Source organism: Sphingobium sp. WR1 (assembly GCF_059693745.1).
Map to the genome: position 1 here is coordinate 1 of NZ_JCATID010000017.1, position 55,828 is coordinate 55,828.

54 protein-coding genes and 1 tRNA gene (1 of these 55 cut by a window edge) are annotated in these 55,828 nt (G+C 63.1%); 31 read left to right on the forward strand and 24 right to left on the reverse strand.

The window, feature by feature from the left end; genetic code table 11:
* On the forward strand, positions 1-418 hold a 418-nt coding region (locus AC58EF_RS18205; protein WP_497277762.1), incomplete at its 5' end, for a helix-turn-helix transcriptional regulator.
* Positions 419-663: 245 nt separating this feature from the next.
* On the opposite strand, the gene AC58EF_RS18210 is transcribed toward AC58EF_RS18205, so the two are convergent.
* Positions 664-1,479, reverse strand: a complete 816-nt coding sequence (locus AC58EF_RS18210) for an oxidoreductase (protein WP_497277763.1) — start codon at positions 1,477-1,479, stop codon at positions 664-666.
* Between the two features lie 78 nt (positions 1,480-1,557).
* Here AC58EF_RS18210 and AC58EF_RS18215 point away from each other — a divergent pair, with 78 nt between their 5' ends.
* Both AC58EF_RS18215 and AC58EF_RS18220 read left to right on the forward strand, forming a co-directional pair.
* Entirely contained in the window at positions 1,558-1,911 is a 354-nt protein-coding gene (locus tag AC58EF_RS18215; protein WP_497277764.1) for a MerR family transcriptional regulator, read from the forward strand.
* A gap of 112 nt (positions 1,912-2,023) precedes the next feature.
* Positions 2,024-2,368: a helix-turn-helix domain-containing protein gene (locus AC58EF_RS18220; protein WP_497277765.1), complete on the forward strand. Its 345-nt coding sequence runs from the start codon at positions 2,024-2,026 to the stop codon at positions 2,366-2,368.
* Positions 2,369-2,616: 248 nt separating this feature from the next.
* Here the strand turns inward: AC58EF_RS18220 and AC58EF_RS18225 are convergent, their stop codons facing one another.
* A complete protein-coding gene (locus tag AC58EF_RS18225; protein ID WP_497277766.1) occupies positions 2,617-3,165 on the reverse strand; it encodes a VOC family protein in 549 nt (182 codons plus the stop codon).
* Positions 3,166-3,177: 12 nt separating this feature from the next.
* Here AC58EF_RS18225 and AC58EF_RS18230 point away from each other — a divergent pair, with 12 nt between their 5' ends.
* From AC58EF_RS18230 to AC58EF_RS18250, 5 genes are all read left to right on the forward strand, one after another.
* Positions 3,178-3,861, forward strand: coding sequence for a helix-turn-helix transcriptional regulator (locus AC58EF_RS18230; protein ID WP_497277767.1), 684 nt, complete (start codon positions 3,178-3,180; stop codon positions 3,859-3,861).
* Positions 3,842-4,141 carry a hypothetical protein gene (locus tag AC58EF_RS18235; protein WP_497277768.1) on the forward strand — a complete coding sequence of 100 codons (300 nt, stop codon included), beginning with the start codon at positions 3,842-3,844 and terminating at the stop codon, positions 4,139-4,141. Before AC58EF_RS18230 ends, AC58EF_RS18235 begins: the two co-directional genes overlap by 20 nt.
* 270 nt (positions 4,142-4,411) lie before the next feature.
* The gene (locus AC58EF_RS18240) at positions 4,412-5,137 is read left to right on the forward strand and encodes an SDR family oxidoreductase (RefSeq protein WP_497277769.1); all 726 of its coding nucleotides are present in this window, start codon (positions 4,412-4,414) and stop codon (positions 5,135-5,137) included.
* Positions 5,134-6,036 carry an SDR family oxidoreductase gene (locus tag AC58EF_RS18245; protein WP_497277770.1) on the forward strand — a complete coding sequence of 301 codons (903 nt, stop codon included), beginning with the start codon at positions 5,134-5,136 and terminating at the stop codon, positions 6,034-6,036. The genes AC58EF_RS18240 and AC58EF_RS18245 overlap by 4 nt, the downstream gene beginning before the upstream one ends.
* A 48-nt stretch (positions 6,037-6,084) precedes the next feature.
* On the forward strand, positions 6,085-6,573 hold the full coding sequence (locus AC58EF_RS18250; RefSeq protein WP_497277771.1) for an ester cyclase: 489 nt from the start codon (positions 6,085-6,087) through the stop codon (positions 6,571-6,573).
* A gap of 262 nt (positions 6,574-6,835) precedes the next feature.
* On the opposite strand, the gene AC58EF_RS18255 is transcribed toward AC58EF_RS18250, so the two are convergent.
* Complete coding sequence (locus AC58EF_RS18255) at positions 6,836-7,735, reverse strand: LysR family transcriptional regulator (protein WP_497277772.1); 900 nt, start codon at positions 7,733-7,735, stop codon at positions 6,836-6,838.
* A gap of 78 nt (positions 7,736-7,813) precedes the next feature.
* Between AC58EF_RS18255 and AC58EF_RS18260 the strand changes: the two genes are divergently transcribed.
* A complete protein-coding gene (locus tag AC58EF_RS18260) occupies positions 7,814-8,602 on the forward strand; it encodes a DODA-type extradiol aromatic ring-opening family dioxygenase (protein WP_497277774.1) in 789 nt (262 codons plus the stop codon).
* Positions 8,603-8,657: 55 nt separating this feature from the next.
* On the forward strand, positions 8,658-9,275 hold the full coding sequence (locus tag AC58EF_RS18265; protein WP_497277775.1) for an FMN-dependent NADH-azoreductase: 618 nt from the start codon (positions 8,658-8,660) through the stop codon (positions 9,273-9,275).
* Positions 9,276-9,492: 217 nt separating this feature from the next.
* Here the strand turns inward: AC58EF_RS18265 and AC58EF_RS18270 are convergent, their stop codons facing one another.
* On the reverse strand, positions 9,493-10,416 hold the full coding sequence (locus AC58EF_RS18270; protein WP_497277776.1) for an AraC family transcriptional regulator: 924 nt from the start codon (positions 10,414-10,416) through the stop codon (positions 9,493-9,495).
* Positions 10,417-10,603: 187 nt separating this feature from the next.
* Between AC58EF_RS18270 and AC58EF_RS18275 the strand changes: the two genes are divergently transcribed.
* Positions 10,604-11,596 (forward strand): SDR family NAD(P)-dependent oxidoreductase, encoded by a 993-nt coding sequence (locus AC58EF_RS18275; RefSeq protein ID WP_497277778.1) that lies wholly within the window; start codon positions 10,604-10,606, stop codon positions 11,594-11,596.
* Between the two features lie 98 nt (positions 11,597-11,694).
* Here AC58EF_RS18275 and AC58EF_RS18280 read toward each other — a convergent pair whose 3' ends face one another.
* From AC58EF_RS18280 to AC58EF_RS18295, 4 genes are all read right to left on the reverse strand, one after another.
* Complete coding sequence (locus AC58EF_RS18280; RefSeq protein ID WP_497277779.1) at positions 11,695-11,886, reverse strand: helix-turn-helix domain-containing protein; 192 nt, start codon at positions 11,884-11,886, stop codon at positions 11,695-11,697.
* 5 nt (positions 11,887-11,891) lie between these two features.
* On the reverse strand, positions 11,892-12,890 hold the full coding sequence (locus AC58EF_RS18285; protein WP_497277780.1) for an MBL fold metallo-hydrolase: 999 nt from the start codon (positions 12,888-12,890) through the stop codon (positions 11,892-11,894).
* Between the two features lie 131 nt (positions 12,891-13,021).
* Complete coding sequence (locus tag AC58EF_RS18290; RefSeq protein ID WP_497277781.1) at positions 13,022-13,948, reverse strand: NADP-dependent oxidoreductase; 927 nt, start codon at positions 13,946-13,948, stop codon at positions 13,022-13,024.
* Positions 13,948-14,406, reverse strand: coding sequence for an ester cyclase (locus tag AC58EF_RS18295; protein WP_495839776.1), 459 nt, complete (start codon positions 14,404-14,406; stop codon positions 13,948-13,950). Before AC58EF_RS18295 ends, AC58EF_RS18290 begins: the two co-directional genes overlap by 1 nt.
* Positions 14,407-14,497: 91 nt before the next feature.
* Between AC58EF_RS18295 and AC58EF_RS18300 the strand changes: the two genes are divergently transcribed.
* The 3 genes from AC58EF_RS18300 to AC58EF_RS18310 all read left to right on the forward strand — a co-directional run bounded on the left by AC58EF_RS18300 (position 14,498) and on the right by AC58EF_RS18310 (position 17,102).
* On the forward strand, positions 14,498-15,421 hold the full coding sequence (locus tag AC58EF_RS18300; protein WP_497277782.1) for a LysR family transcriptional regulator: 924 nt from the start codon (positions 14,498-14,500) through the stop codon (positions 15,419-15,421).
* A gap of 152 nt (positions 15,422-15,573) precedes the next feature.
* Entirely contained in the window at positions 15,574-16,539 is a 966-nt protein-coding gene (locus AC58EF_RS18305; protein WP_497277783.1) for an SDR family NAD(P)-dependent oxidoreductase, read from the forward strand.
* Positions 16,536-17,102 (forward strand): TetR/AcrR family transcriptional regulator, encoded by a 567-nt coding sequence (locus tag AC58EF_RS18310; protein ID WP_497277784.1) that lies wholly within the window; start codon positions 16,536-16,538, stop codon positions 17,100-17,102. The genes AC58EF_RS18305 and AC58EF_RS18310 overlap by 4 nt, the downstream gene beginning before the upstream one ends.
* Positions 17,103-17,409: 307 nt before the next feature.
* Here AC58EF_RS18310 and AC58EF_RS18315 read toward each other — a convergent pair whose 3' ends face one another.
* The 6 genes from AC58EF_RS18315 to AC58EF_RS18340 all read right to left on the reverse strand — a co-directional run bounded on the left by AC58EF_RS18315 (position 17,410) and on the right by AC58EF_RS18340 (position 23,930).
* On the reverse strand, positions 17,410-18,189 hold the full coding sequence (locus tag AC58EF_RS18315; RefSeq protein WP_497277785.1) for an SDR family oxidoreductase: 780 nt from the start codon (positions 18,187-18,189) through the stop codon (positions 17,410-17,412).
* A gap of 324 nt (positions 18,190-18,513) precedes the next feature.
* Complete coding sequence (locus AC58EF_RS18320; RefSeq protein WP_497277786.1) at positions 18,514-19,530, reverse strand: LysR family transcriptional regulator; 1,017 nt, start codon at positions 19,528-19,530, stop codon at positions 18,514-18,516.
* Between the two features lie 96 nt (positions 19,531-19,626).
* Positions 19,627-20,364, reverse strand: coding sequence for an SDR family oxidoreductase (locus AC58EF_RS18325; RefSeq protein ID WP_497277787.1), 738 nt, complete (start codon positions 20,362-20,364; stop codon positions 19,627-19,629).
* 27 nt (positions 20,365-20,391) lie between these two features.
* The gene (locus tag AC58EF_RS18330; RefSeq protein ID WP_497277788.1) at positions 20,392-21,300 is read right to left on the reverse strand and encodes an SDR family NAD(P)-dependent oxidoreductase; all 909 of its coding nucleotides are present in this window, start codon (positions 21,298-21,300) and stop codon (positions 20,392-20,394) included.
* Positions 21,301-21,425: 125 nt separating this feature from the next.
* Entirely contained in the window at positions 21,426-22,682 is a 1,257-nt protein-coding gene (locus tag AC58EF_RS18335; RefSeq protein WP_497277790.1) for an MFS transporter, read from the reverse strand.
* A gap of 609 nt (positions 22,683-23,291) precedes the next feature.
* Positions 23,292-23,930 carry a TetR family transcriptional regulator gene (locus tag AC58EF_RS18340; RefSeq protein WP_497277791.1) on the reverse strand — a complete coding sequence of 213 codons (639 nt, stop codon included), beginning with the start codon at positions 23,928-23,930 and terminating at the stop codon, positions 23,292-23,294.
* A gap of 164 nt (positions 23,931-24,094) precedes the next feature.
* Between AC58EF_RS18340 and AC58EF_RS18345 the strand changes: the two genes are divergently transcribed.
* Positions 24,095-24,970 (forward strand): SDR family oxidoreductase, encoded by an 876-nt coding sequence (locus AC58EF_RS18345; RefSeq protein ID WP_497277792.1) that lies wholly within the window; start codon positions 24,095-24,097, stop codon positions 24,968-24,970.
* 16 nt (positions 24,971-24,986) lie between these two features.
* Positions 24,987-25,397 (forward strand): VOC family protein, encoded by a 411-nt coding sequence (locus AC58EF_RS18350; RefSeq protein ID WP_497277793.1) that lies wholly within the window; start codon positions 24,987-24,989, stop codon positions 25,395-25,397.
* 257 nt (positions 25,398-25,654) lie between these two features.
* On the opposite strand, the gene AC58EF_RS18355 is transcribed toward AC58EF_RS18350, so the two are convergent.
* Positions 25,655-26,584 carry a LysR family transcriptional regulator gene (locus tag AC58EF_RS18355; protein WP_497277794.1) on the reverse strand — a complete coding sequence of 310 codons (930 nt, stop codon included), beginning with the start codon at positions 26,582-26,584 and terminating at the stop codon, positions 25,655-25,657.
* A gap of 254 nt (positions 26,585-26,838) precedes the next feature.
* Between AC58EF_RS18355 and AC58EF_RS18360 the strand changes: the two genes are divergently transcribed.
* The 5 genes from AC58EF_RS18360 to AC58EF_RS18380 all read left to right on the forward strand — a co-directional run bounded on the left by AC58EF_RS18360 (position 26,839) and on the right by AC58EF_RS18380 (position 31,619).
* Entirely contained in the window at positions 26,839-27,348 is a 510-nt protein-coding gene (locus AC58EF_RS18360) for a DoxX family protein (RefSeq protein WP_497277795.1), read from the forward strand.
* A 112-nt stretch (positions 27,349-27,460) separates the two neighbouring features.
* Entirely contained in the window at positions 27,461-28,099 is a 639-nt protein-coding gene (locus AC58EF_RS18365; RefSeq protein ID WP_497277912.1) for a (2Fe-2S)-binding protein, read from the forward strand.
* Positions 28,100-28,102: 3 nt separating this feature from the next.
* Positions 28,103-29,098, forward strand: a complete 996-nt coding sequence (locus AC58EF_RS18370; protein ID WP_497277797.1) for an FAD binding domain-containing protein — start codon at positions 28,103-28,105, stop codon at positions 29,096-29,098.
* Positions 29,095-31,269, forward strand: a complete 2,175-nt coding sequence (locus AC58EF_RS18375; protein ID WP_497277799.1) for a xanthine dehydrogenase family protein molybdopterin-binding subunit — start codon at positions 29,095-29,097, stop codon at positions 31,267-31,269. Before AC58EF_RS18370 ends, AC58EF_RS18375 begins: the two co-directional genes overlap by 4 nt.
* Before the next feature lie 38 nt (positions 31,270-31,307).
* A complete protein-coding gene (locus AC58EF_RS18380) occupies positions 31,308-31,619 on the forward strand; it encodes a DUF2218 domain-containing protein (protein ID WP_497277800.1) in 312 nt (103 codons plus the stop codon).
* A 192-nt stretch (positions 31,620-31,811) separates the two neighbouring features.
* Here AC58EF_RS18380 and AC58EF_RS18385 read toward each other — a convergent pair.
* A tRNA-Leu gene (locus AC58EF_RS18385) sits at positions 31,812-31,896 on the reverse strand.
* A 414-nt stretch (positions 31,897-32,310) separates the two neighbouring features.
* On the opposite strand from AC58EF_RS18385, the gene AC58EF_RS18390 reads away from it, so the two are divergent.
* From AC58EF_RS18390 to AC58EF_RS18415, 6 genes are all read left to right on the forward strand, one after another.
* A complete protein-coding gene (locus AC58EF_RS18390) occupies positions 32,311-32,730 on the forward strand; it encodes a MerC domain-containing protein (RefSeq protein WP_497277802.1) in 420 nt (139 codons plus the stop codon).
* A gap of 151 nt (positions 32,731-32,881) precedes the next feature.
* The gene (zwf, locus tag AC58EF_RS18395) at positions 32,882-34,345 is read left to right on the forward strand and encodes a glucose-6-phosphate dehydrogenase (protein WP_497277804.1); all 1,464 of its coding nucleotides are present in this window, start codon (positions 32,882-32,884) and stop codon (positions 34,343-34,345) included.
* The gene (gene edd / locus AC58EF_RS18400) at positions 34,338-36,179 is read left to right on the forward strand and encodes a phosphogluconate dehydratase (RefSeq protein ID WP_497277805.1); all 1,842 of its coding nucleotides are present in this window, start codon (positions 34,338-34,340) and stop codon (positions 36,177-36,179) included. Before zwf ends, edd begins: the two co-directional genes overlap by 8 nt.
* Before the next feature lie 116 nt (positions 36,180-36,295).
* Positions 36,296-37,270 carry a glucokinase gene (gene glk / locus AC58EF_RS18405; protein WP_497277807.1) on the forward strand — a complete coding sequence of 325 codons (975 nt, stop codon included), beginning with the start codon at positions 36,296-36,298 and terminating at the stop codon, positions 37,268-37,270.
* Positions 37,271-37,272: 2 nt separating this feature from the next.
* Entirely contained in the window at positions 37,273-37,890 is a 618-nt protein-coding gene (gene eda, locus AC58EF_RS18410; protein ID WP_497277809.1) for a bifunctional 4-hydroxy-2-oxoglutarate aldolase/2-dehydro-3-deoxy-phosphogluconate aldolase, read from the forward strand.
* A 112-nt stretch (positions 37,891-38,002) separates the two neighbouring features.
* On the forward strand, positions 38,003-38,515 hold the full coding sequence (locus AC58EF_RS18415) for a hypothetical protein (protein WP_497277913.1): 513 nt from the start codon (positions 38,003-38,005) through the stop codon (positions 38,513-38,515).
* Positions 38,516-38,782: 267 nt separating this feature from the next.
* Here the strand turns inward: AC58EF_RS18415 and AC58EF_RS18420 are convergent, their stop codons facing one another.
* From AC58EF_RS18420 to AC58EF_RS18435, 4 genes are all read right to left on the reverse strand, one after another.
* Entirely contained in the window at positions 38,783-39,367 is a 585-nt protein-coding gene (locus AC58EF_RS18420; protein WP_497277810.1) for a gamma carbonic anhydrase family protein, read from the reverse strand.
* 13 nt (positions 39,368-39,380) lie between these two features.
* Positions 39,381-41,588 (reverse strand): fused MFS/spermidine synthase, encoded by a 2,208-nt coding sequence (locus tag AC58EF_RS18425; protein WP_497277812.1) that lies wholly within the window; start codon positions 41,586-41,588, stop codon positions 39,381-39,383.
* Positions 41,588-42,583 carry a porphobilinogen synthase gene (gene hemB, locus AC58EF_RS18430; protein WP_497277813.1) on the reverse strand — a complete coding sequence of 332 codons (996 nt, stop codon included), beginning with the start codon at positions 42,581-42,583 and terminating at the stop codon, positions 41,588-41,590. The genes AC58EF_RS18425 and hemB overlap by 1 nt, the downstream gene beginning before the upstream one ends.
* Positions 42,584-42,686: 103 nt before the next feature.
* Complete coding sequence (locus AC58EF_RS18435) at positions 42,687-44,294, reverse strand: M28 family metallopeptidase (RefSeq protein WP_497277815.1); 1,608 nt, start codon at positions 44,292-44,294, stop codon at positions 42,687-42,689.
* 119 nt (positions 44,295-44,413) lie between these two features.
* On the opposite strand from AC58EF_RS18435, the gene AC58EF_RS18440 reads away from it, so the two are divergent.
* Both AC58EF_RS18440 and AC58EF_RS18445 read left to right on the forward strand, forming a co-directional pair.
* Positions 44,414-45,175, forward strand: a complete 762-nt coding sequence (locus AC58EF_RS18440) for a head GIN domain-containing protein (protein ID WP_497277817.1) — start codon at positions 44,414-44,416, stop codon at positions 45,173-45,175.
* The gene (locus AC58EF_RS18445) at positions 45,127-45,849 is read left to right on the forward strand and encodes a GIN domain-containing protein (RefSeq protein ID WP_497277819.1); all 723 of its coding nucleotides are present in this window, start codon (positions 45,127-45,129) and stop codon (positions 45,847-45,849) included. The genes AC58EF_RS18440 and AC58EF_RS18445 overlap by 49 nt, the downstream gene beginning before the upstream one ends.
* A 120-nt stretch (positions 45,850-45,969) precedes the next feature.
* Here AC58EF_RS18445 and AC58EF_RS18450 read toward each other — a convergent pair whose 3' ends face one another.
* From AC58EF_RS18450 to AC58EF_RS18465, 4 genes are all read right to left on the reverse strand, one after another.
* Positions 45,970-46,293, reverse strand: coding sequence for a YdeI/OmpD-associated family protein (locus AC58EF_RS18450; RefSeq protein ID WP_497277820.1), 324 nt, complete (start codon positions 46,291-46,293; stop codon positions 45,970-45,972).
* Positions 46,294-46,340: 47 nt separating this feature from the next.
* Entirely contained in the window at positions 46,341-48,995 is a 2,655-nt protein-coding gene (alaS, locus tag AC58EF_RS18455; protein WP_497277822.1) for an alanine--tRNA ligase, read from the reverse strand.
* Between the two features lie 194 nt (positions 48,996-49,189).
* Positions 49,190-50,458 carry a M24 family metallopeptidase gene (locus AC58EF_RS18460; RefSeq protein ID WP_497277823.1) on the reverse strand — a complete coding sequence of 423 codons (1,269 nt, stop codon included), beginning with the start codon at positions 50,456-50,458 and terminating at the stop codon, positions 49,190-49,192.
* A gap of 95 nt (positions 50,459-50,553) precedes the next feature.
* The gene (locus AC58EF_RS18465; RefSeq protein ID WP_497277824.1) at positions 50,554-52,665 is read right to left on the reverse strand and encodes a malate synthase G; all 2,112 of its coding nucleotides are present in this window, start codon (positions 52,663-52,665) and stop codon (positions 50,554-50,556) included.
* Between the two features lie 140 nt (positions 52,666-52,805).
* Here AC58EF_RS18465 and AC58EF_RS18470 point away from each other — a divergent pair, with 140 nt between their 5' ends.
* Positions 52,806-53,741: a LysR family transcriptional regulator gene (locus tag AC58EF_RS18470; RefSeq protein WP_497277825.1), complete on the forward strand. Its 936-nt coding sequence runs from the start codon at positions 52,806-52,808 to the stop codon at positions 53,739-53,741.
* Between the two features lie 10 nt (positions 53,742-53,751).
* Positions 53,752-55,828, forward strand: partial view of an NADP-dependent malic enzyme gene (locus tag AC58EF_RS18475; RefSeq protein ID WP_497277826.1) — the 5' portion only. 191 nt of this gene lie beyond the right edge of the window; the window shows 2,077 of its 2,268 coding nt (coding positions 1-2,077); its start codon is at positions 53,752-53,754; the stop codon falls past the right edge of the window.

A 55,828-nucleotide genomic window follows, 5' to 3' on the forward strand; every position in this document is an offset into this window, starting at 1 on the left:
AACCACCGAGATGAGGGGTTCCTTTTGGGCGCCGATCACCCCGCTAACGGGGTCCTTTTTCCACGCCGATCCACAGCTGCATGCTCTGTCCGACCCTGCGATCAGCAAGGCTCTGCGCGCCCTGCATTCGGGTGTCCGCGAACGATGGACATTGGATATGTTGGCCAGGCATGTGGGGGTATCTCGTTCCGTTTTTGCGCTTCGTTTCAAGAAAACCGTCGGCATCGCACCTATGGAATATTTGCTGCGCTGGAAGATGGCTTTGGCAAAGGATGCGCTGCGAAATGGCAAGAAGAAGATCTCCGTCGTCGCCAACGATACCGGCTATGCCTCGGAAAGTGCGTTCAGCGCCGCCTTTCGGCGAACTGTGGGCTGCTCCCCTGCACGATATGCGCGCGCATCCAGCAACCTATCGTAATGGACCCATCGTCGCTCGTTGGCGAAAACCAGGAGGTGATCGCACGCCCCCTGACGCCTTTGGAGAATGCGTCAGGGGGTATGGTGGACGCGTTTAGAAAGCCTTGTTGATCGCCATTTTAACTGTTCTACCAAGGGCATTGGCCGAGAAAGCGTCGTAGTTGAAATCAATGCGCGCAAAGCACGGCGTTAACGTTGAACGCGTTCCGCTGGCGCGGCGTCGCAAGAAGATTGCGCCGATAACCGTCATCGGAACGCTACCATCACCAGGCGGTCAAACATCCGGTCCGATAGATGGCGCCGCAAGAAGAGTAAGGGGCGCGCCATCAAACCTCCGCTGTATCGAACCGCCGGTCGTCTTGCCTTCAGTGCACGCACGACCAAGTCGGAGACGAGGCTTGGGGGGGGAGCCTTCCGGCCCTGCATCTTGCTGAGCTTGGTGACCATGTCTGCGTAGGCGCCATTGCCTGAATGCCGCTCCGCTTCTTCCCGGGCGATCCCCTCCCACTCAGAGGCAATTCCACCCGGCTCTATCACAATGACGTCGATGCCGAACTGTCGGACCTCGTTGCGAAGCGCGTCGGAATAGCCCTCAAGCGCGAACTTGGATGCATGATACCAGCCCCCAAGCGGCAGCGCGAACTTCCCCCCGATCGAGGAGATGTTGACGATCTTGCCGGAGCCGCTTGATCGCATGTGCGGCAGGCAGAGCTGCACGATCCGCGCGAGCCCGATCAGGTTGGTCTCAAGCTGGCGCCGTCCCTCGGTAATCGGCACATCTTCGAGAGCGCCGTATTGGCCATATCCGGCCGCGTTGATCAGCACGTCGATCCGCGACCGCTCCCGCAGGATCCGATCAATCGTTGCAATCGCCGAGGCATCGTCGGTGACATCGAGCGCGACGGCGGTTGCGCCTGCGGCTTGAAGATCCGCCATCCGCTCGACCCGGCGGGCGGCGGCATAGACCGTGTAGCCCTCGGTAATGAGGCGACGAGCGATATCCTTGCCCATACCGGACGAAGCCCCCGTGACAAGGGCTACGAGTTTCGAAGTTTTGTCCAATGCATGTCACTCCTGCTGTTTTCAACGAGTGACACATCAGATAGACTGTGGGGATACCCCACAGTCAAGAGGTGCTGTGTGCTCATCAATGAATTGGCCAAGATGGCGGGCATGTCGAAGGACGGCATCCGGCACTATGAGGAGATGGGATTGATCGCCTCGAGGCCCCGCCAGGCGGGAAGTCGGGTTTACCGCGATTATGATCCCAATGTGTTAGAGACGATCGAACATGTTCGCCAAGCTCAACAGCTCGGCTTTTCGCTCAAGGAGATCGGGCCGCTGTTGAAGGCTTATGGTTCGTTGCGTCCCAGCAGGAGGCAGACGATCGAGTTCCTTGAAACCCGACTCGTAGTAATACGGGAAAAACAGGCCGCGCTGCGCGAGATCGAAGATTTCATCTACGAAAAACTCCAACGTTACCGGAGCGCATAAGCTGCCGAATCAGCCATCGCCTGATGTCGGTAAGTGCGGCCTTCCATCGCTGCAGATCAATCGCCGGCCCGGACGGCGCCAGGATGCGTCACATCACCTCCGGCCGGGGTGAGTGGCGCAGGTAGGCCGCGCCATCGCCTGGATCGGCAAGAACTTCCGGGAACGGTTCAGCATCGAGCGGCTTGCCACGGAAGTAGGCATGAGTCCGTCGAGCCTGCACGAGCATTTTCGCGCCGTGACGGCGATGACACCGCTGCAGTTCCAGAAGCAACTCCGGCTGCAGGACGCGCGCAGCCTGATGCTGGTCCAGGACATCGATGTCGCGACTGCCGCCTTGAGCGTGGGTTACGAAAGCCCATCGCAGTTCAGTCGCGAATATCGCCGCCACTTTGGAGAACCGCCTGCCCGCGACATAGCTCGCTTGCGCGCTTCGCTGGGCCTGGCAATCTTAGCTTGAGTCAACCTTTCCGACGATCGGCCCGCTGCCTTCGACTGCAAGTGGAGACTTCCCGACGACCTGCTTTGAGGGGAAGNTGGGCCTGGCAATCTTAGCTTGAGTCAACCTTTCCGACGATCGGCCCGCTGCCTTCGACTGCAAGTGGAGACTTCCCGACGACCTGCTTTGAGGGGAAGACGTCGGAAAAAGCAGCCGTCGATCTTACAGCGCGCGCGGCCAACACCGACCTGGCGCCTGAGGACCGCCACTCAGTGCGTGTCGCCTCTCGCAACGTCGACCACCCACGTGATGCCGAAACGGTCGATCAGCATGCCAAAGAGCGGCGACCATTGCGTCTGCGCAAGATCTTGCAGGATCGTGGCGCCCTCTGCCAATCGCGACCAGCGCGCCCTAATATCATCAAGACTCGATCCGCTGAGCGACACATAGAAGGCGTTCTTGCCTGCATCATATGCCTGCCCGGCCCGCACGTCGAAGGCCATGATCCGGAAGCCATCTTTGGAAACGACTTGGCCCCATATGATGTCGTCGGGTGCGGCGGCAACTTCGGCCTGGCCCATCGCGTCATAGGTCATCAAAACCTGCTCTCCGTCGAATACACGCGCATAGAAGTCGAGCGCAGCACGGGCCTGTCCGTTAAAATTGAGATGGGTCGTCACAGTAAAGGTCATCATTTGCCCCTGGATGATGCTGGCGGCGTTGGCTTTCGCTGCCCCTAGGCTGTATAGCTCAAGGCAACTGCCAATTTCCGTCAGCAAGCGATGCCGCGTTCCGATCGTCTCCTGCGCCTGCTCCAACTTATCCGCGTCATGTCACCGCCGATCACTGCGGCGCGACTTGCCGACGAAACCGGCGTGTCCGTTCGGGCGCTATATCGCGACATCGACGCGCTTCGCGCGGCCGGCGCACGGATCGAAGGGCAGCGCGGCTATGGCTACAGGCTGTCAGAAGACCCGTCCCTGCCGCCGCAATCGCTGGATCGCGACGAAATCGAAGCTCTTGCACTGGGTCTAGCCGAGGTCGGTTCTTGGGGCGATCCGACGCTCAGGAACGCGGCCGCTTCAGTCCTCACCAAGGTTGCGGCCACGCTGTCGGATGAACGGGGCCAGCAACTTGTCCATGCGATCGCGCGTGTTTTCCAACCCGAGCCGCGATACGCGGGCGATATAGATCTTACACTGCTGCGCGATGCGTGCTGGCAGGAAGTGGCAGTGCGGATCGGCTACCGCGATTTGCAAGACCGCAATAGCGAGCGCGAGATCCTGCCGCTCTCCTTGGTCTATAATGAAGACTGCATCACCGTTCTCGCCTGGTGCTGCCTGCGCGACGATTTCCGAATGTTCAGGACCGATCGGATGATCGAGATCCAATCAACCTGTCGCAGCTTCCGCCCTCGGCGCGTCGTCCTGTTGAGGAGATATCTGGATCAATTGCAGAAGCAGCGCAACGCGAGAGCCACCGCGATCACTGAAGGTGGAAAACGACAGCGCTAGAGCTGGCAGGAGTCAGCTTCATATCGGCGGGATAGCGACAAAATCTCACTGCGACTTTCACAAGAAGGCTACCATCACACCTGACGCCTCCGAGCGCCAGGAAGCGGGCACGACCAAACGGCTCGACCAGATCGACCGGCGAATGGCGCGTATGGACCGCGATCTTGGGATCGCCGTGGAAACACTGGCCGTGTTCGTCCGCTTCTGGCTAACGACAAACCCGCCGCTACCCGAGCCCGCACAGGCTGCGGCGCGCTCGAAAGCAGTCGAGCGCTACTAGGCGTTCGTGACCGCCCTCGGCCGGCGACTCGCTCACGGGCCGAAGCTTCGGCAGGAGATTTCTGAAGATATCGCGCCCAAGCGCGACGATTAGACAGGTGGCTTGGCTCGGCGCGTCCATTTGCCGCTTCGCCAGGCAATGCGCTCGCAGATGCAGGCGGACGACGCTCATAAACAGCATCAATGAATGAGCATATCAAGTATCGATTTCTGGAGTGTGCCACGCGTACCTATTCTGACCCGAGCGTTGAAAACAACTCGGGTAAAAGCCATGAAAACTGCCGTCATTACCGGAGGATCGAGGGGCATCGGCCGAGCGAGCGCAATCGCGCTGGCACGCCAGGGTCACGCGGTCGTCATCAATTATGCAAACTCGACGGCAGATGCCGAGACGACAGTCCGTGAGATCGAGGCGTTTGGCGGAACGGCCATCAAGGTAGGCGCCGACGTCTCGTCCGGTGAGGACGTTCGCGACCTGTTCGCAACGGCCACAAAGGCCTTCGGCGGCGTCGACGTCCTCGTTGCGAGCGCTGGCGTGATGGCGCCGTCTGCGATCGCAGACGCCACCGACGAAGAATTCGATCGACACTTTCAAACCAACGTGCGCGGCACGTTCAACGCCTTTCGCGAGGCCGCGCGCCAAGTGCGCGACGGCGGCAGACTGATCGGCTTCTCGAGCACCACGCTCGCCCTGAACGCTCCCGGCTACAGCATCTACAATGCCACGAAGGGCGCCGTCGAAGGCATGGTCCGCGTCATCGCCAAAGAACTCGGATCGCGTGGCATAACGGTGAACGCCATCGCTCCTGGCCCGGTCGAGACCGAGTTGTTTTTACGCGGAAAGTCCGACGCCGATATTGATCGCATGGCTGCCATGGCCCCGCAGAAGCGCATCGGACGACCCGATGATATCGCCAATCTTGTGACCTTCCTGGCGTCTCCAGAAGCGGCTTGGATCAACGGCCAGGTCGTGCGCGCAAATGGAGGCATCGCATGACCGAGGACACACAGATCATTGTCGTGACCGGTGCGGGCTCCGGCATCGGTCACGCCATTGCAACAACTCTCGCACACGCCGGACACACCGTGTATGCGGGTCTGCGACTGGCACGGCCGGATGCAGAGAAGCGAGCCAGTGCAATACGTGATCTGGCCGCCGCCGAGAATATTGACCTGCGGATCGTGGATCTCGACGTCCTGTCGGAGGCGAGTTGCCGCGCCGCCGTTGATCAGATCCTGGTCGAGCAAGGCCGGATCGATGTCGTCGTCAATAATGCCGGCATGCTCATGACCGGCATTACCGAGGCATTCGATCCAGACCAGCTCCAAAGGATTTTCGATACCAACGCGACGTCGTGGCTGCGCGTCAACCGCGCTGTGCTGCCGGTCATGCGTCGGCAGCGCAGCGGCACGCTTGTCTATGTCGGCAGCACGACCGCCCACATTTCGGAGCCATTCCTGGGCCCGTACGCCGCGGCCAAGGCTGCCGGGGACGTTCTGGCGGAGGTAATTGGCATGGAGACGCGGCCCTTTGGCATCGACACCATCATCATTGTCCCGGGGGCGTTCACCACGGGAACCGAGCATTTTGCTCACGCCGTCGCGCCAGCGTTCCCAACGATCGTCACCCAGTATGGCGATCTTCCTGCCAGGGCCGAGACCCTCGGTGAGCGGCTGCAGGCCATCGATAACGCCAACGGTGGGTCCTTAGACGTCACCGCCGTGGGTGAAGCTCTGCGTGACGCGCTCGCCAAGCCGGTCGGCAAACGGCCCTACCGCATTTTCGTGGATGGTCAAAAGAAGGGTGTCGAGGACATCCTGGCCATTCAGGATGCGCGACAAGCCGCACTTCTAGAAGGATTCGGCCTCTCCGACCTTACCCCACCGGCATTTTGAGCGTCATACCGACCATTCCCGTCATCAGGAAAACCAGCCATGGAAAAGTTGACGTTCGCCGCCGGGGCGCTTGCTGCCTTGACGGCTCAAGGACCAGATGCGGCAAGTCTGCAAACGATCGCGCCGACTGAGGCAGCCGCTATCGTCAAGCCGCTCTATGAGGCTTTGACGGCTTCGAGGGCGGACGAGGTGCGCTCTCGGCTGGAAGCCGCGACCTCGCCGGACTGGCAGAATTGCAGCTCCAACGACGCATGCGAAACGCGGGACGCCACGATCGCGCGCTGGAGCGCCCGCATCGCTCGGCTCCCCGATTTTCGGTTCGACATCAGAGAAATCCTCGTCTCCGGCAGCCGGATTATCGTTCGCAGCCAAGCGACAGGGGCGCCGACCGAACCGTTTATGGGTATTGCGCCCGAAGGGCGATCCTTCGCAATCATGACGCTCGACGTCCATGAAGTAGAGGGTGGGAAGATCGTTCGCACCTATCACATCGAGGACTGGGGGGGAGCGGCGCGTCAGCTTCGTGGCGAGCAATAGCCTCTGCGATACGAAAAGCCGGACCATCGCGCGCTATCGGAAGGCAGTGCTTGGTGCATTGCAAGATGCCAAAGAATCGCTCGCGCGTTTTGGCGATGCACGGCTCCAGCTCGCCAGCCTTGTGCGCGTGAGCGCGCGGCGGCGAATTCAGCCATGCTCAATCAGCGCCGCGTCTGCTGGTCATCGCGGACTCGGGCAGGCGACGAACGGCGGCGGCAAGGAACCGGGGCATCGAAGTGGCGCCGCCGACTCTAGCACATAGTCAGGTCATCAACCTCTTGCGCAGATCGTCAAGAAGCCAACTCCCGCCGCGCCCCAATGGCTGGTTTCGAACATGTGCGGCATGTACGGGGAGTGTACCCGTCGGCGCGAGGTCCTCGTCAGCGATGTTCAATAGCACAAGGTTCCCGTCCGCCAGGTAGCGCTCGATCAGGTAGGGAGGCATTTTGCACCAGCCAAAGCCGGCCAGCAGAAAGTCGAGCCTACGCCCCAGGTCGACGAAGCGCCAGACCCGGCTGCCCACGACACCGTAGCTGGGGCCGTGAACGCCGACAGCATCGGATAGGACCAGTTGGACATGCTCCTCGAGATCGGCACGGTCGAGCCGTCGTCCGAGCTGCGCCAGCGGATGATCCGCGGCGGCGACGGGGACGAGGTTGAGTTCGACGAGTGGGTAAGCTGCCAAATCATCGGGAACAACCGGCAGGAGCAGGCAGATCGCCAGGGATGCCGAGCCATCTCTTAGTCGACGCTCGGCTCCGCCGACACCCTCTGTAGAAAACGAGACCGGAAGATTCGGAAATCTATCACGCAGCGCACGCAGGCTGTCGATGAACGGCTCCGTGGGGACAAGCGGATCGATCGCAAGGTTCAGCGCGGGCTCGAGCCCGATCTTCGTACCTGCTGCGATGGCCTCGAAATGGTCCGCGCTGGCGACGACCCTACGCGCTTGCTCGACAAGCACCTCGCCGACGGGGGTGAGGGTAGGCTTGTGGCTGCGGCGGTCGAACAGCGCCACGCCTTGGGTTTCCTCCAGAGTCCTGATCGTCTGGCTGATCGCCGACTGGACCCGGCCAAGAGAGCGTCCAGCCGCCGAGAAGCTGCCGCTGCTGCTGACCGCAAGAAGCACTCGCAGTTGATCAAGCGTGAGGTTGCCGATCAAGTCCATCACTCCAACCGATAGAAACCATCACAATTTGATCTCTTTTTATGTGATAAATAGAGGCTTATCTGGTTGGGAATGCAACCGACATTCTTCATCAACCACGGCGGTGGCCCCTGTTTTTTCCTGCGGCCAGGGCCGATGCGCACGGCGTGGAGTTCTCTCGAAAATTATTTGCTCGGTTTCTCCGGTGCGCTCGACACCAAACCGCGGGCGCTACTTGTCGTATCAGGGCATTGGGAAGAAGCGGTGCCGACCGTCAACACATCCCCAGCGCCGCCGCTGTTGTTCGACTATCACGGCTTCCCTGGCTACACGTACGAGCTGACCTGGCCCGCACCGGGGTCGCCTGAGATTGCCCGCCGCGTTAGTAAACTCCTGAGTGCCAGCGGCATCCCCAGCGGAGTGGACGGCGAGCGCGGATATGATCACGGCGTGTTCGTGCCGCTGAAGATCGCCTTCCCAGAGGCAGATCTGCCGGTTGTGCAGTTGTCGATGCAGCGCGGCCTCCAGCCGGCAGCGCATCTTGCGATCGGTCGAGCGCTCAGGCCGTTGCGCGACGAAGGTGTCCTCATCATCGGCAGCGGCCAGACCTACCATAACATGCGTGGCCTTGGCGGGACGGCCATTGATCCCGAGGCGGAAGCGTTCGACGCCTGGCTTCGCGACGCGGTTACCCTGGCCGCCACACGCGAGCAGTTGCTGATTAACTGGGAAGCCGCGCCCGGCGCCCGGTACGCGCAGCCGCATGAAGACCATCTCCTTCCGCTGATGGTCGCAGCCGGCGCCGCTTCTGGCGAGGCGGGGACGGTTGCGTTCCACGGCCACGCCCTCGGCAAGCCGATCTCGGGATTCCGCTTCGGCTGAACCTTTCCACTCCGCCGGCAGCAACCGGCGCGATCAACTCAAGAAGGAACTAAGCATGGCCACCCTGTTAGTCATCGAAGCAAGCCCCCGGGGCGAACACTCGATGTCCCGCGCTCTCACTGCCCAATTCGTGGCGGACTGGCGGACGCATAATCCCGATGGTCGCGTGATCGAACGCGATCTCATCAAAACGGAATTGGGCTTCCTGACAATGCCCTGGCTCGGCGCGTATTTCACGCCGGTCGAGCAGCATACCGACGAGATGAAGGAGTTGATGAAGCTGTCCGATGAACTGGTCGCCGAAATTTTCGAAGCGGATCACATCGCGATTGGAACCCCGGTCCACAATTACAACGTGCCGGCCAATCTCAAGGCCTATATCGACCATATCGTTCGCAAGGGCATCACCCTTGGGTTCGCAGGCGACGGCTTGGTTCACGGCAAGAAGTGTACGATCCTGATGGCATCAGGCGGGGTTTACACCGAGGGTTCGCCTATCCGAGACCTCGACCTGGCCACGACTTACCTGCGCATGATCCTGAAGATCATCGGTATCGGGGACGTCACCGTGGTCGCCGGCGGCAATGCAAAGGCAGTCGATATGGGGCAGATCACCCGTGAAGTGTTCCTCGCAAAGTTCCTTCCGGAGATTGAGGCGGCTGCGGCCGTCTAGGCGTTGCAGACGCGGCGATCACGGAATTAGCAAGAGTGGTTGGCCGCGCAGTCGCTGAAGTGTCGATGAGGATTCCTGGCGTCCGCCCCGTGGAAGCATTGTGCACGCCGATTGACATGACTAATCTCGCCTTGCCTCGCCGCGAGTAGGTTTTCAGCAGCCTGGCGCCAATAACTCAGCGCCAGGCGACGCGTCTCTGCGGAAGCGCGGGCCCGCGTCAAACGCGCCCCGCTTTCCGGCCGGGACGATCCGGTACGTCGCGCGCATCCTTGAAGCCGGCACGCAGACGCTTCAAGTCCCGGCCGGGCGGCGCGCCGAACATGCGAGAATATTCGCGGTTGAATTGCGACGCGCTCTCATAGCCGACCCTGTGGGCCGTGCCTGCGGCATCGCCGTTGACCAGGATTAATCGCCTCGCTTCCTGCAGACGGAGCATCTTTTGATATTGCAGCGGACTTACCGTCGTCGCCGCCTTGAAGTGACGATAAAATGACGCCGGGCTCATCCCTGCGAATTCAGCCAGTTCCTCCACGCAGAGAGATTCTGCGAAATGCGATCGCATCCAGGCGATCGCTTGGCGCACCCGGCTCAAGCGGCTGTCGGCGCGCGCGATCTGGCGAAGCGCCCCGCCATGCGGCCCCTGGAGCAGACGGTAAAGCACCTCCCGCTCGTGCAGCGGCCCGAGCACCGGCAAATCGTCTGGTGCGTCGAGAAGGGAAAGGAGCCGCGCGAACGCATCGAGCAACTCTGGCGTGACCGCGCTCACGGCGAAGCCGACGCCTTGATCCTCCGCGCGATCGGGCATCTCCAGGGTCAGAGACGCCAGCGTGGTCGGATCCAGCATCATGCTCACACCGACATAAGGCTGCAACGGTGTCGCTTCCGACACGCAGACGGAGGCGGGAACCTCCACGGCGGCAACGAAGTAGTTGGCGGGATCATAGCGCAACACCTGATCGCCGATCACCAGTTGCTTGGCGCCCTGGAAGACCATGCACAACGAGAGCTCATATACGCCGATCGTCGCCGTCGTTGTGGAGCGGCCAACATAGAGCCTGACACGCGGCAGGATCGTCGCAGGCTGTTCACCCTCGGCGTGACGTTCGACGATCCGGCGTATGCGGCTGATCTGTTCCTGCATGCCGCAACATCACTCTTGTCCATCGCAAGAACAAGTCTCGGGTACGGCGCACGGACTAATTTTGATAGAATTAGGCAAGACTTGGATAGGAACGGACTTCGGCGGGCCAAGGTCTCTTCCCACCTTTTGCACCAGATCGGCGCGGCTCGACGCGTCGCCGGCCAACACCAACACGGGAAGAGCTCATATGACCAACACCGAAACAGCCCACCAGACCCAAACCTTCGGAGCACGATCAACGGCGGACGACGTGCTCGCCGGCGTCGATCTCACCGGCAAGCGTATCCTTGTGACCGGCGTTTCCTCAGGTATCGGCCTCGAAACATCGCGTGCTCTCGTCGCGCGCGGAGCAGATGTCGTCGGAGCCGCCCGTGATCTCGCCAAGGCAGACAGCGCCACCGCGGCGGTACGGGCCGCGGCTGTAGTGTCCGGCGCCAACATCGAGCTCGTGGAACTGGACCTGGCATCGCTTGCCAACGTACGCGCCTGCGCCGACGCGCTCTTGGCGGATGGTCGCCCCTTTGACATCATCATCGCCAATGCAGGGGTAATGGCCACTCCGCAAGGCCAGACGCGCGACGGATTCGAAACCCAGTTCGGGACCAACCATCTCGGCCATTTCGTGTTGGTGAACCGCATCGCCTCGCTGCTGCGTGCAGGCGGCAGGCTGGTGATGGTGTCGTCCGGCGGGCACCGCTTTTCGGATGTCGACCTCGACGACCCCAGCTTCGAACGGACGGCCTATGATGAGCTGGTTGCCTATGGGCGCTCAAAGACCGCCAATATCCTCTTCGCAGTCGAGTTCGATCGGCGTCACCGCGAGCGCGGCGTGCGCGCAACGGCGATCCACCCCGGCGTCGTTCAAGAAACAGATCTCGGCCGTCACATGGCATCAGACTCGGCCGAGAAGATCACGGCGATGATCGACTACACCCAGAAGGCGCATGGCGTCGTCCACATGGCATACAAGTCGATACCGCAGGGTGCGGCAACGTCCGTTTGGGCCGCGGCGGTGGCGCCCGCCGACGAAGTCGGCGGCCGTTACTGCGAAGATTGCCACGTGGCCGGACTGCTGACTGGTGAGGGAAGCGAGGGCGGTGTCGTGCCCTACGCGCTCGACGGCGACAGGGCCAAGGCGCTCTGGGCCAAGAGCGAGGAGATGGTCGGCGAGCACTTTTAGAATCTCCGACTAGCTGGCCGAGTTTCGCGGCGCGCTGGTCGTTGGCAAGGGCCCCACCTATGTGGCGCCCGCGGTGTCCGCTTTTCCGACACTTGAGTTTAGCGCCTCTCGCGACCGCAGATTGGCGTCAAACGCGCCCCGCCTTTGTCGCGATCGAAAAGCGGAGCGCCTAGGCGTTTTTCCATTAATTGAACCCGACGAGTCACGGTCGACCAGGAGAGAGTGAGGATCTCTGCGGCATGCCGGAAGCTGCCCTGCTCCGCTACCGGGATCGCATGGCTCTTTCCCAAAGCGCCTATCCGCGCTGCCGAAGGAACCGGACCGCTGGACCGATAAACTCGGGGTTCTCCCAGGTGGGATATTGATCTCGGAGACGTCGTTGGGCGTCGGCGTCCGACGTACCCCGAGCTTGCGCAGCAACCTGGAGCGACTGGAAGTAGCCCAGGATTGACTCAGGCATCTCGGTGCCCCCGAGATTGCCATGACCAGGAACGATCGCGCGTGGCTGCAGTCCAATGATATCGTTCAGCGCCACTGTCCATTTGGCTAGATCGATGTCTCCTGCGCCGATCATCGGCGGAAAGAACGGCACGATTGGAAACATCCGCTCTTCGAGCAGATCGCCACCAAACAAGATGCGCTCGCCTGGAAGGAAGACGATCTGGTCTCCCGGAGAATGGGCGGTGCCCCATGTCTTCAGCCGAATCTGGCGGCCCCCTAGATCAAGAGTCGATTCTGCCGTGTCGTAGGTTTCGTGCGGCGGCGTCAGGACGATGTCGTCCAGCAAGTGCTTCTGCCCCTCAGGCAGGACACCGGCCCTGAAGCCGTCAAGCAAGGCCTGGCCCGAGCGCGCGAAGTAATCGCGTTGCGCACTGTTGTAGTAGATCCGGGCGTCATTCCTGAAAACCTGAGCACCGAACCCATGCTCCGGATGGGCGTGCGTGACAGTGAGAATGATTTTTCTTCCAGGCGCGAGCTCTCGCGTTAGTCGAAGAACGTTTTCCGCACTGGAGACGCCAAGCCCGCAATCGACCACAAGTACGCTCTCCTTTCCGATGATGATCCCGATGTTCGGAACCAGCGGAATGCGTTTATCTGGAATAAGAAAAACGCCTGGCGCGATTTCAGCGGGGTATCGCGTGTCCACGACTGGCAAAGGCCGCGCCGGCAATTTGAAGATGACTTCCTGCTCCTGCGCGCTGGCGGGGAATGGAATGATGCCGAGCAATCCAGCCAAGGCCGCCACCTTCAGCACATCGCGTCTGTCTGCATGCAGCCTGCTTTCAGTCTCCATCACACGTCTCCTGTGTTCTGCGCTCTTGGCTTGGTGGTCGCTGCCGATCGTTTCGGCGGTTGAGTGGAATTGCCGTTGATCAGACGATCGAGGTTGGCAGCCGGCGCCAAGCCGGCTGCCAACCTTGGAAATCAGGCGTCGACTTCGACGATGATCTTGCCGCGGGCCCGCCCGGATGCCTGGTGTGCGAAAGCTTCGGCGAAGCGATCCAGCGGCACCTTGCGGTCAATCAGGATCGTCACTCCGCGCGTGTCGATCGCCTCCACCACGCGCCGCAGGCGTTCACCGTCGGAAGCGTGAAAGACAAAGCCAGCTTCGACCTTATGCGCCTTCGCCGACGCTTCGTCCGGCGGCATGGCCGTGGCGAGGAGATTGCCACCCACGCGGAGCACACTGTAGGACTGATGCTGCGTATCGCCGCCGATCGTATCGAGCACGACATCAGCATCGGAAATGCTCTTCGTGAAATCGGACGATAGATAGTCAATCACTTTGTCCGCCCCGAGCTGCCGCGCAATGGAGACCCCGTCGCCCGAAGCGGTCGCAGACACTCGGGCGCCTGCATCGCGCGCAAATTGGATCGCGAAACTTCCGACGCCACCTGCACCCGCATGGATCAGCACAGATTGGCCACTCGTCAGATTGACGCTTTCGAACAGCGCCTGCCACGCCGTGCCGGCCGCCGTCGGGATTCCAGCCGCGTCATCCAGCGGAACTGTCGACGGTGCCGTAGTCAGATAACCCGCGGACACCACGACATACTCGGCAATCGCGCCGCCTGCCGTTGGGTCTGTTCTTGCGACAATCTGATCGCCGATCGACCATCCCAAGACATCCGGGCCAATTTCTTCGATGCTACCGGCCAGGTCGGTGCCGAGCGTGTACGGAAACTGCAGGGGGAAGAATTGCTCCATATACCCGCGATGGAGTTTGACATCGAGCGGATTGAGGCCCGCAGCCTTGACCCGCACCAGAACTTCGCCGGCACCTGGGACTGGCTTAGCAATTTCCTCGAGCGACGGAGCAGCGTTGTAGCCGTTGATACGAACAGCCTTCATCACACCGTCTCCTGCTTGCCAGCCGGCCACGCACCAACCTGGAAGAGCCATCCGAGCCAGTCTTCCAGATGCCAGGTATGGGTCAGCTTCCCGTCGGTGATGTGATGAAACTCGTGGATGGGCATTTCGAAGGATTTGCCAGTGGCCGCGACGCCAAACCAATCGCCGAGATGCGTACCCGAAATCGATGCACGCACAGCGACGCGGCCGCCCGCGCCGATGATCTCGTGCAAATTAACTTTTGTGTCGGGGAATGCGGCCTTGAACCCGTCGATCAAGGGCTTCATGCCCTCGCGGCCAGGCTGCTGACCGGGAGCAAGCGGAATGTCTTGCCAATCCTCGGTGACCGCTTCGTTGAGAAGCTCGGGTCGGCCCTCGAACGCTTTGTAGAAGGTCTCGACAGCGGTGCGCTCCTCCGCTGTTAGGCCCGAAACCACGGTTCCTGGTTCTATTGTCATCAGGGTGTCCTCTTGAGTTGAGTGGCCCTGAAAATACGGCGTCGCTGCACATACTTGAAATCGATATGCGATATGTGGCAATATTTACAGAATGGATTTACACGGCATCGATCTCAACCTCCTCGTCGCTTTCGACGCTCTGATGGCGGAACGCAGCGTCACCCGCGCCGGGACACGGATCGGACGGACGCAGCCTGCAATGAGCGCCGCGCTCTCTCGCCTTCGCACGCTCCTGCGCGACGAACTATTCGTACGCAGTCCGACCGGGCTACAACCTACGCCGCGTGCCCTCGATCTTGCCGAACCGATCGCCCGCGCCCTTGGTGAGATTCAGCGGACTTTGGAATTCACCCATGAGTTCGATCCATCGACATCGACAATCGCTCTGACCGTCGGCTTGTCGGATCACCCCACATTCCTTCTCCTTCCTCGCCTGGTCGCGATACTCCGCAACAAGGCGCCGGGCATTACTCTACAAGTCCGTAACTTCACTAATCGCGACGATGCGATAACTATGCTTGATGGTGGCGAAGCGGACCTAACGATCGGCGTACCACCAACTCCAACGGGTCGCATTCTCAACGTTCGCCTCTTCGATGAGCACTTCATCTGCATCCTGCGAAAGAATCATCCTGCGGCTGGTTCCGAGCTCAGTCTCGAACGCTTCCTGTCCCTGTCGCATCTTCTCGTTTCGCCGGAAAATGAGCGCTTTGGCGTCGTCGATGTCGCATTGGCGAATATGGGCCTCAAACGGCGTTTGGCCCTGACGCTGCCACATATGTACGCCGCACCTGCGCTGATCGCATCTTCCGATATGATCGCCACCGTTATGGAAGGCGTCGTCTCCGCATCGGGTCACGCAGACAAGTTGGCCGTGTTAAAGCCGCCACTCGAACTCGAACCCGTTCAGTTCGTCATGTCCTGGCACCGCCGAAATGATACGCATCCTGCCCAGCGCTGGTTTCGAAACTGTGTCGCTGCCTCATCGCGGCAGGCCCGCTGGACCTCGAACTAATCCGCAACGGCGGACAGGACAACGACGCCGGTCAGCAGATCGTCCCGCTGAATGCAATGCGGGGTCACGTGACTCCGCATTGCGACGCGGGCGGGTTGACAATGTCAACCCGCCCGACCTATAGGTTGACGCTGTCAACCTTGGAGCATTCCATGCCAACAGTCTTAATCACAGGCGGACATTCGGGCCTCGGGCTCGAAGGTGCAAAAAATCTGGCTGCAATGGGTCTCAACCTTGTCCTTGCGGGTCGCAACCTTGAGAGCATTGAACCAGTCGCAGCGGAGTTGCGGTCTGCTCATGGGGTGAAGATCAGCGCCATCAAGCTCGACGTTGCCTCGCTCGCTTCGGTCAGAAGCGCAGTCGCGGTTTGCAATTCCATGATCGCGAGTGGCGACATCGACGCGCTGCAGGCGATCGTCTGCAATGCCGGGGCGAATTTCCTGGGCAAGGTTTCGTACAGCGTGGACGAGTACGAAATCACGTTTGCGACCAACTTCCTGGGCCATTTCCTGCTCGTACAATTGCTGCTTGACCATTTGGCCGAAAATGGGCGTGTCGTGTTCGTCGCGAGCGGCACGCACGACCCGGATACAAGGGACGGCAAGTTCGTTGGGAAAGCGGCCGAGGCTGATGCCGTGGCTCTCGCCAACCTGGGCAAGGGCGGCGCAAAACCCATCTCGGGCGGTCAGCGTTATGCCACCTCCAAGCTCTGCATGATCCTTTGTGCCTACGAACTCGATCGGCGCTTGAAGCGGTCGGGCAAGTCGATCGCCTCGATCGCTTTTGATCCCGGCTCGATACCTGAAACCGGTTTGATGCGAAGCCTGCCCGCGCCGCTCCAGGCGCTCACCAAATCCTCGTTCACGCGATGGATAACGAGAATGATGGGAATCACTCAGGGCCATCTGGACTTTTCGGGCGCATCTCTGGCGAAGGTCGCCGCGGACCCTGGGTACGCGCAAATGTCGGGCAAATATCTGCAGTCGAATGACGGATCGTTGTTGGTGGCAAAGTCCTCGAAAGCCTCCTACAACGAAGCAAGCGCGGCAAAGCTGTGGGACGACTCCAGGCGTCTTGCTCGCTTGCAGCCATCCGAGGAGCCGGCAATTCTGAAATGAGCACCGCAAGAAGGCTGGTTGCGGCTGCCTCGGCGTTACTGGACGCTGGCGGCGAAGACGCCGTCACGCTCAGGGCCGTCGCCCAGGCGGTCGGGGTGTCGTACAACGCGCCGTACAAGCATTTCAAAAGCCGGAACGCCTTGTTGGCTGCCGTGGTGGCTGATGATTTCGCGATGCTGTCGGATGCTTTTGGCAGCATCCGACAGTCTTCCGAAAAGCCCATGGACAAGTTCAAGCGGGCGCTGGCCGTCTTTGCCGAATATGGTCAGGAGAAGCCCGCGCGCTACCGGCTCATGGCCAATAACCCCGATATCGGTGAGCATGGAGATGTCGAGAAGGCGGCCTTCGCGACCTTTGGCGAGTTCTCCGCTCTTGTCGAAGAATGCCGGGTTACCGGAGACCTGCCGGATGTCCCGGGTCCAGCCCTTGCCGGGCTGATTTTCGCCACCCTGCACGGCCTCATCAACCTGGATGCAAATGCAAGGCTAAGACCGGAAAAAGGCCTCAACAGCATCGATCAAAGCATGGACTTGCTGCTCTGCCTTCTCTCGCCACGAAAATGATGCCGAGCCAGACGTGACCAATGAGGGCGACAGGGAACGCAATATTGCGGCGGTTATCGGTCGACGGCTGTGCCAACCGGTGAAATCGATACCGGACGAAACCATGGCTCGTTCGCTGCGCTTTTCCTGGCCGACCAGCCATCCTCCAGCCCGCACACGCAGCAGACACTGGGCCGGATCCCGACGCAGCCAATCTGCTGGACGATCTGGAGCATATTCAGCCCTGACGAAAGACTGGGTCTTTTGGTATGACGACACCAAGGATGATCGCTTCAGGTGACGATTTTAATGGCTCGCTGCGCCTACCTCAGCTCCGCACTTGCATCCGTTTAACCGACCCGTTCACCCTGCCGAAAACAAACTCCGGGGCGATCCGGTTGGCCATCTTGAGCAGGTTCGCCGCTCCAGGACGGATCTCAAGACGATCCGCCTCGATGCCCTTGATCGCTGTCGATACCATCTTGTCGACCGGCATGGGCGCCATTCCCTCCGTATCCTCGGGGGTGAAATCGCCGTGGAAGAGCGGCGTTTCAGTACCCGGCGGCGCCAGTTCAAACACCCTGACGGATGTATTCGAGAGCTGCGCGCGGAGCGATCGAGTGTAGGCGTGGATTGCGGCCTTCGTTGCCGAGTAGACCGGTGAGATGGCCATCGGCACGAATGCGAGGCCAGACGAGACGTTGACGATGGCGGCGTCATCTTTCGATGTGAGGTGTTCGAGGAAGGCGAGCGTCATCCAGATCGTGCCGTTGAGGTTGATCTCGACCTCGCGCGTGGCGTCCGGCAGGTCGCTGCCGGCCTTCTGAAGATTGATTTTCCGCATGAGGCCCGCACAGTTGATCAGCATATCCAAGCTGGGATGCTCCCTCAGGACGGCATCGCGGAAAGGTTCGATTGTCTCGACCTCGCCGACATCGTTCCGAAGGGCTAGAACGCCAGGCAAGCCTTGCGCTGTTTCGTCCAGCCTGTCCTGATTGCGGCCTGTGACGATCACGCTGTTGCCCTTCGCAAGAAGCTGTCTGGCGAATTCGAGGCCGATCCCGGACGTGCCCCCGGTAATAAGGATTATTCTGTTTGTCAGTCGCATGGAGACCCTCTTTCTCGCGTTTTCATCGGATATAGATGATGAATAGGGCAGTTGTGCAGTCGCTGGACAATAACTTTCCGGAGCCAGATGACCGATTTCGACCATGCTGGTGAAGGTCAGTAATCGCCGCGCCACGGGCGTTCAATCCGTGTCCAATGCGTACGTAGCGCGTCAGCGGCTATACCTGGCCAGCCGATGTCGGCGAAATCGAACATGATCATGGTCTTTCCCGCATGTGCGCTTGCCGCTCGCAAAATCCACGAATCTCGTCTTCATCTTTCCCCTAACCTCAAACTTTGGCGTGCCATCCTAGCGGTCTCGCTTTTAAATCAGTGCTTCGAAGCTCGCCCAAAGATCAAATACCCATCTCGCTCCATTCGACCGTTTGGCAAACATGGTCGACAGCCACGCAGTCAGTGCCAAGCTGGAAATTGCGCCGCTACCACCACCCGAGACGCGTTCGGCCAACAGCAAAAGATGGCGTAGCGCAGGGTTCTCGTTGGTGCGCAACCACACTGCGCTTGACGGCAGGATATTCGTCTCGCCCACGACTCGCCGAAACGCCACGCCCTCTGCCTCGGCAGGGCCGGACGAGGTGCTGGTCAATGTAATGCCATAACCCATAGCGACGAGATCAAGGAGACTGCCACGCGATACGTCATGAACGTCGATTCGCGGTCCAAATCCGGGGCGACCAAGTTTGCCAATCAGATAGTTTTCGATCTCCGAGCCGGGTCCAGATCGGCCGACAATGAAGGTTTCGCCTCGTATGTCGCTCCAGGTCACCTCGACCAGCGACGCGAGGCGATGGTCGGCGGGAAGCGCGACAAAGATGGACTCGGTCCACAACAATTTCACTTCGTAACCCGGCATGGACGGATGCCCTGTCACGAACGACACGTCCAGGTCCGCAGCCGTTAAACTGCGGAGAACCTCGTGGGGTGTCGACTCCCTCAACTGGACGTGGATATTTGGATGCTCTTTGCGAAAGAGCCTAAGCAGGCTGTGTAGATAGCCTGAGGTTAGCGACGCCAGTACCCCGACCTTGAGTTGTCCACGGTCGCCCCGATGAAACTCAATCGCCCGCCGTGCGGCACGGCTGAGCTGATGTGCACCTCCAACCGCATCGCGGAGAAACTCAACGCCAGCAGTCGTCAGCTTTGCGCCGTGCCTGCTGCGGATAAAGAGTGGAAAGCCCAAACGATGCTCCAGACCCTGCACGCGCCTGCTTACCGTTGATTGTGAGAGTTCGAGGGCCCTTGCGGCACGTCGAAAGCTGCCGAGTTCCGCGACCGAAAGAGCGCACCTCAAATGCCGTAGATCCAGGGAAAGATCAGGCACAGTGCCGCGCCTTCATAATCACCAAGAGCCGTCCGCGCCCGGCGCGTGCAAAACGCCAGACGTGGACAAGCCACAATTGGTCGTCGAAGCGGAAGATCAGTTCATGCCGCCGTTGACGTAGATCGTCTGCCCATTGATCCAGCGAGCGGGGCCGGCAAGGAACGAGATCACTTCGGCAATCTCGGGCGGCTGCCCGATCCGATTGAATGGATTGAAGCTTGCAATCCGCTCGACCAGGGCATCGTCCTTGCCGTTGAGGAACAGCTCCGTCGCTACTGGACCGGGGCCGATTGCGTTGACGGTGATCTCGCGGCCCTTGAGCTCGCGCGCGAGCACCAGATTCAGGCCCTCTACCGCGCCCTTTGACATCGCATAGGGACCATAAGCAGGCATGGCCTGCCGCTCCGCCGAGGTGGAAATATTGATGATCGCGCCCCCTGCACGCATCCGGCGAGCGGCCTCACGCGCCACGAGGAAGGTGCCGCGGACATTGATCGCATGCATGCGGTCGAATTCTTCCACGGTGAAATCGACGACGGGCTTGGTCGTCATGATGCCGGCGCAGTTCACCGTGACGTCGACGCCGCCGAATTCCTGCTCGGCGAAATCGAACAGCGCCTTGACCTGCTCTTCGCTCGCGACGTCCGCCTTGAAGGCCTTCACCTCGCCGCCGGCGGCGGTGATGGCGTCCACCGCCTCCCTGGCGGCGGCATCGTTGCCGGCATAGTTGATGATGACGGCGAGTCCGTCTTGCGCAAGCCGCTCCGCTGCCGCGCGGCCGATACCGCGGGATGAGCCCGTGACGATGGCGATACGGCGATCGTTAGTAGACATTGTCTTTTCCTGTTCTTGGTTTGAGGTTCAGTTGGCGTTGCTGGGGCTGCTCGCGATCAGGAGATCGCCAAGATCGGTGCGACGCAGGAACTCAGCCCGCACCCGATCCATGACAGCATCGACGACTTCGCAGCCGTCCTGGGACAGATCGACATGGACGCGAAAGGGGCGCTCGCGGACAGGCGATGCGAGCAACGTGGCGATCGCGTCGGCGACCTGTTGTGGATTGTTGTTATCGGGCTCGAGACGATCGAGCCCTCTCATGATGATGTCGGGAATGCCGGCGTAAGGACCGCGCGCATATTCCGCCGCCACGCCGCTGTCGGCCGGTTGACCGGCATGCTCGAAATGGCTTGTTCCTTCGGTGAACACCCCAGGCACGACGATCGTGGACTCAATGCCCCAGCGCGCGACCTCGTAAGCGTAGGTCACCGCAAGCGCGTCCATTGCCGCCTTGGCTGCGAAATAGGGACCAAGGAACGGCGGGATGCCGCCCCGCACGCTCGTGGACGACACCCAGACCAGATAGCCGATACCGCGTTTGCGCATGTGCGGAAGGACGGCGCGATTGACGCGCTGCGTGCCGAGAACGTTAACGTCGTATAGCTCCGCCAGTTGCTCGGCGGTGAAGGCCTCGGTAGGCCCAAACGTCATGTGCCCGGCATTGTGGACCACGACATCCACCGTGCCCTGCTCGTCGATGATCGTCTCGACTGCCTGATCGATCGATGATTGGAGCTGGATGTCGAGATCGACGGGATTGAGGGCGACCTGATTCTCGGTCGCGAATTTCGTCGCCGCTTCCGCCTTCTTTGCGTTGCGGTGATCAAGATCGCGCATTCCGGCGTAGACGATGTGACCCTGAAGGGCGAGCGTTTGGGCGGTCAACAACCCAAAACCGCTCGACGCTCCGGTGATAAGCACCACTTGGGACATTGCACGTCTCCTGCATCCAGAGGGGGCCGACGCGCTCTGGTCGGCAGATAAAAGTTGATGTGAGGGTTTCGAGCAGTCGCGATTAGAGGCGACGAACCGGATGGCCCGTCCGGTCAGTCGGACAGTCAGCCGGTCGGCGTGCTCGACGCTTCAGCGCGCGTTGCGGGGCGATCGGGATAACGACCGAGCGCGAGGATCATGGCATTGGCGACCGCGATAGCGATGACCGAGCCGATGAGATGCGGAGTGTAGCTCCCGCTGCGATCGTGCAGCGCACCCCAGAGAGGAGCAGCGAGGCCGACGCCGACGGCGAATGCCACATAGACGCTGCCAAAAATCTCGGAGTAACGGCGCGAGCCGAAATATCGGCGGGTGAGGTAAGCGATGATGTCGAGTTCGGCGCCGAGTGCCAGTCCGGCCAGAATGGCTGCAATCGCCGCAATCGACAGCGATAGCGAAGCCGACGCCCAGACGACGAGAATTCCAAGCACCGTGCCGGTGAAGTAAATCGCCGAGACGGCAGGCGCCCAGATGCGATCCATAACCATGCCGGCGCTAAGGCGCCCCACGATCACGGCAACGCCCAAAAGGCTAACAACCGGGCCGGCGTCGGCGGTGGCAATGCCTTTCTCTTCAAGCAGGGGCACTAAGTTCGGTACGAGGCCAGCGACCGCGAGGGAAAGGATGAAAACCGCGGCGCAGAGAAACCAGAAGCGATAGCTGCGATACGCTTGCGCCGGCGTCAGGCCTTCCTGAGTGGCGCTTTGCTGCGCGACACGTGGTCCGCCCTCCGGCTCCCGGTACAAGGAGAGAATAACCGCCGTCGCCAGCGCCCAGGCGATGAGCCCCAAGGTGGCGTACGTCATGCGCCAACCGACCGCCTCCAGGCCGAACTGAACATAGAGCGGAGCGAGAGCCGCAGCGACGCCCGTGCCGGACATGGTGATGCCGATCGCGAGACCAAGCCGGGATCTGAAATGGCGGCTGACGAGCGCAGTCCACGTGATCGGCAATGACCCAGCGGCCAGGATCGAAAGCATACCGTAGCTGACATACCAAAGCGCCACCGAACCCGGATTGATCGCCAGCAGGAGATAACCAATGCCATGACCGGCAAGTCCTGCCAGGCCGATGGTTCGAACGCCGTAGCGAGCAACCAGTTTGCCGACGAGCGGGCCAGTGACGATGCCAAGGAGCATCAGCACTGTGTAGCCGGTGAAGAATTCGGCGCGGTTCCAGCCGAACTCCTCTGTCACAGGCGCAAAGAAAAGCCCTTGTGTGTAAAAGGTGATGGAAAGCAGACCGCATGCCGTCCCGACCATCGCGGTGACAAGAACCTTCCAGTTGCTCCTGACCTCCGCAGGTATATTGATCGAGGACATATTGGCCTCCCTCGTCTTGCGTCGATTGATTGAACGAGACGATAGCGGCGCTATGATCGATCGATTAGCCGAATAGTTGCGAACGGGCCGTCCGGCATGCCGGACAATCTCGGGGCAATTGCGAGCCCACCGGCATTGGATTGTCCAGCCGATCACTTGCGTTCGTTCATAAGGCCCTTCGGACTGGCCGGCGGGGTCTGCCCCGCTTATCGCAAGACCTCGAGTGCGCGAGGATCATCCTCAGGCGCACCAATGAAAAAGCGTTGGCGCTCGGCTCAATTGATCGTCGATGTGGCTCGGCATGACTGAGATTTGCGAGCGCCTGCAACAACTCCCAAGAATGCAGCAGACTATGAGCGACGAGACCACACCCAGGAAAACCAATCGGATCGGACGACGCGAACTGCTGACCGCAGCGAGGCTTGCTGTTCCGGCGGCGGCCGTTCTGTCCGGCGCGCGCAAACGCACAGCAAACTCAACCCGCCGGCAATAAGGCCGCGCTGGTGACCGGCTCCTCACGCGAGATCGGGGCCGCCACCGCCAGACGTTTGGCGCAGGATGGCTACGCCGTGACGATCAACTACCTTGAAAGCCGTGATCTGGCGGCGATCAGGCTTTCCCCAAGCGGTCAAGCAGTTCGGTCATCAGCAGACGTTCGCCCGATGTCAGCGTTTCAGCGCTATCGAGGTGGGCACGTAATCCGATTGCCAAATTGGCAAGGTCGCTACTCTGCTGCTCAGGTGGACCGGTCGTGATGGATGCGATGATGGCGTCTCGCATGACAGGCGAAAGTCGTGGATCTCGCGCTTCCTGCGGGATTGCCAACAACGTTGCAACCGCGCCGACGCCCGCCGCATGGATCATCGAGACCGCACGATCCACCGGCAATCGCAACCGCCCCGCTCGCGCGACCCGTTCCACGCGCTCCCGCAGGATCGCGATACTGGCAAGCGCGGCCGGCGATTCCGACGCGGGCACCCCGACTTCATTCATGATCGCGAACACCGCCGGATTGGCAAGGCTGAAGGCGACATAGCTGTCCCAGGCATTTGCCAGGTTCTGAACGGGGTCAGGATGCGGTGGCATGGCCACCTTATCGGCAAGAAAGGCCGCCAGCCCATGTTCGGCGACCGCGTTCAGCAGTCCGCGCTTTTCCCCGAACAGGCGATACAGCGTAGGAGCCTGGATCGACGCGGCCGTAGCGACGGCGCGCGTCGTCAGCGCCGCGATGCCGCCGTCAGCGATCATCCTGAGCGCCTCATCGAGCACCCTTGCCCGGACGTCTTGTGTTTCTGCTTCGTTCTCTGATGCGACTGACATAGCCAACATTTATCACTGTTGCTCCTTGCGTGGTAGCAACGATTTTTGTTATCATTGATAAGGCAAAAATGTTTCCACCGTTGGACCCCGCTATGATCATTGTCACTGGTGCTACTGGACAGCTTGGCAAAGCCGTCGTTGAAAATCTGCTGCATCGCGTCCCGGCCGATCGGGTCGGCGCCTGCACCCGCAATACAAGCAAGGCGTCCGACCTTGCTGCTCAGGGTGTCGAGGTTCGGTTGGGCGACTTTGCGGACGAGCGCAGCCTGGAGCGCGCGTTCGCGGGTGCCGAGCGGCTGCTGATCGTCTCGGCCGACAAACTGGGTGATGAGGCGTTGCAGCTGCACCGGACCGCGATCAACGCCGCCCAGGCTGCGGGTGTCGGCCATGTTTTCTATACCAGCCACATGGGAGCCCGGCCAGGCTCGCCGTTCCCACCGGCAGACCAGCATGCGGGCACCGAGCAGGACCTCGCGGCAAGCGGTCTGGCCCACACGGCGTTGCGTCATGGTTTCTATGCGGAAAGCTGCCTGCACATGATCGAGGCGGGCTTGCGAGCCGGCGAATTGCGCACGCCCGAAGACGGCCCGGTCAGTTGGACAGCGCGTGCAGACCTAGCGGAAGTGGACGCGGCGATCCTCGCAGGAGACGGCCAGTGGAACGGTATCACCCCTCCGCTGGCCACAAGCGAGGCCGTGACCATGGCCGAACTGGCGTCAATCGCGTCGGAAGTGCTTGGCCGCGACGTCCATCACACGACCGTAGCCGATCACGAATGGCAGGATGCGCAAATCGCGGCGGGCGTACCAGCCGTCTATGCCGAGTTGCTGCTCGGTATCTTCCAGGCTGCTCGCCGCGGCGACTTCGCTGCTTCCGACACCACGTTGCAAAGACTTCTTGGTCGAGCGCCGCGAACCATGCGCGATCTGTTGACGGCATCGCTTTCTCAGTCTCACGGTCAACACTAAAGAGAGAATGTCTAGAATGAACGCGATTTTAGGTCTTCATCATGTCGGCGTCGTCGTCGAAAATATCGAGGCGAGCGCCGCATGGTACGTCGACAATCTCGGCTTCGAGCGTCTGTATACCTTCGGGTTCCCCGGCGTGCAGGCAGCCTTCATCGGTCGTGGCGACCTCAGGATCGAGCTGTTCCAGAACGAGCAGGCAGCCCCGATGGCTGAAGAGAGGCGGAGCGCTCAGACGAACCTCAAGATCGGCGGCATCAATCACTTCGCGATCGAAGTGACGGACCTCGATGCAACGGTCGCATCGTTGCAGGAAAAGGGCGTCGAGATCGTGTCTACGCCGCGTGATGTCCCGAATGGTGGCGGCAGCCGCTTCGCTTTCATCCATGACAACGAGCAGATGCTCGTTGAACTCATTCAGCCAGCCTGAACTCGAAGGCGACTGGTTTCGGCGTCAGCCGCCGCTCACGCGAACGGCAAGACAACCGAGGTGATCGCCGGCTTTGCGGCGAACACTACGCACAAGCGCCTCGCGGAGGCATCCGACATCGCCGACAGATCGCCATGCTCTGCAGCGACGACGGTTTCTGGGTCAACGGCCAGACCGTCTTCAACAATGGCGATCTCGCCTGACTACACAGTCTTGATGACGGCCGCCGCCTGTAACCCACCGGCGGCGGTCTTCCGCTATTCAGCCGCCGTATGCGAAGCAGCGGCATCCAGCGCGCGTCGCTGCTTTACGTAATCAACGAAAGCGCGAAGCGGCGACGGCATGTGCCGGCGGCTGTGATAATAGAGATAGGGACCGTCGAACTCCTGCCACCAAGGCTCGAGGATCGGCACAACCAATCCGGATGCGAGGTGCGGTTGAAGGAAGTCTTCGAACGTATAAATAATGCCGGCCCCGGCGGCGGCGCCTGCGAGTTGCAGATCAATGGAGCTTGAGACCAGCGGGCCATCCGGCACAACACGCAGAATCTCCTCGCTCCGCTCGAACTCCCAGGTCCACACCGAACCGTTGGGAAAGCGGTTCCCGATCAGGCGATGGCTGGTCAGTTCGCGCGGATCCTCAGGCGTGCCGAAACGATCGAGATAGCCTTGCGAGGCGGCCGCCACAAACCGTTGGCGGCGAGGTCCGATAGGCACCACGATCATGTCCTTGGCGATACTTTCCTCATAGCGAACGCCCGCATCGAAGCCGCGTCCGATGACGTCAGTGAAGTCGTTCTCCATGATGACATCGATTCGAACGCCCGGATAGGTCTCGAGGAAGCCTGTGACGATCTCGGGCAGGATATGCCGCGCCACGGGCACGGGCACGTTCAACCGAAGTGTCCCGACTGGGCGACTGGAGTCGTCACGCAGATCGTTCACGGCCGCTTCGATCTCCGCAAATGCAGGCCTCACGCGATCAAGAAGCCGCGAGCCGGCCTCGGTCGGCGTGATGCTGCGTGTCGTGCGGTTGAGAAGCCGGATGCTGAGGTCGGTCTCAAGCCGCTTGATGGAGTCACTGAGTGTCGAAGCACTCACGCGCCTGATCTGCGCCGCGACGCGGAAGCCGCCAGCATCGACAACGGCAATGAAGTTCGAGACGTCGGAAAAATTAAGAGAGCCCATTAGCTGGCCTTTCGATCACGCACAAAACTGGGCGACCGGCCGGAGCAGCGCACGCGCCAACCCACTATTTTTAGCGCCATGTCCATCATCCGGCAATGGGCGGAAGTCCGGACGCCCCGTTCGGCCTTTCGTACAATCAAACTGTCCGGCTTACCGAACGGGCCGTTCAGGTTTGACCGGATTATCGTGCATGCGCGCCACGGCTATGGTGCCGTGACGAATTGTGCACGTCAGATCCCGCAGGAGAGGTCGCAATGACAGAACAGTCATCCTTCATAGAGACCGAGGCGGATGTCGAGCGCGCGCCGACGTCGTATTTCTTTCCCAGGCTCGGGCCCTTCTATCTGCGGGTACAGCCGATCACCTATGCTTTGCTGCGGATATCCTTTGCCCTCATCATCCTGACCCACGGTATTCCGAAGGCATTTGGCACGCCCCATGGATCGATGGCCGATCCGATGACTGGCGCGACCAACATGATCGCCAACGTGCTCCACCTTCCGTTTCCGTACGCGCTCGCTGTGGCAGCCATGCTGCTCGAGACGGTCGGCGCCATCGCCGTGGCCGCCGGCTTCATGACCCGGTTCTTTGCAGCCGCGCTGGCGGTGCAGATGGCGGTCATCTGTGTCGCCCATGCGCCGACATTCGCATGGATCGATCGCGGCTACGAATACCCGCTGATGCTGGGCTTCGTCGCCCTGCACATCGCGATTACAGGTGGCGGACGCTACGGCGCAGATCGCTGGCTTTCCAAGCAGCTATGACCGCGCGGCCCACCGCATCCCGCCCCCTATATTGAGGCTCGCTCGACGCCTGGTGAACTCGCAAAAACAATCAGCGACCACGAACAGGTCGCCGACATTGAGGATCAACGACATGCACGAACTGAATGGACCCGATCCACAATCTGACGAGGACGCCCTTGCGATCAGCCGGCGCGATGTGATGCTGGTCGGCGCGGCAATGACCGGCGCTGCTCTCGCTGGAGCGCATAGCGCCGAGGCGCAGACCCCTGTCACGCAATCCGCCGCACCGGGGGCGACAGTTCCTCTTCGACTGCAAGTGAACGGCCAGCCGATCGAGGTCGTCGTCGATCCGCGTACCTCCCTGCTCGACTTACTGCGCGAGCGGCTTGAGCTGACAGGTGCGAAGAAGGGATGCGATCACGGCCAGTGCGGCGCCTGCACCGTGCATATCGATGGTCGCCGCGTCGCCTCCTGTCTCACCCTTGCTGCAACAACACAGGATCGCGCGGTGCTGACGATCGAAGGCCTGTCGCCCCGCGAGGGGTCGCTGCACCCGATGCAGCAGGCGTTCATTGACCACGACGCCCTGCAATGCGGCTATTGCACGCCGGGGCAGATCATGGCGGCGGTCGCGTGTGTGCAGGAAGGTCACGCCTCCAACGAGGCCGAGATCCGCGAATATATGAGCGGCAACATCTGTCGCTGCGGCGCTTATGTCGGCATCGTTGCCGCGATCCAGGACATTGCCCGCACGATGAGAGAGGGCTGAGCCATGCGAGCCTTCTCCTACACACGAGCCACATTCCCCGAAGCCGCGATTGCCTCGCAGGCTGCAACCGGCGCCCGCATCCTCGCCGGCGGCACCACGCTCTACGATCTGATGAAACTCGACGTCGAGTCGCCGTCGCATCTGGTGGATGTGACCCGAATTTCCGGCCTGAGTGACATTCAAATAGAACGGGATGAGCTCGTCTTCGGCGCCCTCACCCGCATGAGCGAAGCGGCCGCCCACCCTGCTGTTCTGCAGCGCGCTCCCGTGCTCGCTGAGTCGCTCTCGAAAGCGGCCTCGCAGCAACTGCGCAACATGGCCACGCTCGGCGGGAACCTCCTGCAACGGACCCGCTGCGCCTATTTCCGGAACGGCCCCGAATACCCCTGCAACAAGCGAACGCCTGGCAGCGGCTGTGCGGCCATTGCGGGGCTGGATCGCGGTCACGCCTTGCTTGGCGGCAGTTCGTCCTGCATCGCGGTCTATCCCGGCGACTGGGCCGTTGCGCTGGTCGCACTCGACGCCACCGTTGATGTGCTTGGACCAGGAGGGATGCGCAGCGTCCCTGTCGCAGAGCTCCATCGTCTTCCGGGAGAAACGCCGCACCTCGAGACCGTGTTGTCGCCGGATGAGATGATCCTTCGCATCCGGGTTCCGGTCGGGCAGATCGGCCAAGCCTCGACCTACCACAAGATCCGCGATCGCGAGTCCTACGCCTTTGCGCTCGTCTCGGCCGCCGTGGCCTTGGAGCTGGACGATGGCGTGGTGCGACAGGCCCGCATCGCGCTCGGGGGGGTCGCGACGCGGCCCTGGCGTGTGCCGGCAGCCGAGGCCGTGCTGGCTGGACGGCGTCTCGACCGCGCTGCCGCGCTGGAAGCCGGACGACTGGCCTTCACCGATGCCCGCCCCGGCCGACACAACGGGTTCAAGGTCGCACTCGGCGCCGAAGCAGTCGCCGACGCTCTCATGATTGCAGCAGATCGGAGTATGCGCCGATGAGCGATACCATTTATCCCGATCGCGCACGGGTCGACGCCCATGACAAGGTGCGCGGTGTCACTCGCTTTGCCGCCGACGTGCCGTTGCCACGCCTCGCCTACGCGATGACCGTGCCCTCCCGGATCGTGCGGGGCCGCCTCGCCGCTATTGATATCGATGCGGCCGCCGCCCTCGATGGCGTCCTCAGGGTCCTCACCTGGCGCGATTTCGATGGGATCAAATCCGCCGGCTATCTGATGGGCGGCGGGTTCGGCTTCCAGAGCCATCAGCCGATGCTGTCCGACCAACTCGTCCATCGCGGCGAACCGATCGCGCTCGTGGTCGCGGAGACTTTGGAGATCGCAATCGAGGCTGCCGCGCTGATCCAGCCCCGATACGAGGAGGAGCCCTTTGCGTCGTTGCTGGACGATGCGCGTGCCGAGACTCTCGATCCGCAGCCGGGCCACAATATGGGCGACGCTGAGGCGGCGCTTGCCGCTGCCGCCTTCAGCGTGAAAGCCGAGTACCTTTCTCCCGCCCAGTTCCAGAATCCGATGGAGCTGATCGCGACCGTCGCCGAATGGCGCGACGGCACGCTGACCCTCCATGAGGGGACGCAGAATTCCGGCGCGCTTAAATTCGGCACGGCGGCGGCCCTCGGTCTCGATCCCGCGCGTGTGCGGGTGAATAGCGCTTATCTCGGCGGCGGCTTCGGCCAGAAGAACTCGCTGCAGAGCCAGACGGTGCTGGCCGCGCGCGCGGCCATTCTGCTCGGGCGACCTGTCAAGCTCGTCATGCCACGCGCCCAGCTCTTCCACACCGCGAGCTTTCGGCCGGCCAGCCGCCACCGAATCCGACTGGGTGCGAATGCGGATGGGCGGATCGTCGCGGCGCGCTACGATGCTGACATGCAAAACAGCCGCGCCGACGCGTTCCGCGCGAGCTTCAGCGAGATCACAGCACGGCTCTACGCTATCGAGAATTATACGAGTAGTGCACGGCTCGTGCGCACGGACATACAGTCGCCGGGGTACATGCGCGCGCCGTTCGAGCATCCGGCCGCCTTCGCCTTCGAGAGCGCCGTGGACGAACTGGCCTACGCCGCCGGCCGCGACCCGCTGGCCTTTCGTCTCGCCAATGATGCGCAGACCGATCCGGTCACCGGGGGACCCTTCTCCTCACGCTTTCTTGCCGAATGCCTCAGGGATGGCGCGGAGCGCTTCGGCTGGTCGCGGCGCGACCTGGCTCCCGGATCGATGCGCGCTCCCGACGGGACGCTGATCGGTTGGGGCGTCGCCGTCGGCGCCTACAAAGCCGCTATGGCCCCGGCAATCGCGCGTCTTCGTGTCCGCGCGGACGGAACGACCAGGATCGCCGTCAGCGGCCACGAGATGGGTCAGGGCATTCGCACCGCCATCCTCGCCGCCGTGACCGCGGGACTTGCCATCGATCCGGCACGCGTCGAAATCGTCATCGGTGACCCGGACGCCGCGCCCCAGCACGTCACCGCCGGTTCGTGGGGAACGGCAAGCTCGGTCCCCGTCGTGCGGCGGGCCGTGCAGGCCATGCAGGTCCGGTTCGACGAACTCAGGAATGGCCGGACCGTCAACGGCACGATCCATCAGATGCTCGCGCGCTGGCGACGCCCCTATATCGAGGTCGAGACCCGCCTGCAGGCGCCCGGCCAGCCTGATGCCGTCTTCGATCGGCTTCAGCGCGGTCTGCCGGCGGCTGGCGGCCCGGAGTACAAGCCCTTCGTCAGCTTCAGCTACATCGCGCACTTCGTCGAGGCGCGTGTCGAGCCAACGACACGCCGCATCCGCGTGCCGCGTGTCGTCAGCGTCGTCGACTGCGGCCGGGTCGTCAGCCCGCGCACCGCTGAAAGCCAGGTGCACGGCGGAGTGGTTTGGGGCATCGGTGCAGCCCTTCGAGAGGCTGCCGAGATCGATCCGCGCTTCGGTGGCGTGCTGAACAACGACCTCGCCGAATACATCGTGCCTGTGAACGCCGATATCGGCGCAATCGACGTCGCCTTCATCAACCGCCCGGATCCCCTGCTCAACGACGTCGGCGTGAAAGGCCTCGGCGAAGTTTCTATGGTCGGCGTCGCTGGCGCCATTGCCAACGCCGTCTTCCACGCGACCGGGCGGCGCGTGCGGCAACTGCCAATGCGCATCGACGACCTGATCTAGCAGGGACACCCCGAGCGCTTTATTTGAAGGAAGACTAAATGCCAACACAGACCGCACATGTGCCAACCGAAAATGGTAGCCGCTATCTCCAGCAGCTTTGCAAGCATTGGTCACACGATCTCAAGACCGTGTTCACACCCGAGCATGGGAAAGTGGCGTTTCCAAAGGACGCGCGAGGCGCTAATTTCGTCGGCGATGCGCTGGTAACCTTCGTCGCGGCGTCGGCGACCCTTGAGGTCCGCATCGAAGCCAGCGAGGCCGAGCAGCTCGCGCGTTTGAAGGACGTCGTGGCCAACCATCTCGATCGCTTCGCGTTTCGCGAGGCGCCGCTCACCTTCAATTGGCACTAGGAAGCCCACTGACCGCTTGCGCTCTCGCTTCGCAAGGCATCCGAGCGCGTACAGCGGTCGACCGTGCCCCTGGGCCGCCTCTCCATATCATGGCCCTGCGACTGGGAATTCGTGCGAGATGCCGTTGAGCCGCGCAATGTGATCAGTGCGCAGGCTCAGGCTCGCCGCGCCGTCTCGCTCATTTTTGAAGGATGGTGCGGGTGGTCGGGCTCGAACCGACACTCCTTTCGGAACTGGATTTTGAATCCAGCGCGTCTACCAGTTTCACCACACCCGCACATTTACCGCCGATTCTAGCCGACGCTCTCTGCACCTATACTGCACCTAGAGCGAAAACCGAATATCGCCAGCCACTTCTCCTTCACCCGTAAGCTGTTCAAAACACGACATTTTCAACTCGTCGTGATTTTCTGTGGATTGGTAGACAAACCACTTTTTGAGTCCGGCGCGTCTACCAATTTCACCACACCCGCACGAAGCATCCTGTCCACAGAATGCGACCGGCAAGAATCCAACGAACGATCAAAAACCGCCCGCCCATCAAGCCGATGCCGCCAATTGGCAAAATCCATCGCGGGCGTCCAGCCGAAAATCGGATTGCGCGTCAAAAGCCTCCTCTCTCCGGTTGACAGGCATGATGCCGGCTCCCACATGCCGCCTCAATGTGATATTATATCATTATAGGAATTTCATGATTTCCTGCGACAACGAAAAGCAGCCGGTCCGCAATGACGCGCAGCCGGGGCGCTGGCTGGATGGGTTCGCGATTTGCGCCTCTTCTCTCTGCACCATTCATTGCCTTGGCCTGCCGCTGCTATTCGCCCTGCTGCCGGCCCTTGCGAGCCGGGTCAATCCGGGCGAATCCTTCCATCTCGTCATGCTGGCCCTCGCCATTCCCACGAGTCTGTTCGCGTTGATCCAGGGCCACCGGCATGGATCGCAGCGGCCGCTCTGGCTGGGATTGTGCGGCCTGGCGCTGATGGCTTTCGGCGCATTGGCCGCGCGCGATGCAGCGCAGGAAATCGGCGCGACCGTCATCGGCAGCATGTTGCTCGCGACCGCACATATCCTTAACTGGCGGCGAAAATTGTCGGCGCGGCCGCAGGAATAAGGCGGATTCGACGGATCAAACCGCAGAAGCGAGGCATTATGTTGCGGCGGCGGAGGATGCTCGATAGCCTTCTTGCGTAACGATCCGGGCTCGCTATAAGGGCCGCATCGTGCAGACATAGACAACTTCAAAAACGGAGAAGGATCTTCCTTTGACCGAGCCGTCTGCCACGTTCCTGTTATTCGGCGCCACGGGCGACCTGGCCCGCCGCATGATTTTCCCGTCGCTCTACAACCTGCTGTCGGACGGGCTGTTGTCCGACGATTTCCTGATCATCGCATCCGGCCGGTCGGATATGTCCGACGAGGATTTCCGTGGCGAAGTCTGCGCCGCCTTGCAGCAATTCCTGCCTGCCGATCGCTATGAAGCGGCGGTGGCGGAACGCTTCCGCGGCATGATCCAGTATCAGCCGGTCGAGGCCGGCAACGCCGCGCAGTTCGCTGCGCTGGCGGAGCGGGTCGACGGCCGGCTGGAGCGCGGCCTGTCGGTCTATCTGTCCACCCCGCCCTCGCTCTTCGCGCCGACCGCGCAGGGGCTGGCCGACGCGGGCCTGATCGCGCCGAATACGCGGATCGCGATGGAAAAACCGATCGGCAAGGATCTCGCATCTTCAAAAGAGGTCAATGACGGCATCGGAGCGCTTTTCGCCGAGGACCAGATTTTCCGCGTCGACCATTATCTGGGCAAGGAAACGGTCCAGAATCTCCTGGCCCTGCGCTTTGGCAACGTCATGTTCGAGCCGCTGTGGAACGCCAGCGCGATCGACCATGTCCAGATCACCGTCGGCGAGACGGTGGGATTGGAAGGCCGCGTTTCCTATTATGACGGGGTCGGCGCGCTGCGCGACATGGTGCAGAACCACATGCTCCAGATCCTGTCGATCATCGCCATGGAACCGCCGGCGCGCATGGACCCGACCGCCGTGCGCGATGAAAAGGTGAAGGCGCTGCGATCGCTGCGCCCGATGACCGACGAGATGGTGAAGACCCACAGCGTGCGTGGTCAATATACGCCGGGCGCGGTGCAGGGGCAGATCGTCACCGGCTATGCCGACGAACTGGGCAAGCCGTCCGACACCGAAACCTTCGTCGCGCTCAAGGCCTATGTAGACAATTGGCGCTGGCAGGGCGTGCCCTTCTACCTGCGCACCGGCAAGCGGATGCCCGCACGCCAATCCGAAATCGTCATCCAGTTCAAGCCGGTGCGCCACAGCATCTTCGGCCGCGACGGACATGGAACGGGGCTGGAACCCAATACACTGGTCATCCGGTTGCAGCCGGAGGAATATATCCGCCTCCAGATCATGAGCAAAAGGCCGGGGCTGGAACGGCAGGTACGGCTGGAGGAGGTGACGCTGGACGTGTCGCTGACCGCCGCCTTCGCCGGGCAGCGCCGCCGCATCGCCTATGAACGGCTGATCCTGGACCTGCTGGCCGGTGACGCGACCCTGTTCGTCCGCCGCGACGAGGTGGAGGCGCAGTGGACATGGATCGATTCGATCATCGACGGGTGGAAAGAGGCCAATATGAAGCCCGCCGCCTATTCTTCGGGGAACTGGGGCCCGTCTTCGGCCATTGCCCTTATCGAACGAGACGGAGCCAGCTGGCATGAATGATCTGCATCCGGTGATCGCGAAGGTCACTGACCGCATTGTGGAGCGGAGCGCCGCTTCGCGCCTCAAATATCTCGACCTGATCGATCGGGGCCGCGACGCCGGCACCAATCGCGCGCAACTGTCCTGCGGGAACCTGGCCCATGGCTTCGCTGCGAGCGGCGAAGACAAGGCTGTCATCCGCACCGGCGACGCGATGAACATCGGCATCGTCACATCCTATAATGACATGCTCTCGGCGCATCAGCCCTATGGCCGCTATCCCGAGCAGATCAAGATCGCGGCCCGTGAAGTGGGCGCCACCGCGCAGGTGGCGGGCGGCGTGCCCGCCATGTGCGACGGCGTGACCCAGGGTCAGGCGGGCATGGACCTGTCGCTGTTCAGCCGCGACACCATCGCCCTGTCGACCGCCGTGTCGCTCAGCCATGCGATGTTCGAGGGCACGCTGCTGCTGGGCATCTGCGACAAGATCGTGCCGGGCCTGCTGATCGGCGCGCTGCGTTTCGGCCATCTGCCGACCATCCTGATCCCGGCCGGGCCGATGCCGTCGGGCCTCGCCAACAAGGAAAAGGTGCGCATCCGCCAGCTCTATGCCGAAGGCAAGGTCGGCCGGGAGGAACTGCTGGAGTCCGAAAGCGCCTCCTACCATGGCGCGGGCACCTGCACCTTCTACGGCACGGCCAACTCCAACCAGATGATGATGGAGATGATGGGCCTGCACATGCCGGGCGCCGCCTTCGTCAATCCGGGCACGAAGCTGCGCACCGAACTTACGCGCGCGGCGACGCATCGGATCGCGGATATCGGCTGGGCCAAAGACGGAAAACCCAACGATGATTATCGTCCGCTGGGCCACTGCGTGAACGAGAAGGCGATCGTCAACGCGATCATCGGGCTGATGGCGACGGGCGGTTCGACCAACCATGCCATCCACCTGCCCGCCATCGCGCGGGCGGCGGGCATCCATGTCGACTGGACCGACTTTGCCGAGATTTCGGACGTGGTGCCGCTGCTGGCGCGCGTCTATCCCAACGGATCGGGCGACGTGAACCATTTCCACGCGGCGGGCGGCATGGCCGTCATCATCCGCGAACTGCTCGATGCCGGACTTCTCCATCGCGACATCCCGACCGTCGCGCGTCAGGATCTGACCGATTACGGCAAGGAGCCGGTGCTGAAGAATGACGCATTGACGTGGAAAGACGTCCCCGCCTCCCGCGACGAGGCGATGCTGCGTCCAGCGTCCAACCCGTTCCAGGCGGATGGCGGCATGAAGCTGCTCGAGGGCAATCTGGGCCGTTGCGTCATGAAGGTGAGCGCGGTCGACAAGGAACGCTGGACGATCGAGGCGCCCGCCGCCGTCTTCCAGGATCAGGACGATGTGCTGCGCGCTTTCAAGGCGGGTGAACTGGAGCGCGACGTCGTGGTCGTCGTGCGGTTCCAGGGTCCGCGCGCCAATGGGATGCCCGAACTGCACAAGCTGACCCCGGCGCTGGGCGTTTTGCAGGATCGCGGTTTCAAGGTCGCGCTGTTGACCGACGGGCGCATGTCCGGCGCGAGCGGCAAGGTGCCGGCGGCGATCCATTTGTCGCCCGAAGCGCTGGGTGGCGGACCGATCGGCAAGCTGCGCGATGGCGACATTGTGCGGGTCTGCGCGGAAACCGGCACGGTCGACGCACTGGTCGATGCGGCGACGTGGGACGCGCGGGACGTGCCCGCCGCCCCGCCCCCGCCCTATGACACCGGCCGCGAACTGTTCGCCCTGTTCCGCCAGCATAGCGACCTTGCCGAAGCCGGCGCGTCGCCGATCCTGGCGGCGATGGAAAGCGAACTGTAACTTCCACCCGTCATGCCAGCGAAGACCGGCATCTCATTTCTTCATCCTGCGTTGATGAACAGAAAGTGAGATCCCGGCCTTCGCCGGGATGACGGTCGAGAGAATTGGATGCCCTGATGACCGACATCATCGCCGCCGACATTGGCGGGACCAACGCCCGCTTCGCCCGCGCCTCGCTGGATGCCAGGGGCGTGCCGACGCTGGGCGCCGTGCGCAAATATAAGGTTGCCGATTACCCCAGCCTGCAAGCCTGCTGGGCCGCCTTTTCGGAGGATGAGCAGAAGCAAGGTGACGGCCCCCTGCCCGATGCCGTCTCGATCGCCTTCGCCACCGCGATCGGGCGGGAGATCATCAAGCTGACCAACAGCAACTGGATGATCCGCGCCGATACGCTGGCGGAGGATCTGGGCGTGCGCACCGTGCGGCTGGTCAATGATTTCGAGGCGGTAGCCCATGCCGTGTCGCGCTTGCCCGACGAAAATCTGCCCCTGCTGTTCGGCGAGGACCGCCCCTTCCCGCGCGACGGCGGCGTCACGGTGCTTGGCCCCGGCACCGGGCTGGGTGTGGCGATGATCGCCTATGACAATGGCCATCCTCATGTCATCGCGACGGAAGGTGGCCATCTGGATTTCGCGCCGCTCGATCCCCTGGAGGAGAAGATCCTCGCCTATCTGCGCGACAAGTTCCTGCGCGTGTCGACCGAGCGGATCGTGTCCGGTCCCGGCCTCAACAATATCTACAAGGCGTTGGCGACGATCGGCCATGATCGCGTCGTGCTGATGGAAGATCCCGAATTGTGGCAGGCGGCGCTGGAAGATACCGATGATTTCGCGCGCCGGGCGCTGGAACGTTTTTGCCTGAGCTATGGCTCGGTGGCGGGCGACCTGGCGCTGGCCCATGGTCCGCACAGCGTCGTGCTGGCGGGCGGCCTGACCCAGCGGATGCGCGACGTCCTGGCGCAGAGTGGTTTCCATACGCGCTTCAAGGCAAAGGGCCGGTTCGAAAGCCTGATGGCGACCATACCGATACGGTGCGCCATCCATGAGGAAATCGGCCTGTTCGGGGCCGCAGCCGCTTTTAGGGAGAATTGAGAATGAGCCTGACCGTCGCCCAGGTTATGGAACTGGCCCCGGTGATCCCAGTGCTGGTGGTCGAGAAGGTCGAAGATGCGCTGCCGATCGCGCGGGCGCTGGTGGCGGGGGGCCTGCCCGCACTGGAAGTGACGCTGCGCACGCCCGCCGCGCTGGAGGTGATCCGCGAGATGGCGAAGGTCGAGGGCGCGGTGGTGGGCGCCGGCACGGTGCTCGGCCCCAGGCAACTGGACGCCGCCATGGAAGCGGGCGCGCGCTTCGCCGTCAGCCCCGGCCTGACCGAGCCGCTGGGCAAGGCGGCGATCGAGGCTGGCCTGCCCTTCCTGCCCGGCACTGCGACCGCCGGCGACATCATGCGTGGGCTGGACATGGGCCTGACCCATTTCAAATTCTTCCCCGCGGAAACCTCGGGCGGGTTGCCGGCGCTCAAGGCGCTGGCTGCGCCGCTCTATGAGGCGCGCTTCTGTCCGACCGGCGGCATCACGGCGCAGAGCGCGCCCGAATGGCTGGCCCAGCCCTTCGTCAAATGCGTCGGCGGCAGCTGGGTCGTGCCCAAGGGGCCGGTCGATCCCGCGAAGATCGAGGCGCTGGCGCGCGAGGCGGCGGCGCTCCCGCGCTGAACCCGCGCTGGACCATAGCGCCCCGCGCCCCGCCCGCCCATGGCTTTTGTTTTCCGTGATTTCCGGGCCGTGAAATGTTCCATTTCACTCGAAATCACTCTAGATGCAGATCATGACTCCGCGCCGCCTCTTCGCCGCACTGGCCCTGTTGCTCTCCGGCTGTGCTGGGGCGCCGCAAACTTATCCGTCGCTCGCCAAGCGCGCGATCGAAGGCGCCCCCATCGCGGAGGTCGCGCCCCCGCCGGCGCCGGTGGCGGCGGACCCACAGCTGTCCGCCGAAATCGCCCGCCATGTCGCGCAGGCGGACCAGGGTGCGGCCGCCTTCGATACCGCTTACGCCAATGCCGACAAGACAGTGAGGGCGGCAGCGGGCGCGTCGGTGTCCAGCGATGTCTGGGTCGCGGCGCAGGTCGCGATCAGTTCGCTGGAGGCTGCGCGCAACGACAGCGTGTCCGCGCTCGCCAGCCTCGACACGCTTTATGTCGAGCGGAGCAACGCTGTCGCCGATGGCAAGGCGCGGGGCGGGCTGGACGATATCGATGCGGCCCGCAGCGCCACTCTGACGCTGGTCGACCAGCAGAATGACCGCATCGATGCGATGAAGGCGCGCCTGCCGCAACCGTAAAGCGCGTGGGCGACGGAGCGACCATATCCCGTTATGCCAGTGAAGAAGATGATGATGACAGCGAAAGCTGGCCGTCTTCAAACCATCCATTCCAGCAGGGCGTGATGCCTTTACTTTGCCCCGTTCGCTTCGAGCTAAGTCGAGAAGCGGATAGCGCAATGCCAGCGTTTCTCGACTTCGCTCGAAACGAACGGCAGAACGACAAGGACTTAGCGCGCGCGATCGGCATCCGACACGACGCAGTGCGCTCTAATCCTCGTGCCTGCCCTACCCCTCCGCCGCCTTGATCGCGCCCTTGTGCGCCTTGGCATTGTGGACATAATGGTCGACGCCCTCGCGCATGTCGATCAGCGCTTTGTCGCTGAGGTCGCGCATATATTTGGCGGGGCGGCCGGCCCAGAGTTGGCGGTGCAGCACGCTCTTCCCCGGCGACAACAGCGCGCCGGCAGCCAGCATCGCATCGCTTTCTATCTTACAGCCGCTCATGACGATCGCGCCCAGGCCGACGAACGCACGATCCTCCAGCACGCAGCCATGGATCATCGCCATATGGCCGATCAGCACATCTTCACCGATGATCGCGGGCCACCCCTCGGCAGGCCGCCCGTCGGCGCGATCGCCGGGGCTGTCGCAATGAATCACTGTGCCGTCCTGCACGTTGGTTCGCGCGCCGATCCGCACCCGGTTCACGTCGCCCCGGATCACACAATTATACCAGATGCTGGCATCTTCCCCGATCTCCACATCGCCGATGATCCTGCATCCCGGTGCGATGAACGCGCTGGGGTGGATGACCGGCGTCTTGCCGCCGAAGGGAATGATGCTGACGTCGGGATAGGCAGGGGCCGACATGATGGCTTTCCTCTTATGGTCTGATCTTCAGGATCGGCAGGATGCTGGCATGATCGTCCGACCAGGCGGTAAAGCCGGGCCTCCCAGACAGCGTTTGCCATCCGTCCGCACCAGTCCGACGGACCAGCCGGTCCAGTTGCGCCCGATCACGCGACAAGGCAACCCAGACCGATGCCGTATAATGGCGGCCAGCATCCCGCTTGTCCGGCCTATAGTTGCGCAATCGCGCCTGCCAGCCACCTTCGCTCGCTCCGGCCGCCAGCACCGGGCGCAGGTCGAGATAGCGGTTGGAAATATGGATGAGCAGCAGGCCGTCGGGCGCGAGTCGGCGACCGTAGATCGCCAGCGCCTCGCGCGTCAGCAGATGCATCGGGATGGCATCGGAGGAAAAGGCATCAATCACCAGCAGGTCGGCACCGGCCGCCGATTGCCGCGCCAGCGTCATGCGCGCGTCGCCAATGACGATGTCGGCATGGGGCTGGCAGCGCGACAGGAAGGTGAAGTCGGCCGGATTGCGGGCGATCGCGGCCATGGCCGGATCGATCTCGTAGAAGCGCCAACTCTGGCCGGGACGAACATAGCAGGCAAGCGTGCCCGCGCCCAGGCCCACCACGTCGATGCGCGCCTTAGGCCCGAACAGCGCCGGCGCCTGGCGCAACGCCAGGCCGACGCCCGATTCCGGCGCATAATAGCTGGTGGGATCGCGTTCCCGGCCGGGCGTCCGATTCTGGATGCCGTGCAGGGTCGTGCCGTGGAACAGGATGCGCTCCGACCCGCTCCTGTCGGCTACGCCATAGACGCCGAAATAGCTGCGGGTGAGCATACCCGACACCGACTGCGACAACTTGTCCCAACCGCTGAGGCACAGCATCAGATAAAGCAGCATTCCCGCCGTCAACAGGCGATGGCCGAGCGCCATCACGCCCATGGCGATGATGGCCAGGAAGCTGATCGTCTTGAGCAGCGACGATTTCCATTCCGGCACCAATATGCCGCCGCCGATCACCGACAACAGCAGGCCGGCGACCAGCATCAGCGCGCCCAGCCACACACGGCGGCGCGGGTCCTCCCACAACAGGCGCGGCAGGCGCAGGAAAGGCTCGCGCGGCGGGAGCAGCAGCATAGCAGCGACCAGCAGGATCGGATATTCATAGGTCCAATCGAAGATGAGCGGCGCGATCAGCGCGCAGAACAGCCCGCCGATCATGCCACCGACCGACATGACCAGATAGAATCGCGTCAGATGCGCTGGCGCCGGGCGCAGATCATAGAGGCGGGCGTGAAGCGCCGTCGCGGTCACGAACAACACCGCCAATATGCCCATTGCGACGAAAACCGGGAAATGGACTCCTCCGGTAAAGGCCATGCAGGCACCGATCAGCAGCAGCAGCGGCGCGATCAGGGTGCAGAGGTTTGCCGCGCCGCGCCGAACGGCGAAAGCCAGAGTGAAACTCAACAGGTAGAGCCCGAGCGGCAGCACCCAGAGCAGCGGCATGGCGACGATGTCGGTGGTGAGGTAGAGGCTGGTCGCCAGCATCAATCCAGACGGCACCGCCGCCAACATGGTCCAGAGCAGCATCACACGCCAGTCGGGCAATGGCGACGCACCCTCTTCCGCTGTTGCCGCTGTTGGTCCATCGGGCGGCAGGCGGCGGGCGCTGGCGTAGACCAGAAAGAACAGCGCGCCATAACAGAGCGACCAGAAAATGCTCTGCGCCCTGAGGGTGAGCAGCGGCTCCACCAGCAGCGGATAGGCGATCAGCCCGGCGAAGCTGCCCAAATTCGACGCGGCGTAGAGCGGATAGGGATCGCTCCCGTCGGCGATGGCAAACCAGCGCTGGAGCAACGGCGCCTGCGCGGCAACGACGAAGAAAAGCGGGCCGATCGACGCACCCAGAAGCCAGAGGACCCAGAGCGCCGGCTCGGTCCCTTCGGGCGGCTGCCAGCCCGCCAGCCCAATCGGCAGGAAGGTGGCCGAAGCCAGGAACAGGCCGAGATGGATCATCGCCTGCCGCCGCGCGGGAAAGCGGCCGAGCATATGGGCATAGGCGTAGCCCGCCAGCAACAGCCCCTGATAGACCAGCATCGCCGAATTCCACACCGACGGCGCGCCGCCCAGACGCGGCAGCGCCATGCGGGCAATCATCGGCTGGACCAGGAAAAGCAGGAACGAGCCCGCACAGATGGTGAGAACGAAGCGGGACCGTGTTCCGATCCGCATCAGGCACCCAGCAGCCTTGCCGCGTGGAGGGCGTGGTAGGTCAGCACCCCGGAACAGCCCGCCCGCTTGAACGCCATCAGCGTTTCGAGGATCAGCGCATCGCGATCCCCCGCACCGGCTGCCGCAGCATGTTCGATCATCGCATATTCGCCCGACACCTGATAGGCGAAGACGGGAACGGCGAAACGGTCGCGCACCCGGGCAACGATGTCGAGATAGGGCAGGCCGGGCTTAACCATCACGCTGTCGGCGCCTTCCGCTAAGTCCAGAGCGACCTCGCGCAGCGCTTCCTCGCCATTGGCCGGGTCCATCTGGTAATTTTTCTTGTCGCCCTTGAGCAGCCCGCGCGATCCCACCGCGTCACGGAACGGGCCGTAGAAGGCGCTGGCATATTTGGCGGCATAGGCCATGATCTGGACATTGGCATGGCCGGTTTCCTCCAGCGCCTCGCGGATCGCGCCGACGCGGCCGTCCATCATGTCGCTGGGCGCGATGATGTCCGCGCCCGCCGCCGCCTGATTGAGCGACTGGCCGATCAGCACGTCGATGGTGGCGTCGTTGACGACATAGCCGGTCTCGTCCAGCAGCCCGTCCTGACCATGGGCGGTATAGGGATCGAGCGCAACGTCGGTCAGCACGCCGATATCGGGCACCGCGTCCTTGATCGCCCGGATCGCCCGGCACATCAGATTGTCGGGATTGAGCGCTTCGGCGCCATCGTCGCTGCGCCGATCGGCCTGGGTGTTGGGGAAGAGGGCGAGGCAGGGAATGCCGGCGTCGCGCGCCTCCTTCGCCCGCGCGACCATCAGGTCCACCGACCAGCGCGACACGCCAGGAAGCGCGGCGATGGGCTCCGCCACGCCCTGTCCTTCGGTGACGAAGAGCGGCCAGATGAAGTCGCTGGGCGACAGACGGCTTTCGGCATACATCGCCCGGCTCCAGGCGGCGGCGCGGGTGCGGCGCATACGCAGCGCCGGATAGGGGGCATAGGTCATGAGGCGGGTTTAGGCCGAGGGGCAAGGGGGATCAAGCGGGACACATTGTCTCAATGACTGGCGGAACAATCGATCCGGGCCGGAGCGTCATCTCCGCGCCCCTTTATTTCGCGAAGCGCCTGAAGAAACTGTCGTCGTTCCAGCGCGGACGGGGCCGCGCGTTGGCGACGCGCAGCGTCACCGCCGTCACATAGTCGTTCAGCTTCGCCGTCTCGGCCGGCATCACCGGCTGGTTCAAGTCGTCGAAGGGTGAGTGGTAGAGGTTCGCGCGCCATGCCTTTTCGGTTTCCGCCTCGGGCGTACCGGCCTTGAACCCATATTTGAAGAAGAGCGACGGAATGCCTTCGCGGATGAAGGCATATTGGTCGGAACGGATGAAGACATTGCGGTCCGGGAAGGGATCGGGCGTGATCGGCAGATTCATGGCCGCGCTCACCGCTGCCGCATCCTGCCCCAGCGAGCTTTGATCATAGCCGATCGGCGTGACAGCGGTCAGCGGGAAAATCGGCAGCGCCATGTCGAAATTAAGGTCGGCGACGATGCTCCGTTGCGGCACCGTCGGGCGGCGGGCGAAATAACGGGCGCCCAGAAGCCCCTTCTCCTCCGCCGTGACGATGGCGAAGAGGATAGACCGCTTCGGCTTGTCCCTGCCGGCCTTCAACGCGCGGGCGATTTCCAGCAGGCTGGCGACGCCGGACGCATTGTCCAGCGCGCCATTATAGATGGCATCGCCTTTGATCGGCGTGCCGACGCCATAGCCGTCGAGATGAGCCGAAAGGACCACATATTCGCCCCGCAGCCTGGAGTCGGCGCCCGGCATGACGGCGACGAGGTTAGGAGACGACAGGTCGCGCCGCCTGGCGACGACCCGCGCCTTCAGCCGCAACGCCAGGGGAAAGCTGGCGACCGACGCGGAACTGTCGGCCGCGGCGGCGATCGCGGCGAAATCCTTGCCGCTGCCTTCAAAGAGCATGGCCGACTTGGCGGGGTCGAACTGGGCGCCCAAAAAGGGGGTTTGCGTTTCGCGCAGGCTGTTGTCGGCATAATAGAGCGCCGGCGCGCTGGCCAGCGCAACACGGCGGGCCCAGGGGATTTCCACCTGCTTGGGCGTCACCAGCAGGATCAGGCCCAATGCCCCCTGCTGCGCCAGCCACTGCGCACGTTCCGACCGGGCGTGCGACTTGAGCGCGCCGGAAATCGTGGCGGGGCCGCCAGACAGCACCACCACGATCTTGCCCCTGACGTCGAGGCCGGCAAAATCATCATGCCCGACCTCCGGCAGGTGCAGGCCATAGCCGGCGAAGACCAGCGGGGCGTCGACCGCCTCCGGCACGGGGCCACCGCTGCCCGAAAAGATCAGGTCGTTCGGCACCGAAAGCGACATCTCTCCCTTGTTCCCCACAAGCGCGGCGCTGCTCCGGTCGGACAGGACGACCTGCTCGACGAAGGCGACCGGCTGCTTATATCCATCCACGCCCATGGGCTTGAGGCCAAGCGCCTTGAACTGGCCGATCACATAATCGGCCGCGCGATCATAGCCGGGCGTGCCGGTGCCGCGCCCTTCCATGCCGTCATCGGCGAGGGCCTGTACATGCGCCCACCAGCGCGCGCCTTTCTCCCCGTTCGTTTCGGCATGGGCGGCAGGGACGGCGATCAGCGACAAGAACAGGAGAGCAAGGTGCGACATGCTGCGCAGCGATCCGGGACGCATAGATGGAGAGACTCCGCGATTTTCAATATTCTATCTTGGCCAGAAAGGTGCGACGAACAAGAGGCTTGGAACCGCCATCCGATTGTGTATTATAAGAGCAATACAGCATGGAGATCGTGATGCCCCGCTCCCTTCCTCTCTTGCCCCTGCTCCTGTCCGGCCTTGCCTTGTCGACCAGCGCCTGTTCGCGCAACAGTGAATCGCCCGCCGCCGACGAAGTCGCACGGACCGCGCAGAATTGGTCCACCCTGAAGGACTTCGACGCCATAGACGCCACCGGGCCCGACAATGTCGCCGTCACCATCGCGAAGGATTTCAGCATCCGGGCGGAGGGTGATCCCAAATCTGTCGCCGACCTCGACATCCAGGTGAAGGGCGGCAAACTGGTGATCGGCCGCAAGTCCAAGGGCGACTGGAACTGGGGACGCAAGGATGGCGGGAGCGATGGCAACAGGGGCGCGACCGTCCATGTCACCATGCCCGCGATCAAATCCGCGGATCTGACCGGCGCGGGCGATTTCGATCTCGACAAGGCGGAGGGCGACAGCCTGGACCTGTCGCTGACCGGCGCGGGCGATTTCCGCATTGACACGGTGAAACTCAAGTCGCTGACCACCGACATCACCGGCGCGGGATCTGTGAAGATCGCCGGCACCGCCGATACGGCAAAACTCTCCATCACCGGCGCGGGCGACATCGATGGCGAGGCGCTGAAGGTGGGTGACGCCGACGTGTCGATCCTGGGCGCGGGCGACATCGACTTTGCCTCCGACGGGAAGGTCGCTATCAGTATCATGGGGCCGGGCGACGTGACGGTGAAGGGCAAGGCGCAATGCACGACCAAGGGTGTTGGACCGGGCGAGGCGCGCTGCGCGCCCTGATCGGGGCCGGGTTGCTTGTCGCGGCGCCCGCGAGCGCGGCGACGCGCGGCTTCACCATCACCAGCTTCGACGCGATCCGCGTGGATGCGCCCGTGACCGTGGTGCTGACCACCGGCGGCGGAACGTCCGCGCGCGCGGAAGGGGATCAGGCCGCGCTCGACCGGCTGAAGGTTGACGTATCGGGGCGGCTGCTGACCGTTGGCATGGAGCGGCCGCGCGCTGGCGAAAAGAGCGCCGGCGCAGCGACGCTGCGGCTGTCGACGGAGATGGTCGGCCGGGTTCTTCTGAATGGCGGCGGGTCCATCGCCATCAATCGCCTGAAGGGATTGCACGGCGAAATAGCGCTGGCCGGCAATGGCGATGTCAATGTGAGCGACATTCAGTTCGACCGGCTGGACCTGACCCTATCCGGGGGCGGACGCGCAACACTGACCGGCCGCGCCAGTGTCGCCAATGTCCGGGTTGGCGGCCCCGGAGCCGTTGCCGCCGAGCCGTTGCGCGCGCGTCAGGCGAGCGTCTTCAATGATGGACCCGGCAGCGTCGTCCTGACGGCGGACGTCAATGCGAAAATCGTCGCGACCGGATCTGGCGATGTGACGGTCGGCGGCAAGCCCGCCTGCACCGTCGACAATCGCGGCACGGGGCATGTGATGTGCGGCGGGGAGCGCTATTAGAGTGTGATGGCTTCACATTGATCCATCCCGTCATTGCGAGCACAGCGAAGCAATGACGATTCAAGGAATGCATCCCCCTCTATGTCGCGGCATTTTATCTGGACGGGATCGTGAGCCGTCTCAGGCCTGTTTACCGCCCTTCTTCCCCTGCTGATCAATCAGGACGGCTTGTTGCCATCGGCTTGGCGCCTTGTCCGTGCGATGAATGCATCCCGCCCAGCAGCAAGGGCGCTTCTTGCCCTCCAGCAGTTCCTCACAGGTTCGCTCAATCCGGCGCTGCCGCGTCTTTGACTGTTTCGCATCTTCCACCCAGCAGATGAATTCATTCCTGCCAAGCGGTGTCAGGCTTTCCCACAGCGCCAAAACCTTCGGATTCAATCGCAAGGCCGCTTCAAGGTCTTCGCCGGCTGTGTGAACAGTGCCATGTGAAAAAGCGTTCGTCACGAAACCCTCCAGGAGAATCCTGCCGGAAAAGCGAACCCTCGCGCCGGTCAGGCGGGAACGCTGGCGAGCGCCGCCTTGACCGCATCGATCGCCGCCTGCGCCTTGTCGCCGTCGGGGCCGCCGCCCTGCGCCATGTCGGGACGGCCGCCACCGCCCTTGCCGCCCAGCGCTTCCACGCCCGCGCGGACGAGATCGACCGCGCTGATGCTGCCCACCAGATCGTCGGTGACGCCCACGGCGATGCTGGCGCGACCGTCGACCACCGCAAGCACGGCCGATACGCCGCTGCCCAGGCTCGCCTTGTTCTGATCGACGATGCCGCGCAGTTCCTTTGGATCGAGGCCGTCGATCACCTGACCGATGAAATTGATGCTGCCGACCTTCTCAGGGCCAGCCGCCTGGACAGCGCCACCGCCGCCAAGCGCCAGCGCCTTCTTCGCTTCGGCCAGTTCCCGCTCCAGCTTACGGCTCTGTTCGACCAGAGCGGCGATGCGCGCGGGCACATCCTCCGGCGTGGTCTTGAGCGCGGCGGCGGTCTGGCGCAGCTTGTCGTCGCGATCGGTCAGCCACAGGCGCGCGGCTTCGCCGGTCAGCGCCTCGATCCGGCGGACGCCCGAGGAAACGGCGCTTTCACCGACGATCTTGAGCAGGGCGATGTCGCCCAGCGCGCGGACATGGGTGCCGCCGCACAGTTCGACCGAATAGCTGTGCTCATCGCCCTTCCCCATGGAAAGGACGCGGACCTCGTCGCCATATTTCTCGCCGAACAGCGCCATGGCGCCGGCCGCGATGGCGTCGTCCGGGGTCATCAGGCGGGTCATCACCTCGTCATTGTGACGGATTTGCGCGTTCACGTCCGCCTCGACCGCGGCGATCTGGGCATGGGTCAGCGCTTCGGGATGGGAGAAGTCGAAGCGCAGGCGGTCGGGCGCGACCAGACTGCCCTTCTGCGTCACATGCGCGCCCAACTCCTTACGAAGGGCGGCGTGCAGCAGATGGGTGGCGCTGTGATTGGCGCGGATGCGATCGCGGCGCTCGACATCGACAGCGAGATGGACAGTATCACCGACCTTGACGCTGCCCGCCCCGATCGTGGCGCGATGCGCGTGCAGACGGCCGAGCGGCTTGGACGTGTCCTCGACTTTGGCGGACAGGCCGCTTGCCGAGGAAATGACGCCTGCGTCGCCCATCTGGCCGCCGCTTTCGCCATAGAAAGGCGTCTGGTTGGTGACGATCGTGACCGTCTCGCCGGCGGTCGCGCTGTCGAAGTTCACACCGTTGTTGACGATCGCCAGCACCTCGCCCTCGCCCTGTGTCGAGCTGTAACCAATGAACTCGGTATTGCCCGCCTTTTCGGCGATGTCGAACCAGATTTCATCCGACGCCTTTTCGCCCGACCCCTTCCAGGCGGCGCGCGCGGCGGCCTTCTGCTCGGCCATGGCGCTGTCGAAACCGGCGCGGTCGACGGTCAGACCGCGCGAGCGCAGCGCGTCCTCTGTCAGGTCGTAGGGGAAGCCATAGGTGTCGTAGAGCTTGAACGCCGTCTCGCCGGGCAGCGTGCTGCCTTCGTCAAGGTCGAGCGTCGCTTCGTCGAGCAGGCGCAGGCCGTTTTCCAGCGTCTTGCGGAAGCGGGTTTCCTCGCGCAGCAGCGTTTCCTCGATCAGCGGCTGAGCGCGGACCAGTTCGGGATAGGCGCCACCCATTTCCGACACGAGGCTGGAGACGAGGCGATACATCAACGGCTCCTTCGCGCCGATGATGTGGGCGTGGCGCATGGCACGGCGCATGATGCGGCGCAGGACATAGCCACGGCCCTCGTTCGCGGGCAGCACGCCGTCCGCGATCAGGAAGCTGGTCGAGCGGAGATGGTCGGCGATGACGCGATGGCTGGCCTTGTGCTCGCCTGTCGTGGCGGTCTTCGACAGCGCGCCGCTTTCGGCGATCAGCGCCTTGAATGTGTCGGTATCATAATTGTCGTGGACGCCCTGAAGCACCGCCGCGATGCGCTCCAGCCCCATGCCGGTGTCGATACTGGGCTTGGGCAGTTCGCTGACGATCTCGTTCGCTTCCTGCTCATATTGCATGAAGACGAGGTTCCAGATCTCGACGAAGCGGTCGCCATCCTCTTCCGGCGATCCGGGAGGACCGCCCCAGATATGGTCGCCATGGTCGTAGAAGATTTCCGAACAGGGACCGCAGGGGCCGCTGTCGCCCATCGCCCAGAAATTATCCTTGGTCGGGATACGGATGATACGCTGTTCGGGCAGGCCGGCGATCTTCTTCCACAGCTCGAACGCCTCGTCGTCCGTGTGATAGACGGTCGCGGTCAGCTTGTCGGGCGACAGGCCCCATTCCTTGGTCAGCAGAGTCCAGGCATGGGTGATCGCCTGTTCCTTGAAATAGTCGCCGAAGCTGAAATTGCCCAGCATTTCGAAGAAGGTATGGTGGCGCGCGGTATAGCCGACATTGTCGAGATCATTATGCTTGCCGCCGGCGCGGACCGACTTCTGGCTCGACGTCGCGGTCTTGTAGGGGCGCGTTTCCAGACCCGTGAAGACATTCTTGAACGGCACCATGCCCGCGTTCACGAACATCAGCGTCGGATCGTTATGCGGCACCAGCGGCGCGGACGGAACGATGGTGTGGCCGTTGGCCCCGAAATAGTCGAGGAAAGAGCGGCGAATGTCGTTGGTCGAGGTCATGCGCGCGATTTAGTGAGAAGCGGCCCGGCGCACAAGCGGGGGATTTGGTCGACCGCAACCAAGACGCGGAGGATGATCTTTCACCTTACTCTCGATCCGTTCGTCCTGAGCTTGTCGAAGGGCCTTACTGCCTTCCTCGCAAACCGAAAAAGGGGCTTCGACAGGCTCAGCCCGAACGGAGGATAGTAAATCTTTTATCCGATCGGCTGCTCGATCGATGCCGGCGGCTTGGAAAACCATTTCGGTCCCTGCGCGGTCATGTGGAAACAGTCCTCCATTCGGATGCCCATCGTGCCGGGCAAATACAGGCCGGGTTCGTTGGAGAAGCACATGCCGACGTCCAGCTTCGTCGTCTCGCCATGGACGAGGTTGACCGGCTCATGCCCCTCCATGCCGATGCCATGGCCGGTGCGATGGGAGAGGCCCGGCAGCGCATAGCCGGGGCCGTAGCCCAGCGACTGATAATAGCTGCGCACCGCATCGTCGACCGAACCGGCGGGGACGCCGAGTTTCGCGGCGGCGAAGGCGATCTTCTGGCCCTGCGACACCTCGTTCCAGACCTTGCGCTGCTGGGCGGTGGGAGCCGCGCCGTGCACCCAGGTTCGGCTGATGTCGGACTGATAATCCTCGACCGTGCAGCCGCAGTCCATCAGCACGACTTCCCCTGCTCGCACCGCTTGCGGCTTGCCGGAGCCGTGCGGATAGGCGGCCGCTTCGCCGAGCAGGATGAGGTTGAATTCGACCTGCCCACCCAGTTGCTTCGTCGCGGCGCTCATCAGCGCGGCGATATCGGCGGGGGTCATGCCGGCCTTCACCTGCGGATAAGTCCAGCGATAGGCGGCCATGGTGACATCGGCGGCCTTTTGCATCAGGGCGATTTCGGCGGTGGTCTTGCGCATTCTTATGGCGCGGGTGACGGGGTCTTTCACCAGCGTCGCGGCGGGGAGCGCAGCCTTGAGACCGTCGACCGCGAAGTAGCGGACCGTTTCCTCGATGCCGATGCGCCCCTTGGCCAACCCCTTCGCGGTCAGATAGTCGGCGATCGGGACATAAGGGCTTTCATGCTCCTGCCAGACGCGCACTTCGGCCGGGATGGCCAGCGATTCGTCGATCGAGGGCTTTTCGAAAAAGGGACAGATGATGAGCGGTGCTCCGCTCGCGGGAATGATGGCGGCGGTCAGCCGTTCGGAGCGGTGCCAGCGCACGCCCGTATAGTAAATGAGGCTGGCGCCCGGTTCGATCAGCAGCGCGTCGATCCCGGCCGTCTGCATCGCCTGCTGCGCGCGGGCGAGGCGATCGGCGCGTTCGGCCTTGCCGATCGGGGTGACGGCGCCGGTCAGGGACGCGAGCGCCTCGGCCGCCCGCTCCTGCGCGAACAGGCGCGGGCCGACAAGCGACGTGGCGAGGCCGGCGGCGGCGGTGCGCAGCAGGGTGCGGCGGTCTGGACGAAAGGATTTGGTCATGAGGCTCCCCCGCTGCGTTGGCCGAATGGCTAACGCAGCGGGACATTTATCACAACATTTGTCATTGGGAGCGGAGCGAAGCAATGACGAAGAGTTTACGCGACCTCCAGAGCCTCCGCCTTCTTCCTGGCGCGGAAGGCGTGGAGGAGCGGTTCGGTATAGCCGCTGGGCTGCTCGACGCCCTCGAACACCAACGCGCGGGCGGCTTGGTAGGCGAGGCTCTCCGCTTCGCGGCCGCTCATCGGCTGATAGAGCGGATCGCCCGCATTCTGGGCGTCGACCTTGGCCGCCATGCGCCGGAGCGCGGCGTCGACCTGCTCCGCCGTGCAGACGCCATGCAGCAGCCAGTTGGCTATATGCTGCGAGGAAATGCGCAGCGTTGCGCGGTCCTCCATCAGGCCGATATCGTGGATGTCGGGCACCTTGGAACAGCCGACACCCTGATCGACCCAGCGGACGACATAGCCCAATATACCCTGCGCATTATTGTCCAGTTCCTGCGCGATCTCCTCTTCGGAGAAGTTGCGGCCGACCGCGATGGGGATGGTCAGCAGCCGGTCGAGCGAGGCTATGCCCTCCGCCGCGCGCTCCGCCTGACGGGCGAAGACGTCGATGCGGTGATAATGGGTCGCGTGCAAGGTCGCGGCGGTCGGCGAAGGCACCCAGGCGGTGTTGGCCCCGCTTTTCGGGTGGCCGACCTTCTGCTCCAGCATGTCGGCCATGCGATCGGGCGCGGCCCACATGCCCTTGCCGATCTGCGCCCTGCCCGACAGGCCGCAGGCAAGGCCGATCTGGACATTGCGGTCCTCATAGGCGGTGATCCAGTCGCTCGCCTTCATCTCGCCCTTGCGGATCATCGGGCCGGCCTGCATCGACGTGTGCATCTCGTCCCCGGTGCGGTCGAGGAAGCCGGTGTTGATGAAGACGATACGGTCGCGAACCGCCTCGATACAGGCGGCGAGATTGGCCGAGGTGCGGCGCTCCTCATCCATGACGCCGACCTTCAGCGTATGGCGCGCCATGCCCAGCATGTCCTCGATCGCGTCGAACAGGCGGTTGGTGAAAGCCGCTTCTTCGGGGCCGTGCATCTTGGGCTTGACGATATAGACGCTGCCGGCGCGGCTGTTGCCGCCCTGCTTCTGCAAGTCGTGCAGCGCAATCAGGCTGGTGACGATGCCGTCCAATATGCCTTCAGGCGCTTCCGAGCCATCGGGGAGGCGGATGGCCGGGTTGGTCATCAGATGGCCGACATTACGGACGAAGAGCAGGCTGCGCCCCGGCAGGATGAAGGCGCTGCCGTCCGGCGCGGTATAGGCGCGGTCGGGGTTGAGCGCGCGCGTCATCATCGCCCCGCCCTTTTCGAACGTGTCGGTCAGGTCGCCCTGCATCAGGCCCAGCCAGTTGGCATAGGCGGCGACCTTGTCGGCCGCGTCGACGGCGGCGACCGAGTCCTCCAGATCGCAGATGGTGGTCAGCGCGGACTCGAGAATGACGTCGGCGAGGCCGGCCGGGTCGGTCGCGCCGATCGGGTGGGCGCGGTCGAAGATCAGCTCGATATGGAGGCCATTGTGGCGGAACAGGCGGCCCTTTTCGCTGGTGCCGACGAACTGCGTGGGATCGGCAAGGACGATCTCGTCGCTCGCCAGGTCGGCCCAGCTTCCGCTCGCCAGCGGGATCGCATCGTCGAGGAACGCCTTGGCCCAGGCGATGACCTGCGCGCCGCGGGCGGCGTCATAGCCCTTCCCTGCCGCAGCGCCGGGGATCGCGTCGGTGCCGTAGAGCGCGTCATAGAGGCTGCCCCAGCGCGCATTGGCGGCGTTCAGCAGGAAGCGGGCGTTGAGGATCGGGACGACCAATTGCGGGCCGGCCATGCGGGCGACCTCGTCATCGACATTCTCGCTGCCGATGGTGAAGGACGCGGGTTCGGCAACCAGATAGCCGATCTCGCGCAGATAGGCCTGATAGGCGGCCGCGTCGTGGGGCTGGCCCTTGCGCTGTTCGTGCCAGCCATCGATCTGCGCCTGGAGCGTGTCGCGCTTGCGCAGCAAAGTGGCGTTGTCGGGGGTGAAGCGCGCGAAGATGTCGGCGGCACCGGCCCAGAAGGCGTCGGGCGCGATGCCGGTGCCAGGGAGCGCCCGGCTGTCGATGAAATCGGCCAGGGACTGCGCGACCTGAAGGCCGGATTTGTCGATCATGCGGTCGGTCATCATTCCGATCCTCTATATTTTGCCGTCATCCCCGCTTTCGCGGGAATGACGAAGGAGGTTGTCGTGGATTGTCTAGCCGATTCCTATTATGCCGTGTAGACGCTATTATTCGAAGACAGTCATTCCTATGGGGAACGAGTATGATGGACCCGGACCATGAATTGTTCGTGACCGTCGTGGATGAAGGCGGGCTGGCGGCGGCGGGACGGCGAATGCATATCTCACCCGCCATGATGTCCAAGCGGCTGGCCCGGCTGGAGGAGCGGCTCGGCGCCAAGCTGGTGCATCGCACCACCCGGCGGCTGGCGCTGACCCCGGCGGGAGAGCGGCTGCACGCAGACCTGCGCGGTATATTGGCGGCGCTGGACGATGCGGAACGGCGCGTGTCGGGCGCGTCGGCGGTGGCGTCCGGGCCGCTGCGGATCACCGCGCCGACCTCCTTCGGGCGGATGCATCTGGCGCCCTATCTCCAGCGCTTCATCGTCGCGCATCCGAAGGTCGAACTCAGTGTCGACCTGTCCGACGATTTTTCCGACCTGATCGAGAGCCGCACCGATCTCGCCATCCGTATCACCGCCGATCCGGGGCCGGGGCTGACGGCAAAAAGACTGGCGACCAACCGGCGCATCCTCTGCGCATCGCCCGCCTATCTGGCTCAGCATGGCGCGCCGGAGAAAATTGCCGACCTCAGGAACCATCGCCTGCTCGCCGCCGAGGGTCAGATGCCCTGGCGGCTGGTCGGACCGCAGGGATCGGTGAGCGTCGAGGGCCGCAGCCACGTCCGCACCAACAGCAGCGAATTGGTGCGCGAACTGACGCTGGCGGGCGGCGGCATCGCGCTGCGTTCGCTGTGGGACATCAGCGAAGCCTTGCTGCGCGGCGACGTGCAGCAAATCTTACCGATATATGAAGGATCGAGCGATGTCGGCCTGTTCGCGGTGCAGTTGCAGCAGGCCAGTCCGCCGCGCAGCATCACCGCCTTCGTCGATTTTCTTGTTACACTTTACGTCCCGACGCCACCGTGGGAAGATATCGGGGGAACGCGCTGGCTTGCCCTAGCGGAACCAAGCCTCTAAGGCCGCCCATATGGACGACAACACCCGCCGCGCCGCCCTCGACTATCACCGCTATCCCCAGCCCGGTAAGCTCCGCATCGAGCCGACCAAGCGCATGGTGAACCAGCGCGACCTCGCGCTGGCCTATTCACCTGGCGTTGCCGCGCCCTGCGAGGAGATCGCCGCCGATCCCGACAAGGCGATGGACTATACCGCGCGGGGCAATCTGGTCGCGGTCATCTCCAACGGCACCGCGGTGCTGGGCCTGGGCGCGATCGGCGCGCTGGCGTCGAAGCCGGTGATGGAAGGCAAGGCTGTCCTTTTCAAGAAATTCGCCGACATCGACGTGTTCGACATCGAAGTCGACACCACCGACCCGGACAAGTTCGTCGACGCCGTAGCGCTGCTGGAGCCGACCTTCGGCGGCATCAATCTGGAAGACATCAAGGCGCCCGAATGTTTCGCCATCGAGCAGCGCCTGAAGGAACGGATGAACATTCCGGTCTTTCATGACGACCAGCATGGCACCGCCATCGTCGTCGCCGCCGCCGTGCGCAACGCGCTGGTGTTGCAGGGCAAGACGCTGGCCGACGCGAAGCTGGTGACGTCGGGCGCCGGAGCGGCGGCGCTGGCCTGCGTCGACCTTCTGGTGTCGATGGGTCTGCCCGTCGAGAATGTCACCATGACCGACAAGGACGGCGTGATCCATTCGGGCCGCGAAAACATGCTGCCCAACATGGCGCGCTATGCCCGCACCACCAATGCGCGCACCCTGCCGGACGTGCTGCCGGGCGCGAACCTGTTCCTGGGCCTGTCGGCGCCGGGCGTGCTGAAGCCCGAATGGCTGCCGCTGATGGCGCCCAATCCGCTGATTTTCGCGCTCGCCAACCCGGAGCCGGAAATCCGCCCGGAGGCCGCGCGCGAAGTGCGCCCCGACGCGATCATCGCCACTGGCCGGTCGGACTATCCCAACCAGGTCAACAATGTCCTGTGCTTCCCCTATATCTTCCGCGGCGCGCTGGATGTGGGCGCGACGCAGATCAACGAGGCGATGAAGGTCGCGGCGGCCGACGCCATCGCCGGTCTTGCCCGGATGCCCGCGCATGACAGCGTCGCGCAGGCCTATGGCGGCCGAAAGCTGGTGTTCGGCGCAGACTATATCATCCCGACGCCCTTCGACCCGCGTCTGATCGGCGAGATCGCGGTCGCCGTCGCCAAGGCGGCGATGGACAGCGGCGTCGCCAAGAAGACGCTGGACCCGGAAGAATATAAGCGCAGCCTGATCCGCCAGGCGACCCGATCCGGCCAACTGATGCTGCCGGTGTTCGAGGCTGCCCGCGGCAGCAACACCCGCATCGCCTATGGCGAGGGCGAGGACGAGCGCGTGTTGCGCGCCGTGCGCGACGCGCTGGACGAAGGCATCGTCCGCCCGACCCTGGTCGGCCGCCGCCGTATCCTGAACCAGAAGCTGCCCGAACTCGGCCTGAACCTCGACCTCGACAAGGATGTCGATCTGGTCGATCCCGAAGTCGACCATCTGGTCATGGGCGAGCTGGTGGAAGCCTATCGCGCCGTCGCCTCGCGCCGGGGTGTGCCCGCCGACGAAATATTGCGCCATGTCTATCGCCGCCCCACCATCACCGCCGCCATGCTGCTGCGCACCGGCCGGGTCGATGCCGCGCTGGTCGGCGGGCGTTCCGAATATTGGGGTCAGGTTGAGCATGTGTTGCGCATCATCGATCGAGTGCCGGGCCATAGTCGCGTCTATGCGCTGTCGGGCCTGATCCTGGACGCGGGCGCGCTGTTCATCACCGACACCCATATGGTGCCGGACCCAACGCCCGAACAGATTGCGGAAATGGCGCTGGCGGCGTCTTCCGAAATCGCGCATTTCGGGCTGAAGCCGCGCGTGGCGCTGCTGTCCCACTCCAATTTCGGCGCGTCGCACACCGACAGCGCGCGCAAGATGCGCAGGGCGCTGAAGCTGGTGCGCGAAGCCGCGCCCGAACTGGCGGTCGACGGCGAGATGCACGCGGACGCCGCGCTCAGCCAGTCGCTGCGCGAGCGGCTGATCCCCGATTCGCGCTTCGAAGGGCCGGCGAACCTGC

What these genes read in the sequence shown, in the direction of transcription:
- hemB (WP_497277813.1), bottom strand. Translation starts at nt 42,583, where the DNA reads ATGACCTATGCCCCCTATCCGGCGCTGCGTATGCGCCGCACCCGCGCC.
- AC58EF_RS18260 (WP_497277774.1), top strand. Translation starts at nt 7,814, where the DNA reads ATGCAACCGACATTCTTCATCAACCACGGCGGTGGCCCCTGTTTTTTC.
- AC58EF_RS18440 (WP_497277817.1), top strand. Translation starts at nt 44,414, where the DNA reads ATGCCCCGCTCCCTTCCTCTCTTGCCCCTGCTCCTGTCCGGCCTTGCC.
- AC58EF_RS18350 (WP_497277793.1), top strand. Translation starts at nt 24,987, where the DNA reads ATGAACGCGATTTTAGGTCTTCATCATGTCGGCGTCGTCGTCGAAAAT.
- AC58EF_RS18310 (WP_497277784.1), top strand. Translation starts at nt 16,536, where the DNA reads ATGAGCACCGCAAGAAGGCTGGTTGCGGCTGCCTCGGCGTTACTGGAC.
- AC58EF_RS18295 (WP_495839776.1), bottom strand. Translation starts at nt 14,406, where the DNA reads ATGACAATAGAACCAGGAACCGTGGTTTCGGGCCTAACAGCGGAGGAG.
- AC58EF_RS18445 (WP_497277819.1), top strand. Translation starts at nt 45,127, where the DNA reads ATGCACGACCAAGGGTGTTGGACCGGGCGAGGCGCGCTGCGCGCCCTG.
- AC58EF_RS18375 (WP_497277799.1), top strand. Translation starts at nt 29,095, where the DNA reads ATGAGCGATACCATTTATCCCGATCGCGCACGGGTCGACGCCCATGAC.
- edd (WP_497277805.1), top strand. Translation starts at nt 34,338, where the DNA reads ATGAATGATCTGCATCCGGTGATCGCGAAGGTCACTGACCGCATTGTG.
- AC58EF_RS18275 (WP_497277778.1), top strand. Translation starts at nt 10,604, where the DNA reads ATGACCAACACCGAAACAGCCCACCAGACCCAAACCTTCGGAGCACGA.
- AC58EF_RS18415 (WP_497277913.1), top strand. Translation starts at nt 38,003, where the DNA reads ATGACTCCGCGCCGCCTCTTCGCCGCACTGGCCCTGTTGCTCTCCGGC.
- AC58EF_RS18470 (WP_497277825.1), top strand. Translation starts at nt 52,806, where the DNA reads ATGATGGACCCGGACCATGAATTGTTCGTGACCGTCGTGGATGAAGGC.
- glk (WP_497277807.1), top strand. Translation starts at nt 36,296, where the DNA reads ATGACCGACATCATCGCCGCCGACATTGGCGGGACCAACGCCCGCTTC.
- AC58EF_RS18290 (WP_497277781.1), bottom strand. Translation starts at nt 13,948, where the DNA reads ATGAAGGCTGTTCGTATCAACGGCTACAACGCTGCTCCGTCGCTCGAG.
- AC58EF_RS18380 (WP_497277800.1), top strand. Translation starts at nt 31,308, where the DNA reads ATGCCAACACAGACCGCACATGTGCCAACCGAAAATGGTAGCCGCTAT.
- AC58EF_RS18460 (WP_497277823.1), bottom strand. Translation starts at nt 50,458, where the DNA reads ATGACCAAATCCTTTCGTCCAGACCGCCGCACCCTGCTGCGCACCGCC.
- AC58EF_RS18335 (WP_497277790.1), bottom strand. Translation starts at nt 22,682, where the DNA reads ATGTCCTCGATCAATATACCTGCGGAGGTCAGGAGCAACTGGAAGGTT.
- AC58EF_RS18330 (WP_497277788.1), bottom strand. Translation starts at nt 21,300, where the DNA reads ATGTCCCAAGTGGTGCTTATCACCGGAGCGTCGAGCGGTTTTGGGTTG.
- AC58EF_RS18465 (WP_497277824.1), bottom strand. Translation starts at nt 52,665, where the DNA reads ATGACCGACCGCATGATCGACAAATCCGGCCTTCAGGTCGCGCAGTCC.
- AC58EF_RS18425 (WP_497277812.1), bottom strand. Translation starts at nt 41,588, where the DNA reads ATGCGGATCGGAACACGGTCCCGCTTCGTTCTCACCATCTGTGCGGGC.
- AC58EF_RS18340 (WP_497277791.1), bottom strand. Translation starts at nt 23,930, where the DNA reads ATGATCGCTGACGGCGGCATCGCGGCGCTGACGACGCGCGCCGTCGCT.
- AC58EF_RS18300 (WP_497277782.1), top strand. Translation starts at nt 14,498, where the DNA reads ATGGATTTACACGGCATCGATCTCAACCTCCTCGTCGCTTTCGACGCT.
- AC58EF_RS18435 (WP_497277815.1), bottom strand. Translation starts at nt 44,294, where the DNA reads ATGCGTCCCGGATCGCTGCGCAGCATGTCGCACCTTGCTCTCCTGTTC.
- eda (WP_497277809.1), top strand. Translation starts at nt 37,273, where the DNA reads ATGAGCCTGACCGTCGCCCAGGTTATGGAACTGGCCCCGGTGATCCCA.
- AC58EF_RS18390 (WP_497277802.1), top strand. Translation starts at nt 32,311, where the DNA reads ATGATTTCCTGCGACAACGAAAAGCAGCCGGTCCGCAATGACGCGCAG.
- AC58EF_RS18265 (WP_497277775.1), top strand. Translation starts at nt 8,658, where the DNA reads ATGGCCACCCTGTTAGTCATCGAAGCAAGCCCCCGGGGCGAACACTCG.
- AC58EF_RS18285 (WP_497277780.1), bottom strand. Translation starts at nt 12,890, where the DNA reads ATGGAGACTGAAAGCAGGCTGCATGCAGACAGACGCGATGTGCTGAAG.
- AC58EF_RS18360 (WP_497277795.1), top strand. Translation starts at nt 26,839, where the DNA reads ATGACAGAACAGTCATCCTTCATAGAGACCGAGGCGGATGTCGAGCGC.
- alaS (WP_497277822.1), bottom strand. Translation starts at nt 48,995, where the DNA reads ATGACCTCGACCAACGACATTCGCCGCTCTTTCCTCGACTATTTCGGG.
- AC58EF_RS18355 (WP_497277794.1), bottom strand. Translation starts at nt 26,584, where the DNA reads ATGGGCTCTCTTAATTTTTCCGACGTCTCGAACTTCATTGCCGTTGTC.
- AC58EF_RS18270 (WP_497277776.1), bottom strand. Translation starts at nt 10,416, where the DNA reads ATGCAGGAACAGATCAGCCGCATACGCCGGATCGTCGAACGTCACGCC.
- AC58EF_RS18325 (WP_497277787.1), bottom strand. Translation starts at nt 20,364, where the DNA reads ATGTCTACTAACGATCGCCGTATCGCCATCGTCACGGGCTCATCCCGC.
- AC58EF_RS18230 (WP_497277767.1), top strand. Translation starts at nt 3,178, where the DNA reads ATGTCACCGCCGATCACTGCGGCGCGACTTGCCGACGAAACCGGCGTG.
- AC58EF_RS18345 (WP_497277792.1), top strand. Translation starts at nt 24,095, where the DNA reads ATGATCATTGTCACTGGTGCTACTGGACAGCTTGGCAAAGCCGTCGTT.
- AC58EF_RS18245 (WP_497277770.1), top strand. Translation starts at nt 5,134, where the DNA reads ATGACCGAGGACACACAGATCATTGTCGTGACCGGTGCGGGCTCCGGC.
- AC58EF_RS18305 (WP_497277783.1), top strand. Translation starts at nt 15,574, where the DNA reads ATGCCAACAGTCTTAATCACAGGCGGACATTCGGGCCTCGGGCTCGAA.
- AC58EF_RS18315 (WP_497277785.1), bottom strand. Translation starts at nt 18,189, where the DNA reads ATGCGACTGACAAACAGAATAATCCTTATTACCGGGGGCACGTCCGGG.
- AC58EF_RS18240 (WP_497277769.1), top strand. Translation starts at nt 4,412, where the DNA reads ATGAAAACTGCCGTCATTACCGGAGGATCGAGGGGCATCGGCCGAGCG.
- AC58EF_RS18370 (WP_497277797.1), top strand. Translation starts at nt 28,103, where the DNA reads ATGCGAGCCTTCTCCTACACACGAGCCACATTCCCCGAAGCCGCGATT.
- AC58EF_RS18420 (WP_497277810.1), bottom strand. Translation starts at nt 39,367, where the DNA reads ATGTCGGCCCCTGCCTATCCCGACGTCAGCATCATTCCCTTCGGCGGC.
- AC58EF_RS18365 (WP_497277912.1), top strand. Translation starts at nt 27,461, where the DNA reads ATGCACGAACTGAATGGACCCGATCCACAATCTGACGAGGACGCCCTT.